Below are 57,671 nucleotides of genomic sequence, written 5' to 3' on the forward strand. Positions count from 1 at the left end.
GGCGTCAGTTCAAGAAGCTGCTCAGCTCGCTGTCGCTGCCGGCTTGCTTCAGCGCTTGCGGCTGCGAGGCTTCGTTCAGCCCGAGACGGTTGTTCAGCTGCGTGTTGATTGTTGTCATTTTGGACGTATAATCCTGGCAGCTTTCGATAATCCGGCGGTTGGACTGCTCGGAGGTATCTAAGGCACTGAGCAGATCGCCGATGGCCTGATTCACTGCCTCCAGCGACATGGAAGGCTTGGACAGCAGCTCTGTCGTCTTCTCAGTCGTGGTGCGCAGCAGACGCGCATTCTCCTTGAACTGGTCCTCAATCGTCTTGTTCGTCGCTTCCACGGCGGAAATGACATTTTCCTGATCGGCCAGGGACATTGCAATCATCGCAGATACGGTGATCAGATTTGACGTCTTGTCAATCGCATTGTTAACCGAATCAATCAGCTTATCATTGTTGTCATTGATGATGTCCGTAGCGGCAATGGCCTGATTATAGAGCAGAATCATCTCGGTCATGGACTGGATCCGCACCATGACCTTGCGCAGACCCCGCTCCAGATAAGCCTTGCGGAATTCATTCTCCGGTTTGGCGATTTCCACCTCGAACAGCTCCTTCAGCTTGTTGCCAAAGGCAATCTTGGTCTGCAGGTTGTAGATTTCGTCCATGGAGGTGCGTTTCAGCTGCCGCATGTTGACAATGCTTTCTTCAAGAGTATCACGTCCGTCCCGCAGGCCGGTCACGATGGCATCGATATTGGTGCGTACGGACTGATATTTGTAGACATAATTCTTGAGCGGACTCTTGCGCAGCATTTTGCCGAAAAAGCTGACATTTTTGCTCTGCTGCAGAGTCTCGCATTCATTGCGCAGCTTCATAATCATATTCGGCACTTCGACGCGTTTGCCGGACATCAGATCATTGACCGGCCGATCCAGCAGTTTCAGGGTTTGTCCCGCTTTTTCCTGCGTCTTCACCCCAAGCTTGCCGATGTCATCCATTAAGGAATCCAGTGCAACGGTATCGGTCTTGGCTACCTTCTCAATTAATTGGGAAGCTTCCGCAACTACCTTCTGCTCATCTTCTTTTTTGAGCTCTATCAACTGCGTGGACATGGGTTTCCCTCCTATAATTCGGAACTGCTGTACCGCTGATGAATCAGCTCCGCCTTGGTCTGAAGTTCCATCAGGTCTTTATGCTCGATCGTAGAGGCGATCTCCGTAATTTTGGAATCGACATCCCGCAGACCGTTCAGCAGCATTCTCCGATTTTTCGTTTTGGCCTCACCGCCCAGCCGCAGGAAAGGATTGATGACCCCGTTCAGGTCCTTCAGCACCAATCTGCGAACCGTGTGGTTGATCTCACCGTTGCCCAGCTCCTGAAGCAGCGGAATGATCCGCAGGAGCCTGGCGATCAGTGCCAATGATTTCTCGACAATTTCATTGTCGAGCGTATCCTTCTGACCCTCCGAAATAATCATATCCTCCAAAATGCTGAGATACTCCACCACCGGAGCGAATTCCGCTCCGATCCTGACCTCAGCCTGTCCTCTGCCGGACAAAGAGGGGTGTCCTCCCGTTTCCGGTCCTGCAGATGTTGCCCGGATCACTTCAGGATTGCCCGCAGCAGAAGCCGGGGCGATCGCTGCCGGCTCCTGCCCGACCGGAAGTACCTCCGCCGGCAGGTTAGTTCGTGAGCGCTTGCCTCCAAACAGCCCGATGGCAGCTCCGGCAACCGGGAACAGCAGAGAGAGCAGCTCTGGCAGGAAAGCGCTCGTCAGCAGAGCCACAACATAGCCGGCTCCTGCGTACAACAATACTTTTGATTTCGAATAAATTGTCCTCACCTCTTGTGAGCGTGTGAAATCACACTCAATTCACGGGATCCGTAATAGCGGATTCATCGTGTATTCTCATGATCATAGGCTGCTCTATATGACTGGCCAATATATCACCGGCGAACTCGGCAGGCTGAACCTCGCCGCCAAGCGCGCTTTTAACCGCCAGATAAGGGAAGTTGATACCAGTCAGACAAGAAACATGCAGCCCGCCGGACATCCGGGGGTTAATCTCCAATAGCTTGGGAACTCCGCCGCCGTATTTCATTTGTACATTGTAATTATAAGGGATCTGATAGGTTTCGGCGACACGCTTCGCAATATTCTCCAGTTCGGGAATATGCTCCATGATCCGCAGCCGCCCGTTGTCCTTACGGCGCGGCACGGCGGCAAGCAGCCTGCCGTTCTCGTCCGCCAGACAGTCGATACTGTACTCATACCCTTCCAGAAGCTCCATAACCATCAGGGTGGGAAACGAATCCACTCCTGAAAGGACGCGGTAAGCCTCATCAAACGAAATATGCTGCGTCACATAACCGAAGAGCTCCTCTATAGGGCTGCGGCTGTTATTAATGATCCGGAAGCCAAGTCCGCCTTCTGTTTCGGTAGGCTTGAAGCAGACCTCATGCCCTTTGGCCACAAGATCCTCGTAAGCCGCCTTGAATTGTTCCGCTGTATCAACGACATGATAATCGGGAATTTCCATTATTCCGCTATCCTTAACTTTGCTATAGAACTTGCCTTTATCCAGAATCATCTCCAGCAGGTCCAAATCGCGGCAGACCAGCACTTTCGTGCCGATGGCATCGAACATTGCAGCATGCAGGGCGATATCCATCATATGCAGACGCGGGATGAAAATATCAATCTCATTGCGGCGGCAGAAATCAACACAGAACTGCACGTATTCGATCCCTTCCAGAGCAGGTTCAGTTCCTGCAACGTCAGCGCCTTGCAGCGACATATGCCGGATATCGGGGTGGGTAGCAAAGATTTGAACAGGAATGCCGTCCTCATTATTCCGTATGAGATTCATATAATGAAAAGCCACGGAGAACCAGCGGTTGAAATAAATATTTACCTTTTTCATTGCGGCCCAACTCCCAATGTCGTTAGATTGTTATAAATCTTCTGAACATACTGCATAATTTCTTCCCCGGCATGGACGCCCGACAGCTCTGTAAAGGGATAGTTCAATTCTACTAGAGTGGCCTGCTGCTCGGCAAATATTTCCCCATGCCTCGGGGCAATGGCATAATCCGCGCTCTCCAGCAGACATTTATCCAGCAGGGAATCCCCCGAAGCAACCATCGGCTCCGAATGAACCGTGCGGCGCACATGAACAATCGCATCGCTTTTGTTCACAGCCTCCGGCACTACATACAGCTTACGGCCCTGCAGGGAAACCTTCCAGCCCAGCCCAAGCAGACGTTCTGCCAGATGGTTAATCTCATCCAAGGGCAGGAGATCGCGGTACACCATAAATGTATAGAACAGCTCATCGCAATAACGTTCGTTGATAATCCATTCCGGACGAACCACTGATCGTACAAGCTTTCCCACTTCTTCGGCGGCAGCTGAATTGCGTTCCACCAGCCTGCCGATCAATGCCCGCCACTGCTGATCTACCACTCCGCGAACCAGAATGTTGCCACCGTTGCTGGTGACGGCATAATCCGGAATAATCGTCTCCTGGAACAGGTTAATCCGCTTATACTCCGCAATAGTCCGCGTAGTCACTGGCATAAAAATGATACTTGCGGTGAGCTCCTTCAAGCGTTGCAGTGCTGCGTGTGAAATATAGGAGACCGTTTTGCCGTCAATAATTTCAGCCGGTACCAGTCCCGGTGAATCCTCCGGAACAAGCAGCGCGCCCAGGGAATAGATCAGGGTACGGTCTAAATCGCTGGCGTAAATCAATCGCTTTCCCCTCCTTTCAGCGGCTGGATAATTCCGCAGCAGGAATAGGTAAGCCCGGGATACACTTCTACCGGAACCCCCCGCTCCTCCGCCAACAGCAGAATGTGGCGCAGATTCGGGTTATCCATAGTATCGACAAGAATTTTCCAGGGTACTCTGCGCAGCAGCACACGCGTCGTCTCTCCCACGCCCGGCTTGACCAGATTGATGTTATCAATGCCGAACGTCTCCTGAATACTCTGGACATCGCGCATTCCCTGCCAGGTAATCTCCGGCGGCGCTTTCAGCATGCCTGCAGCTATTGCCGCAGCATCCGCGGTTACGGAAGCGAAATGGGGTGTAATCGCTTCGATAAACACATTGGAGAGGTCACTGTCCAGCCATTCCCTATAGAACTTCGCACCATGGAACTCCTCCGGGCCGATCAGATCCTCCCGCAGCACTGTACGGCTTATGAGTCCCGACACCGTCGAATTTAAGCAGGCGCTTGGGATCAGATAATCCTCCCTGGTCCCGAAGGTCTGCGAACAGCTTCCCGGATCCGCAAGTACAGCCAGATCGTCATTCAGCGCAATCCCGTATTTCTTATAGAAATCGGCACAGGATTCAATAAGCACCTGGGTGATTGCGCCTTTGCCCGTCCAGCCGTCAATAAACTGCAGATTGGCACCCGCACCATGCTGCTGCAGCATGTAGAGAATTGCGTTCTCATCCATGCCTTTGCCGCGGATAATCGAGATGCTGTAGTGCGGCAGATCCACGCCGTACCGTTCGGCAATATAGCGTTTAATCAGTACGCCAATCGGCGTTCCCGCTCTGGCCAAGGAGACCAGCACCGTATGCTCTGTCCCCCGCCGGGATACAATCAACTCGGAGACAACCGCAACCGCCTGCGCGACCTTTACCGCAGAGTGCCGGAGTGTCTCCTGAAACAATGCAATATACGGCTCCGTCGGCTGGTATTCCACAGGAAGCATCTCCGAATAGCTCACCCCGGACTGGATGGCTTTCTCCCGCTCCGCCGTACCCAGCTCCAGGGAAACATTGCTGAGATCCTTAAGCAGAAATCGAACATCTGATGGAGTATAGCTGCCAAGCGGAACCGGAGGGGCTATTCTTTTGCTCATGATCGTTTCTCCGCTATCCGTTCCCTTCATCAGCGGGCACCTCCACTTCCAGTTCAGGACCCAGTACAATCAGATGCACCTTGTTGCCGGCCAGTCCCTTCAAAATATTCATCATCGGCTCAATCCGTCTATGGGGTACATCCCGCTCCAGCAGCACGAAAATATCACCATATTGGCCGGGGTCCACATTGTAGATATAATTCGTAATCCCCGTGTCTGTGGCCGATGGATAAGCAGCCGCGCTATGCACGCCATAATCCGGCCGGCGATCCGGATGAATCGGGCTGCGGGTGGATGACTGGTAGGCAACCCCTTCCCCCATTCCGGCCGCAATCCGCATAGGCAGATACATAAATTCACCGACACCCATCACCAGGGCAGAGGGACTCTCGCGCAGTTCGCGAAGCTGCGCGGCCACCTGCGCTGCACCCTTGTCGATCCAGACATTATCCTCCGAGCTAAGGCCGAAGCGGCCGCTAAGCTTCAGATACGGCGAAGTGTTGATTTCCCCGCGTGAGTCGGTAGAGCTTACTGCCAGCCGCTCCAATCCGTCCCGGATATACGTAGTCACAACAGGCGCCTCACGGGCGGGCTTCGCCTGTCCTTTACCGGCTTCGGCATCCAGCACAGGCGTCCCCTTCACTTCAATACAACCCTGCAGCAGAGACAACGCCTTAATCTGAATCCCGAGCTCCTGCTCCAGATCACGGTAAGCCTGAATATGCCCTTCACTTCTCCAATCCAGCAGGGAGGCTACTACGTATTCCTTGCGCGGGAACTTGGACTGGATATCCCGAATCGTATTGATCGCCGTATTGCCGGTCGTAATTTCGTCATCTACGAGCACAATCGGCTCTTCTCCAGACAACAGGGCGGCGTCCAGGGCATAACAGAGATGATCAACCGCATGGGAATGCTCTTCTTCAAAGCTGATAATTGACGCCATCTCCGGAATGTCTTCACGGGTGGTATGAATATATGACGCGCCTCCGGCAAAAATGTTGTACATGCTATGACCCAGCGCAGTAGCAGTTTCGGCAAAACCTACAAAAACGACCGGCTGCGGAAGTACCAGCCGGGCGGCCAGCAGCTCATGATAGGCCTCCTCTGCCTGGAGGGGGTGAATGAGGCCGTGAACCGCCGCATCCAGCAGCTTGTCCATCGGCTCGTTGGCGGCAGCCTTAGCCCCGCCGTTCATTTCCCGGTATAAAAGCAGCCCTAGCGCAGCTCCGCTAAGCAGTGGCGTATAGGGCATTACTGGAATATGCTTGCCGAGCACCTTGCTGACAAAGAGAAAGGAACGCTTTTTATTGATCCGTGCAGCCATGGAGAATAAAGCTTCAACCGGCATATCAAAGGGGTTGGATGTTTCGGTTACCGTAACCTGCAGGTTCTGGACGATATTAAACGTGTGTATATTCGTTCTCGGGTAGAAGTAAGGTAAAATGCTGTTGTTCATGTAACACCCCGTATATTTGAGATCGTAGTAAAATACGTCTTGCCCAGTTCAGATGCGGCTTAATTTCATTCATTTTGTTGTAGTATTCGCTCTTGAACACTCCACGGCTGCCATCATTACTCTCTACAATGCTTAGTGCATCCACATATTCCTCATGCATCACTGTATACATGGCCTGCACCGGTCTTAGATGGGAAGGATGAATAATCGTCTTGCCGACAATCCCGTTTTCTTTATCCAAAATCACTTCACGGATCAAGCCGTCCATGGCGCTGGAATTATAATTGCGCTGCATCTCCCGGCCCTGCCTGCCGAAGGCATCCTCAAAGGGAGTCTGACGCAGCTGCGGGCGGAGCCCCTGCTGTCCTTTGCCGGCAAAATACTCCCAGACCGGTCCTGAAATGACATACCCCTCTTCCACCCGGCCGAAGACATTAATAATGTCCGACATACAGTCGCGGATGGGCATCAAATCATAAATGCTGATATCCGGACTGCGGCGCAATCCGAACAGACTGGAGAAATCAGTCGCTCCGATTCGGACATTCAGCACATAATCACGGTAGTCGCCAAGCAAGTTAAGGATGGCCAGCAGGCTGTCCGTCCGGGTCTCCCGGTAAATAATCGGGGCGCTTTCCAGAATCGGCATGCCATACAGCGCAGGGGCAAGATAGCTGCGTGAGCTGTTATAATCGGCAATCGCCTCAAAGTACTCCACACCATTGTCCACTGAGAACTTGGGGAAGACAAAACCAGTGAGCATTGTAATAAACGATCCCAGCCGGAAAATCAGCTTCTGCAGCTGCTCCGGATTGCGGACGCGGATAAATAGCAGGGGAAGACTATTTCCGGGATCAGGCTCATTCTCGGCATAAGCCGACAGAAAAGAAAGATGCCTTACCACTGACTCTTCAGCGTAATCAACCTCTCCATCGCCTATCGCATCCTCCAGATCAATAATGACCGTCACCAGCCCCGCAGCTCTGAGCTTCAGAATATCTTCAGCCACAGTGGACCGGGTAGCCGGCATATAGAGGGCGGCCCCAACAGCGTAAGCCAGCAGTTCCTTGCTTGTAGTATGGTTAAATGAAACAGGCGGAGAGTAGAATAATGACGTTTCTTGCTCTTGCGTCAGGTAATCGAAGTATCTCAAAGGCCTTCCCCCTTATAGTTTTGCAAAGCGGAGCAAAACAAATAGCCTCTCCTTATAGAGAGCTGCAGAACCGGCTATGCCGTCCTCTCGGGGACGGCTTCCGGCTCTCTCAAATACAAGCAAAGGCCATGCTATTCCATATACGATTACCCGGGATAAAAGGGAGTCTCACCTTCCCTGTGATGGTCCTCTTTATCCTATGAAACCTTGGTATTATGCGTTTCTGTTCATTTCTTTCTTTTTCTTTCCGGAACTGTATAGAATGGTTCCCACAAAGACCGCAATCAGAATGGTGAAGAAAATGAAATGCGGCATTTCAAATCCGAACGCTCCAGCAAGCATTTTGCCTGCAATCAGGGCAATCAACAGGAACGCCGTCTGCTCCAGTTCAGGGAACTTGGCAATGAGCTTCAGGAACACCTGTGCCACACCGCGCATCATCAGCACGCCGAGGATACCGCCCAAGAAAAGTACCCAGACTTTGTCGCTCAACCCGAAGGCGGCTACCACACTGTCGATACTGAACGCAATATCCATCAATTCAACCAGCAGTACAGTTTTCCAGAAAGAGGTGCCTTTATGTTCTTTCCCGTCTTCACCTTCGCCGGATTCATTTCGCTTGAATAATCCTTTATAAGCGATATAAAAGAGATATAATGCCCCAAGGACTTTGACGAGCGTAAATTTAATCAGGAATGTCCCTAATCCGATCGCCAGGAATCTAAAGAGGTAAGCTCCCAGAATCCCGTAAAACAATGCCTTCTTCTGCTGTTCTTTCGGCAAATGCTTAACCATTACCGCAAGCACAAGCGCATTATCTGCCGATAGCAGCCCTTCGAGCAAAATCAAGCTCCCGATAATCCCCCAGCTAACCGGGTCAGAGAGCGTTCCTACAATGTCGCTCCAAGAGAAAAAGTGCCCATAATTCTCGCTGATACTTCTAAAAAAATCACTGAACCAATCCATTTTGCTTGCGCCTCCGGAAAAATTAAATTATTTACTGCCCGCTACCCAGCGCAGTCCCCAGCCATAGGCCTGATCCATCTCCTGATGGCCGCTGAAATATTGCACAAGCCGTTCAATGCTGAATGTATCGCCTACGTTCCGGATCAATGCAATAGCGCACATGCCTTTCCGGTTGTTATGCTCGTCCAGATTCACAATAATCTCCGGACCCCCAGCCTGAGTGATGGTGACGACTCCATCAGCTTCAGACCAGTGCGTAACCCCCTTGTAAATAAATGAAAAAATTAAAATTCGTTCTATTTCCGCAAGCTTACTTCCGTTTATACGCAAGTTCTCGCCGGATGTTACGGTGCCTGTCCGGTCATCGCCATCGAGCACCACATAAGGCGGCTGCTGAAGATTGCCGAACGCATTCCCCAGCGCTTGAACGACTCCTTTACGGCCATTCTTCAACTCGTACAGGCAAGCAAGGTCCAAATCCACGCCCCCTTTACGGCTGAACATCCCACCGCCTTGCTTCTGATTCCAATTCAGATTGATGAGCACTTCTCCAAGACCGGCAGCTGATTTCTTCAAATTTATGGAATCGCCCTTTTTCTTCAGCTCAATCTTCTTGAGGTTGAGATTCAGAGGCGGCGCAGAAGCCTCTTCAATCTTCGGTGGTGCAGCCGGCGGGATACTCCGGGATTCATGCAAGGGCTGTGCTGATGGCCGTACCAATTCTGGTGCAGGCCCTTTCTCCGGTTCGCGGAGTTCAGGAACCGGATCATCTTCAACCTCAATTCCATAGTTAGCGCACAAGGCTTTAAGTCCGCCGTTAAATCCAGCCACAATAGCACTAAATTTCCACTCACCGCTATATCTATATAATTCTCCTACTACAACAGCTGTTTCCACAGAGAAATGATTTTCAAGATTACAGCGCAAAATCTCCATACCCGTCGCCCGATCCAGAATCCGGCAATGGGCCTCGCTCATCTGCCCGAACATTTGATTGCGGTTTTCGCCATCGTACAGTGTAATTGCAAATGCAATCCTCATCGTCTGAGCAGGAATGGTATCCAGCTCGATTTCAAAGTGTTTAAGACCGCTTGATTTAGTACCGGCTACATCCTTATATCTGATGTACGCCGTAGATGGATTGTTGTAAAAGATCAGATCTTCATCGCTGCGCACTTTGGCTTGTTCTCCAAGCAAAAATGCAGAGGCATCAATTTCCATAGAGGACGGAGCCTGCCAGCCAATCTCCACGATAATAGAGCGAAGTCCGGGATTTCCCTTGGTCAGGTCTGCCTTCTGGCCTTTAACCACTTCAATATTCATTCTTAAGCCACCTTTGTAAATGGATAAGAGTCAAGTGGAAACGGCTTCGCCGTCCTCAAAAGGACGGTATCCGTTTCAGCGAGAAATAGAAGGATAATTTATAGTGTAAGCATATAAATCCTTATATTTATAAAAAGGGCAGGATCGATGAGATCCCGCCTTTCAAGCCTTTGAAGCTGTTATTGCGCGTCCAGTCCATAGTTTCTGCATAGAGCACTTAGGCCGCCGGCAAATCCGCTTCCAATCGCCTGGAATTTCCAATCGGCACCATGCCGGTAGAATTCACAGAATACAACAGCTGTCTCCGTTGAGAAATCTTCACCCAAATCATATCGCAGCACTTCGCGATCGCTGGAAGCGTCCACGACACGAACAAATGCATTGGACACCTGTCCAAAGTTCTGTGCCCGTGCATCACAATCATAGATCGTTACTGTGATCCCGATACGCTGAATATGTGCAGGAACTTTGCTGAAATCAACAATGATCTGCTCGTCATCCCCGTCGCCTTCTCCTGTACGGTTATCCCCCGTATAGGTTAAGGAGCCTGCGCCGCCGGTCGGATTATTGTAGAATACAAAGTCGTCCGCACCTTTGGCTTTGCCGTCTTCATGCAGCAGGAACGCTGAAGCATCCAGGTCAAAATCCTTGCCGCCACTGTATTTGTTCGTATCCCAGCCGAGTCCCACCACTACCTTCGTCAGACCCGGATTAGTCTTAGTAAGATCGATCCGTTGTCCTTTAGAAAGACTGATCGTCACTGGCATCAACCCTCTTTCGTGAATGGTTTCATCTAAAGTCTAGATGTCTAGGTTGGCTGCAGTAAATTTTATTGCAGTCCGTAATCGCGCGTCAGACCGGCAAGACCGTCTTTGTAGCCTGCGCCGATAGCATTAAATTTCCACTCTGCGCCGTGACGGTACAGTTCACCAACCACCACGCCCGTTTCAACGGAGAAATCTTCACCAAGGTCGAAGCGGATCAGCTCCTCATTGTTCTCCTCGTTGAGGATACGCACATAAGAACGGGATACTTGTCCAAAGTTCTGGCTTCTGGATTCCGCTTCATAAATGGTAATGGTAAAAGCAACCTTCTCAACATCAGCAGGGATGTTCTTCAGATCCACTTCAATCACTTCATCATCGCCATCACCTTCACCGGTACGGTTATCGCCGGCATGAACAACGGAAGCATTCTCATTCTGCTTATTGTTGAAGAAGATGAAGTTGCTTTCTTTCCCAACTTTACCTGCAGCATTTGTCAGAAAGACGGAAACGTCGAGGTCAAAATCCTTGCCGCCATCGTATTTGTTGGTATCCCAACCGAGGCCGACTTTGATTTTGGACAATCCCGGATTGCTTTTAGTCAAATCGATCTTTTGCCCTTTGGATAAATTAATTGCCATAGTTATTAAACCTTCTTTCCGAAATTAGATTTAAATGTATCGTTCAGCCAATTGATTAATATGTGCGGCATGGGCGCCTTCACCGATTGCGGCAAATTTCCATTCTTCGCCGTGCCGGTAAAGCTCTCCACAGATCAGCGCCGTAAAGCCTGTGTAATTGTCGGTCAGATTAAACCGGATCAGCTCGGCATTTCCGGCAGCATTGATAATGCGGATATACGCCGATTTGATCATGCCGAAATCCTGTTTGCGGTTCACGGCATCATAAATGTTAACTACTACAAGTACCTTGTGTACATCGGAAGGGATCGCCTTCAGATTGACATTGATTTGCTCATCGTCCCCGTCACCATCACCGGTCAGGTTATCCCCGGAATGAACAACGGAATTGTTCGGATTCTGCTTGTTGTGAAAGCATACCAAATTCATCTTGCTGGTCAGCTTACCATTCTCGCTCAGCAGCAGCGCCGAAGCGTCGCAGTCCACATTCGCCTGTTTCTTCGCACCGAAGAACCCGCGGGCAGGTTCGGCAGGGTCCCAGCCCAAACCTACAATAACGTTAGCCAGCCCGGCATTTCCTTTAGTTAAATCAATCTTCTGTCCTTTTACCAAATTAATTCCAGCCAACTTTACGTACCTCCGTTTCCGAAAAGAATCACAGCCTGTAAGTCTAGCATTTTGGATGTTATACCACTCATACGGTAAAAAACCCAATCCGTTTCATCCGATTAGTGGATATTTGTTCCTGTTTTAGAGACTGAATTCACTTGGACTTAGTCCCAGTACACTGCAGATATTCCGCACAACCGCTTTCTCATGCTCATCAAAATCACCGTCTGCTGCACCGATAGCCGAACACACACCAACAATTACGCGTCCAACTTCCGGCTTGCTGCTGAATTTAGCAATAGCTTTGAGTGCTTCCTGTTTGCCGATTTCCGGGGAAAACTCAAAATTGCTTACGTAGAAATTGAACTGGGCAATGACATCTCTCATGTCAAACACTTTGAGTTCATTGCTGAGATTCATATACCCCGCCATTTTGTTCTTTTCGGTTTCTTCAATCTTACCATCAGCCGCCGCAACCAGCGCGCAGCCTGCAACTACCGCGTTCATGAAATCTTTATTTTTAAATTTCTTAACTTGTTCGGTTAACCCGCTCTTTGTTGTATTCAACCAATTTTTAAATGTGCTCATCGTATTCTCCTTCTATCATTATAGAGTATGATAAATAAAGATATCCCAGAGCCTCCTCTCCTTCTATTCGACAGATATTCTTAGTATTTGTCGATCCGTAAGTTTACTATTCTAATATAACCGATAGAAAAACAATATTCTAGTTTGCCACAATTTCACAGTACTTTCGACAAAAATTCCTTAGTTCGTTCATGTGAAGGATTGCCAAACAACTGTTCCGGAATACCCTCCTCAACCACCACGCCCTGTTCCATAAACAAGACACGATCGCCTACTTCGCGCGCAAAGCCCATCTCATGCGTGACTACAACCATAGTCATACCCTCGCGGGCCAAACCCTTCATTACCGCCAGCACCTCACCGACCATTTCCGGGTCCAGCGCCGATGTCGGCTCATCGAAGAGCATGATCTTCGGCTCCATCGCCAGCGCCCGGGCAATTGCGACCCGCTGGGCCTGCCCGCCCGACAGGGATGCCGGATACATTTCCGCCTTCTCGCTTAAGCCGACCTTTTGCAGCAGTTCCAGCGCCTTCTGCCGCGCTTTGTCCGCAGGCCATTTACGGACCTGCATCGGGGCCAGCATAATGTTCTCAATGACCTTTTTGTGTGGAAACAGATTAAATTGCTGAAACACCATGCCAACCTCTGTACGGATATCGTTAATTCTTGTACTTTTGGCCATCAAGGAAGTTCCCTCAATGATAACATCGCCCTCTTGCGGCTCCTCCAGCAGATTAAGGCAGCGTAAAAAGGTCGATTTCCCCGAACCCGAAGGCCCGATTACCACCACAACCTCACGGCCGTGGATATCCACGTTAATATCGCTCAGCACCTGATGGGCACCGAATGATTTATGTAAATGTCGTACCGAGATAATAGGCTCCATATAAGGTTACACCTTCCGTTCAATATAGTTGAGCAGCTTGCTGAGTGAATAGGTAAGAATGAAATAGATAAAGGCGGCGGTCAAATAAGGCTCCCATATCCGCAAGTATTGGCCTTTCATCGTATTGCTCCAGTACATAATTTCCGGTGCAGCAACAAGCGCGAGCAAAGAAGAATCTTTGACCAGGACAATAAATTCATTCCCGAACGCCGGAACCATCCGTTTGATCGCCTGCGGCAGAATGATAAAACGCATCGCCTGCCATTTGCTCATTCCAAGCGACAACGCGGCTTCCCGCTGTCCAGGATCGATCGACTGGATACCGGCACGAAAAATCTCGGCGGAATAGGCGGCAGAATTCAGCGAAAGTGCAACAAATGAAGTCATGAGGACGTTGGTACTTCCGTTAAAGAACACGATCACTCCAAAATGAACAATCAGAATTTGCACATACAGCGGTGTGCCACGAAAGAAGTTAATATAGGAATGGAACGGCCAGCGGAAATACCATTTTGGAGCCATTTTGCCGAAGCCTATCCCCAAGCCCAGGATCGAGCCGCAAAGAATCGATACAATAGATACTCCAATTGTGAATAGCGTTCCCTTCAGTAAGACCGGCAAATAATGAACGATGATGTCGAATCTGAAGTCCATAGAATTCTTCCCTTCTCTTCTGCTCTAAATTTCAAAAAAAGAAGCATGCGCAATAGCAATCATTACGCACGCTTTGTCGTCTCCCTGCTTGCTTACTCCGCGCTAAGAAGAGTGGCTGTATCCGGTTCTTCCCCGAACCAGGTTTTGTAGATCTCGGCATACTTCCCGTTCTCTATAACAGCTTTGATTGCCGGATCCAGTTTAGCTTTCCACTCACTGCCCTTAGGATACAGAATGCCGTAATATTCGGAACCAAAGTTCTCCTTATCGAGGATGCCCGTTACTTTCTCTTTCGGATTGTTTTTAATGTATTCATTCACGATGGCGATATCAGCCACCACCGCGTCGGCTCCGCCGCCTTTCAGTTCCATCAGCGCTACCGCGTTGCTTTCAAAACGTTTCAGGTTGGCGTTGTCGACACCCATAATCACGCTCATCAGATCATCGGCCGTTGTAGCCCCTTGTACCGCTACGGTTTTATCTTTCAGGTCCAGCGCATTCTTAATGTCACTGCCCTCTTTAACCATAATCATATTAGTGGATTCAAAGTAGGGGATAGAGTAGTCATAGGTTTCCTTGCGTTCGTCCGTAATGGATACCGAGGATAGACCTGCCTGATATTCCGTGCCCTGTTTCACACTGGAAAGCATTGTGTCCCATCCCGTATTCGTCACCGTATAATCGATACCCGCTTCTTTTATAACCGCCTTGATGAAATCAATGTCAAAGCCCTTAATCGTATCCGTATCCATATACTCCATTGGCGCGTAGCTGGCGTCACTCGCGAATTTGATCGACTCTCCTGCCGCATCTCCGCTTTTGGCGTTATTGTTGGAACCACAACCCACCATAGACAAGACCAAAAATGCCACCAAAGCTGACATAGCCCATTTTTTCCTGATCCCCATTTTCCAATCCCCCACTCATTTTGTAAAATACTTAAGGAGATTTTAACAGATCACAGTGGTGATGACAATTAACTTTTCTCACTTGTGTAATGTTATATAACACTAAATCCGTGGATTGTAACATTTATCGTTAGACACAGTCCTTATATCTCCCATAAACATGTCATAAAAGCAAAAAAAGACACTGCCAAGAGATTTCTCCTGGCAGTGCCTTCTTATTCCATGCTATATACTTCTGTTCGATTATTCCTTAAAAGGTTAAGTCCCCATCATACGAAGATATCATTCTGTATAGCTCCGGACGGCGGTCACGGAAAATGCCCCACTCTATCCGGCCCACTTCCAACGCATCCAGATCGAATTCGCTGACCAGTACCATCTGCTCATCCCGCCCGGCTTCGACGATTTTGTTGCCCTGCGGGCCGGCAATGAACGAGGAGCCGTAGAAATTAATGCTGGAATCCTCGTCAATTTCCTCGCCGATCCGGTTGGAGGCCACGACAGGAATCAGATTCGCCGCTGCATGGCCCAGCATGCAGGTCTGCCAGTGATCTTTGGAATCAATGGATCCGTCCTGCGGTTCCGAACCGATGGCTGTCGGATAGAACAGAATCTCCGCGCCCATTAGACTCATGACTCTGGCGGCTTCCGGGTACCACTGGTCCCAGCAGACGCCGACACCGATCTTGGCATAGCGGGTATTCCATACCTTAAACCCGGTATCCCCCGGATTGAAATAGAATTTCTCTTCATAGCCGGGACCGTCAGGAATATGGCTCTTGCGGTATTTGCCCAGCACCGTGCCATCGGCATCAATTACCGCCAGCGAGTTGTAACGTGCATAGTTCTTTTTCTCGTAGAAACTGATCGGCAGCACGACTTGCAGCTCTTTGGCTACAGCCTTGAAATGATTCACTGCTTTATTCTGCTCAAGCTCAGTGGCGTAGACGTAATAATCAGATTTCTCCTTCTGGCAGAAGTACGGGGTTTCGAACAGCTCCTGCAGCAAAATAATCTGCGCGCCTTGAGCCGCAGCTTCTCTGACCAGACTGTCAGCCTTGCGAATATTCTCATCAATGTCGCCGGAACAACTCATTTGTGTAGCGGCTACTTTTACTTTTCTCATGATTCTGTCCTCCTAGCGAGTAAATTACTTTGTGGCAGGCATCTGCTGGGTCGTGCAGTGCACGTTTCCGCCTTCACCGATGACCGCCATACCGTTCACCGTACGGATTCTACGGTCCGGGAACAAGGCAGCCAGACTCTGCTCAGCCAGTGTATCTGTCTCGGAAGCCGTCCCGCCGAATACCGGCAGTATAATGCCGCCGTTGACGAAATAGAAATTCAAATAGCTAAGCGTCAGGCGGCTGTCCTCATAGTCCACGCGGGGCGGCTGCTGAATCTTGATAATCTCCAGCTTCCGGCCCTTGGCATCCACCGCATTCTCCAGAATACGGAGATTCTCCTGAGTGATGCCGAAGTTCTCATCCTGCGGGTCGTCGCAGACCTGAATGATGACTTTGCCCGGAGCAGCGAAGCAGGCAATATTATCTACATGGCCGTCAGTCTCGTCACCGCTGAGGCCGCGCTTCAGCCAGATGATCGACTCGGTGCCGGTATATTTCCGTACATATTCTTCAATGTCCGCCCGGCCCAGCTCCGGATTGCGGTTCGTGTTCAGCAGACATTCCTCCGTGGTGATCAGTGTGCCTTCACCATCAGTATGGATAGAGCCGCCTTCCATTACCAGCGGTGCGTCAAAACGTTTCATCTTCAGCTGCTCCAGAATTTGCGGAGCCACCTCATCATCCAGATCCCACGGCGAATATTTGCCGCCCCAGGCGTTAAATTTCCAGTTCACACCGGCGAGCACGCCGTCTTCACCTAGAACAAACGTCGGCCCGTTATCACGCAGCCAGGCGTCATTATGCCAGATCGGCAGCAGCCTTACATTCGCCCCGAGGTCTAGTTCCTCTACCATCGCCAGCTCGTCCGGATTGACAACCACGGTAACCGGCTCGAACTCAGCGATGGCACGGATGATTTCGGCATAGCCGTTACAAACGGATTTATGATTGTCCGGAAAAACCATGGACGCCTGAACCGGCCAGGAGATGAAGGTCCGCTCATGCTTGCCCCATTCCGCCGGCATTGTATAGTTCAAATCTTTAGGATACATTTGTTGTTACCTCTGCTGTTTATATTTGAAGCGGGAAGATCCCTGAAAGCTCCTTACCCATCATACAATAAACCGTCATTACGCTCAATGCCGCGCAGAATAAGGTAAAAAGATCTAGAATCATCAAATAATCCCTTACACCTTACAGTTTGAGATGCTTAACGACGTTGCCCGTAAAATCTTTAACCGTGAACTCCCCGTTCTCAAGAATTCCGTAGGAATTCGGGTTATTCTCTTTTGGCAGCGAGATGGAGCCTGGATTCAGCACATAGATGCCTTCTTTTATATCGGCTACCGGCAGATGGGTATGTCCTTGGATAAATACATCCCCTTCAGCAAGTGCAGGCAAATGCTCAATGCTGAAGCCATGCCCGTGAGTGGCATAGATCTTCCGGCCTTCGTGGAGAATCAGTACATAATCCCCCATCATCGGGAACTCCAGCAGCATCTGATCCACCTCGGCATCGCAGTTGCCTCTAACAGCCACCAGAGATTTCCCGTACGTGTTAAGCTTTGTTGCGACTCCCTGGGGATTATAACCGTCCGGCAGCGGATTTCTCGGACCGTGATATAAGAAGTCCCCCAGAATCACTAGCGTATGCGGCTGCTCCTCCTCTACTTTTGCCAATGCCTGCTCCAGCCAAAATAACGATCCATGAATATCGGAAATAAACATCAGCTTCATCGTATAATCTCCCTTTCTGTTCCACCCGTTTAAATAGCTTATCTTTTATCTTAACTTTCCTTGGCCCCGGAACGCAAAGCGGACGCCCCACCGGGACGTCCACATGAAGCACCTATCCAAGATTTACTTAAGGCAAATTGGAGGCTCCCATCAGGAAGCGGTCTACTTCTCGCGCAGCCTGACGGCCTTCATTAATCGCCCAGACTACAAGACTCTGGCCGCGGCGGATGTCTCCTGCGGCAAATACACCCTCGACATTGGTCGCCTGCGCACCGAAATCCGCTTTGGCGTTGGAGCGTTCATCACGTTCTACCCCAAGCTCATTCAGGACCGTTTCTTCCGGACCGGTGAAACCCAGCGCCAGCAGCACCAGCTGCGCCTTAATTACCTCTTCGCTGCCTGGAACTTCTACCGGAACCATCCGGCCTTGCTCATTGCGCGTCCATTCGATGCGCACCGTGTGCAGCTCCTGCACATATCCGCCGTCATCACCGACAAAACGTTTCGTGGAAACGAGGTAACGGCGCGGATCCTCCTTATACAAGGCAGCGGCTTCCTGCTGGCCGTAGTCCACTTTGAGTACCTTTGGCCATTCCGGCCAAGGATTGTTGGATTGGCGGGTCAATGGAGACTGCGGCATAATCTCCAGCTGGATGACACTGCGGCAGCCGTGCCGGATCGAGGTAGCTACACAGTCGGTGCCGGTGTCTCCGCCCCCGATCACAACTACATCCTTGCCGGCCGCAGACAAATATTCACCGTCAGCCAAATCAGAGTCAAGCAGACTCTTCGTATTCAGCGTCAGAAACTCCATCGCCTGATGGATTCCCCGAAGCTCGCGGCCTTCCAGCGGAAGGTCGCGGGCTTGTGTCGAGCCGCCGCAGAGCACTACAGCATCATTATCTTCCTTGAGCTGCGAAGCAGCAATGTCTATGCCGATTTCTGTCCGGGTTACAAAGGTAATGCCTTCCTCCGCCAGCAAATCCACCCGACGCTGCACGGTTTTCTTATCCAGCTTCATGTTCGGAATGCCGTAGGTCAGCAGACCTCCGATCCGGTCAGCCCGTTCATATACGGTTACGCTATGGCCTGCTTTGTTAAGCTGTGCGGCACAGGCAAGGCCGGCCGGTCCGGAGCCAACTACGGCTACTTTTTTGCCCGTACGGGTCAAAGGCGGCTCGGGAACAATCCAGCCCTCGGCGAATCCTCTATCTACAATCGACTTTTCAATGGATTTAATCGTTACGGGATTACCATGAAGGCCCACGGTACAAGCACCTTCACAAGGAGCCGGACACACGCGTCCTGTAAATTCAGGAAAGTTATTGGTCTTGTGCAGCCGTTTCAGCGCAACTTCCCAATTGCCGCGGTAGACCATGTCATTCCATTCCGGAATGAGATTATGCAGCGGACAGCCGGAGGCCATCCCGGACAGCAGCCGTCCTACATGGCAGAACGGTGTTCCGCAATCCATACAGCGCGCTCCCTGCTCCCGCAGCTTCTCCTCTTCCAAGGGCACCGAAAATTCATTCCAGTTCTTAATCCGTTCTAAAGGCTCACACTCCGCAGGAGTCTGCCGCTGATATTCCAAAAATCCGGTTGCTTTACCCATTCCTGTCATCCTCCGAGTCTCTCTAATTGACCGCCGAAAACTTCAGGGGCGGCATGTTGCCCATTCGGCTCCAAAAAGGCAGTTACTCTCTGTCACCGACTGATCATTTGTCACTGTAAAGCAGCAAAGCGAAAAACTGCGAGGAGGCCAAGTTCTCCCTCCTTCACAGGTCCTGCCAGGTACTGTCGTGGATTGAAATGCCTTAATATTATCATTGTTCCACTATACCCTAAATGAGCAATGTCACTTTTTTAGATAAAATTCTGGAGGATGGGCAGAGCTGGCTGAAAGCGTTATTTCACCTTAATCATTTTATACACAGCATTTAATACTTCCAGCAAAATCGCTGTAACCGGGAAGATCACCCAGTTGATGTCCCAGCGCTGAAAAATAAATCCGCTGATCAGAAAACAGCCGGTAGCCAGCGGCCAAGCGATGGATGCGATAGAGCTCTTGAAGCGTTTTTCCTCTTTCTCTTCAGGGACCTCGGTGTACTCCTTCTCCTTGAGCAGAAAGCCAAAGCTTTCCTTGATACTCCCATAGTAGATGAACAGGAAGACAGGCAGCGCAATGAGCGCAAGCAGAATAGTGACCCCGTAGCCGCTGGCATCCTCATTGATTGCAGACCAGGCAAGGACAGGAACCGGAGAGAGTACACACAGGGATACACCCATAGTCAGAGACAGGGTATAGGTAGGGGCAAATGCACGGCTGCGCTGCTCGATCTCGGTCCGCAAAAAATAGGGCAGATTAAAACCCTTTTGCAGATATTTGTATCGCTCCAGCTTTGTGTCGCTGAATATGAACAGTCCAACCGCCAGCGCCACCAGCAGCAGCAGCACGATCACGCCAATAATTCCGGCAGTGTCTTCCGAAATCACCCCACGGAGAAAACCAAATTCCGCGAGGGTAACAAGCAGAATCAGCAGTGCAGGGCCGATGATGCACAGCATTACACCAATCGCCACCATAAAGCCGCTTCTCTTCTTGGCAACCAGATACCCCCATGTATCCTCCGGAGCAAGTACAGGAAGCAGCGTATCCTCTCCCCCCACTGTAATCCCAAGCTCGTCAATCAGCTCATCGATGTTGCCGAACTCGGAGATGACAATGCCGACCGCCTCATTCTCTGATTTGCCTTCTTTCTTCAGTTCGTAATATTTCTCCTCCATACTAGCCAGCAGATCCTGCTTTAGCTTATATGTTTGCTCTGTCCTGGGCAGAGAAGTAAACATGTTGTTCAAATAGCCCATAATGGTATCCATCCTGATCACAGCTCCCTTATGAATTTATTAACGACCTCTTGCGTAACTTTCCATTCCTCGCATTTTTCCAGGTAATAAGCCAGACCTTGCGGAGTTATACGGTAATAGGTGCGTCGTTTCCCAAAGGTCTCATCCATAAAAAAGGAATCGATGTACCCATTTTTCTCAAGCCGGGTGAATGCGGAGTAAAGCGTAGTCTCCTTCATGATGTACTTCTCCTCCGACAGCTTCCGGATGTTCTTGGAAATCTCATAGCCATAGGACTCTCCGTCCAGAAGCATATAGAGGATGAGCGTATCGTTATATCCCCGTATGACATCACTGCTGATCAAAATTCATCCTCCTAACTTATCCCTCATTACTTCATCTGTCGTAGTAATTGCATTGTAGCATAATTACTACGACAGATAAAGTAGTTTTGGAAAAAATGGGCCGTCGGACTCCAGTGTCCTTATTGGGTGGCTGCGATCCGTTTATTACGGTTTGCGGACGCTAACGGCGTTATCTCTCCAGATTGCCACCTGCGTTCTTCGATAACGGGCAGATAACGCCCATGGAGTCCGCCAACCTCACAAAAACACTGATTTGGACAATAGCGCCGCCTCGGTCCGTTTAGTCAAAACCTGCCTTGCTCCACTGGAGACAACTTAAAGATGGGAAGCTTCTAACTGCTTATCTCTTGTTGCTGCTGACGATAGGGATCGACGCAAAAAAAGGATGCCACTCTTAACCGAGTGGCATCCTTTTTATCCAACTATTATATATAGTGCATTTGGGCACTTATTGCCGGACCGCCAATACAACCATTCCAATGCCCTTGGCGGTCAGCTTGCCCCCGGCAAGCTTCGAGACCAGATCCTCGCCGAACAGGGTACTCCACTCGCCAAGCGGTGGCACATCCACTGACACTCCGGCTGTATTTGAATTATAAAGCACGTATAAGTGCAGCGCCGGATCGTCTCCGGCGTGATCCCGGAGTGTATAGGCTATTGCCCCGGCAGGCGCCTTCTCAAACATCAGCTGTGCGCGAATTTCCTCCGCGCTGCGCAGGCGAAATGCCGGATGGGCTTGCCTTAGCGCAATCAACTGCTTCATATAAGCAATATCCTCCACATGCGCCGCTGCGCGTTCCCAGTCCATGCGGTTGATCTCAACGGGAGACTTAAAGCTGTTCTCCACCCCGTCCTTCGTACGCATAAATTCCTGTCCTGCATGAAGAAACGGGATCCCCTGGCTCGTCATTACCATTGCCGAAGCCAGACGATGCATCCCTCTGCGCCGCTCATCGCTTTCCCCTTTGGTGGAGATTACAATTTTATCCCAGAGGGTATGGTTGTCGTGGCATTCAACGAAGTTAACACACTGCTGCGGCTCATCAGCGAACGCCCCCATGGATTGACCGTACACGACGCCTCCGGTGATCCCCGTCTTCACCGCCTGCTCGAGACCATTCTTGCCGCCGATAAATCCAGGCTCTTCATAGCGGAAAATATTCCCCTTTACGGCATCGCGGAACCCGTCATTGAACTGTCCGATGCCCGGAAGCGCATCCGCATTGCTCTGGCTGGCGAGGCGCTCCGCCGGAAGCTCCGTATCCAGGATCCAGCCTTCCCCGATAGTCATCAGTGAAGGATCAATTTCGTCCAGACGGCGGCGGATCTCCTGCATGGTTTCTATATCGAGCAGTCCCATCAAATCAAAGCGGAAACCATCGATATGGTATTCTTGGGCCCAATACAGCACCGACTCCACAATAAACCGGGACATCATGATCCGCTCAGAGGCGACATCATTGCCGCAGCCCGAGCCGTTCGACAGACTGCCGTTCTGCTTATAGCGCAGATAGTAGCCGGGAACAAGCTTGGTGAAATTTACAAGGTAGCCGTCATAAACATGATTGTAGACCACATCCATGATTACGCGCAGTCCGCGGTCATGCAGTGTCTGGATCATTGTCTTTAGCTCGCGGATTCGCAGAGCCGGATCATATGGATCCGTAGCGTAGGAGCCTTCCGGAGCATTGAAATTTTTAGGGTCATAACCCCAGTTGTAATGGGGCTGGTCCAGCTTGGTCTCATCAACACTTTCTGTAGCATAGTCATAAATAGGAAGCAGCTGCACATGGGTCACTCCGAGATCGGATATATGATCCAGTCCGGTAAGAATCCCGCCCGGTCCGCGTGTCCCTTCTTCGGCCAGACCCAGATATTGTCCCTTATGGGCAATGCCGCTAGCCGGATGAACAGACAGATCCCGCAGATGAAGCTCGTAAATCACCGCGTCCACAGGGTCAGCCAGAGGTGGCTTTTCTTCTGTCCAGCGCTGGGGATCCGTCTTGCGCAAATCGAGAATCGCCGCTCGATCTCCATTCACACCGACGGCCCGGGCGTAAGGATCGGCCGCTTCATTCCACTGCTCCCCGATGCGCACACGATAGGTGTAGAACTTGCCCTCCAAGTTCCCGGCCACGCTCAAACGCCATATCCCCCTGACATCACGGATCATCGGCAAGACATCTCCGGCGGCTTCGTGCCATGAGTCATAGAGCACAACCGCTGCTTCCTGCGCGGTAGGTGCCCACAAGCAGAAGGCCGAGGAAGCAGGCTTATACGTTACGCCAAGGTCATCCCCTTCATAACTGAAAAGCTCGTCAAACTCCTGGGCGAACACGGATATTCCTCCGGTAGCCGCCGGATCACCATAATAAATCGGTTCTTTCAATTCCTTTTGTACGGACAAGGCCATCTGTCTCCTTTACCCTTTAATAATTGGAATTATATCCTTATTGCCGATTTTGTGCAAACGTTTGTACTCGACGGTTTCATCAAGCTGCCCTTCCTGCCGCCTGAAGGTTACAGCTGATGCCCTATGGAAGCTTCCTTGATATCCAAAGCCACCATGGTTATAACATCTTTATTGACGTTATAAGGGATAAGGCGTGCTTGGCCGGGAGTGAACCCGCCGTGCTTATGCCGCATCCCGTTGTCATGAACAATAAGTACAGGGCCTCCTCCGCCCTCAGGCTCCTGATAACCGATTCCCAGCACCCAATGGTAATCATAGGTGTATTTTCCCCGCCAGCGAAACGTAAGCCATTTATCGAATTTAAGCGCCACCGGCCGCTCCGCGTCAATCTCTGCTTTGTACCGGTCTATATCATTAAACACACTTACGGAGAAGAGTCCGCGTTCCTTCGCCTCCAGAGGAGCAGAAGACCGGATATAAGCTTTGACGCCTTTGGTAAAGCTGCGCACGCTCATTCCCCAAGGTGTTCCGCCATGATGGCTGTATACGTGATTAATATGCGCCGCTTTGGAAGCAAAATGACTTGCTCCGGGAATAAAAGCCCGGCCCTTCCGCGTGCGCCAATATTCCATCAATGCGGCGATGGTCGCCGGACCGCAGGCCGAGCCGGGCGAAGCAACACCCGGGTCCCACTGCGTATAAGGTTCAGCAAGCAGCTTGTGCTGCCGCGGTGCTCTCCTCATAAGGATATCTTCTCCTGACGCTGCTGCAGTATCCGGTCAATGTCGGAGGTGAGAAACGGCTTGCTGATGAAATCTTCCATACCTACAGCCAGGCATCTATCACGATCCTCCCGTCTGGCGTAAGCGGTCAGAGCCACCATAAAGGGCCGCTTGGCCTGGGGGAGCTGGTCTCTGATTTTGGCTGCTGCGGTAAGCCCGCTCATCTCCGGCATCTGCACATCCATAAATACCAGATCATAGGGCTGCTGCAGAACGGCTTGCAGCGCCTGCTGGCCGTTCTCCACCAGGTCGGCAGTATAGCCGCGTTTCTCCAGCATGATCAATAAAAGCTTTTGATTAACGGGATGATCTTCTGCGACCAGAATCCGCAGCGGACCGTATTTCGGCTCCAACTGAGGAAGACCTCCAGTAAGCAGAAGGCCACTCCCTTCCTCCTCAATCCGGGAATTATCATCGGGCTCGGCATCATCAAGGCTAATCACCGGTACTGATGGAGTCTGCACCTGTACCGGCTCCTCCTCCAAATCACTAGGATCATGATCAATATCCAAGGGCAAAGTAAAGTAGAAGTTTGAGCCTTCGCCTTCCACACTGTCCACTGAAATCGCTCCGCCCATAAGCTCAACCAGCCGCTTGCAGATGGAAAGTCCCAGTCCGGTTCCGCCATACTTGCGGTTAATGGACGGGTGCAGCTGGGAGAACGATTGGAATAGCAGAGACTGTTTCTCCGGCGGAATTCCGATTCCCGTATCCCTAACATTAAACTTCAGAGTCAGCTTATCCTGGTTAGGACAGAATTCCGTCCCCACCTCAATAGAGATATGACCTTCTTCAGTGAATTTCACTGCGTTGCTGACCAGATTCACCAATATCTGGCGCAGCCGGGCCGCATCGCCCATGATTAACTCCGGAACATTGGAGGCAGCTTGGCAGCTCAATTCCAGGTTCTTCTCTTTCGCTTTCGGCGAGAACAGCTCGGTTACGCTTTCCAAGACCCATTCAAGACTTACCGGCTCATGCACGAGGATCATTTTTCCGGCTTCTATTTTGCTAAGATCCAGAATTTCATTGAGGATATACAGCAGAGAAGTACTGCTCTGGCTAATAATCTCCGCATATCCGCGCTGCTCTTCATCCAGCTCGGTTTCTGACAGGAGATCCGTCATCCCCATAATTCCGTTCATCGGCGTCCGCAGCTCATGGCTCATAATCGCCAGAAACTCCGATTTCGCCTGATCCGCTTTCTCTGCCGATTCCTTGGCGCGGATAATCTCCTTCTCATCCGTAATGTCACGGAACACAACAACCGCACCCTTGCGGTCTCCTTTATCAAACAGCGGAGTAACCTGATACTCGGCCAGAAAGCTTGAACCGTCTTTGCGCCACAATACCGCATCTTTGCTCTGATGGGATTCCCCCGCACGGACGGCCTGCATCAGCGGAGAATCCTCCGGCCGGTAATGGAGGCTGTCCAGCGCTGTGTGCTGTATGTGGTCCAGATAAGGATGGCCCATAATTTCACCGTAAGCGAAGCCCAGCATCTGTGCCCCCGCCGGATTGATGAAGGTTACCCTCCCCTCCGTATCAAGACCAAATATGCCTTCGGAGACTGCATTTAAGATCAGTGTGTAATCATTGCCCAGCTTCTCAATCTGCTCGGTATACCGGATACGGTCCGTAATGTCACGGGAAATTCCATATACGCCGACGACCTTGTCCCCGACAATAATCGGAATGTTGGTCGTACTGATTTCTACCAGATGGCCATCTTTATGAATAAGGGTCAGATCATAGCTTTGAGGCATTCCCTGGCAAGCCAGATTAAAATGATACTGCGTATTCGCCCTATCCTTCTCATGCACCAGGGGGCCGAAATAGTTGCCCACCAGCTCCTCCATTGAATATCCGCTCAGCACCTCCAGATTGGAGTTGCAGGTTAAGTAATCCCCCTGCAGATTCATGGAGTATACAGCTGACGGATTATACTCAAACAGCGACTTATAGCGCTGTTCGTTCTCTTGAAGCTTGGACTCAAATTGCTTGCGCTCCGTTATGTCACGGCCAACGGCAATAATCTCCACAATCCCGCCCTGCTCATCTAAAATATACTTGCTGTTCGTCTCAAACCAGACATAGCCGCCGTCCTTGCGCCGGTAACGGTAGGCCGCCGCCGGGATGAAGCGGGTCTGCTCACTTTGTGCCATCATTTCTTTCATTACTATCAAATCATCGGGATGCAGGTAATCAAAAGCACTGGTACCGACCATCTCCTCCGGTTCATAGCCGAGCAGAGAGCGGCTGGCCGGAGAGCAGTATAAGAATATGCTGTCTTCTATCGCGAGGCGCGAGATCAGATCCAGTGAATTTTCCGACATTAGCCGGTAATTTCGCTCATTTTCTCTAAGCTTCTGCTCCATCTGCTGGCGTTCAGTGATATCCTGCATCATTCCGATAAGCTGAACAGGCTGGCCGGCCGGTCCCAGTACCGTATCCCACTGAATATGTACCGCAAGCAGAGTTCCATCCGCAAGGACCAGCCGGTAGGTACTCTCACCGGACTTCCCGTTTTCCAGCGTCTCCCGCACCCTTGTAAACATGTCGTTGATGTCATCCGGATGAACCAGCTCCAGGAATGTCTTGTAATCGACCTCGGCTGCTCCAATACCAAGCTTCAGCATACGCTGCAGTTCTTCTGAGAGGGACAGCTTGCCTTTCGTCAAATCCCATACCCAGGAACCGATTTTGGCGACTCTTTGCGCCGTGGCCAAAGCCTCCTCATTATGTTTGCGGCCCGTCACGTTGCGGCCAATACCCATGATTCGGATGATTTCATTGTTTTTCCCCCGGATCACATGAAAAGAGCTTTCGAACCACAAATAATGCCCATCTTTATGGCGTAAACGGCGGACATAGATGTCATTCTTCAGAAGACCGTCAGACTTGTCCATGCCCTCGATATCATCAGGATGATAAAATTCCAGCCGGTTTTTGCCGATCATTTCCTCAGGGGTAAATCCGATTAACGAAAGAGATGAGGGAGAGATGAAGCTTAATGTGCCGTCGGGTAATGTGAACGAAATCATGCTCTGATCGTCTTTTAGAAATAAATCGTACAAATCACGGCTGTCTACTGTCAGTTGATCCGCGATTTTCCGGTCGGTAATATCCTGCGCGTATACAATAATATATGATGAGCCTTGTCCTGCATCAGCCCGCACGAATGTAAGGGAAAGCCATACAGAATGTCCTTCACCATTAAGAAACCTCTGTTCACTCTTTAAGGTATCACCGGGGGTGTATGAAAGCCCCTCCAATACACTCATTAGTGTGAGCCCTTCCCGATCTTCCTGTTCTGGCTGTGACGCACTCTTGCTTCTCAATAAAGCTCCAGCTAGAAATTCCGGTTCACTGCAGCCGAGGATATTGCAAAAAGCGGAATTAACCTTTATCCATTTGTCCTTTTCTGAGGCCAGGACGGCCATTCCTACCGGAGACATCATGAAGGCTTGATCCAAAATATCGCTATTATATGCCAATTCCATCAAACAAGGCCCCCTTTGTCACGAGCCGGCTCGTTGCAGCTCTCTGTTGTCTTATTACCCAGTATACGTTAAGAAAAGTCCGGAATAAACGCGCAGCCTGGTTTCCATCAAAAAAAAGTTTAAATTACAAATATTGACGGAGTTTTGTCCTTCCCTTATAGTTTAGATAATATTTCATTCGTGACCTATTACGACGGAAGCACCCGTAATAAAGGCTTAATAGCCTTTACTGCGGGTGCTTTTTTGTTGTTGCGGAATAAGGGATGAGATTAAGGAGGAAAAAGATGAACAAGCTTAAGAAGATTCCCCTGTTAATGCTGGCATTTCTGCTTGCAGTATTATCTTCAGCAGGCGCGGTAAACGCATCCGGAACAGCGCTGACCCCTTCGATTCAAGCCTCGTTTGAACTGACTGCCGCCACTGCCGACGATACGACAAGGACAAGACTTAAAGGGTATTACAGTGATTTATCCGTCCTGATCACCCAGTTTGACAGCCGCGAAGCACAAATCCGCAGGCTGCATGACAGCAATACGCAAGTGCTGATCATTGTCCGAAACCAAATCAAGGAAATAGATCAGTCCACCGTGGCTCGGCTGTCCACGGCCGTAAGCAGCACCAAAGAACGTTACCAGCCTCTCTTTGATCAATACAGCGCGCTCAACCGCCGGATTAACCTACTCAGAGGGTTGAAGGACAAAGTCTTGAAGGATGTGCTCCGCACACAGGCTGATGCTATGAAAATTCTCGTTCAATTCGCCCGTGAGGATATCCGCAATAAAGAAACCCTGCTGAAAGCGGCCAAAGAAACCCGCACCAAAAAGATGGCCGCCGCACGTAAAACCTTGGCGGGGATCGAAAGCCCGCAGGCCTCGATCAAGTCCCAGAAAAGCGTGGCAGCCTCCTTGAACAAACGGATATCGGCAGATTTCAGCGACTTCAAATCAGCTATCCGCAAGCAGAATCAGGCTTTGACTGCTCAATCCCTGTCATCCCTTGTCTCAGGCTACCGGCAAATGGCAGCCAACAAGCTGAAGATCATTGAGCTTGAGCAAAAAATTGCCGGTGTGATTGCCGACACGGCCAAGCAAGTCACAGCATGATTCCTGAAGGAAAGTGTCTTCCGACTCCTGGTCCGCATATGGTAGGTAGAGACAATATCCATCAGCGGGCCTTGAGGAGGCTTATATTATGCATATCTGTATTATTGCACCGGAGCAGTTCCCGGTACCGGGTAACGGTTCAGTGGAGATCTGCATCTGGGCAATTGCCAGAAGGCTGGCCCGGCGGCATATGGTAACGGTACTAAGCCGCAAGTCACCGGGACTGCCCGACTCCGCAGAGCTTGAACAGGTCCGGATTATCCGTCTGGCTTCAGGCAGTCCTACCCGTTATCTTACCTCGGTACTCAAATATCTTGAGAAGACGTCCTTCGATGTGATTCAGATCGACAACCGGCCGCTGCTCATGGCCGCCGTGAAACAACAGCATCCCCTGACTCCGGTGCTGCTGTATCTGCACTCTCTGACGTTCGTGCCGGCAGAACGCCGAATTGCCCGCAGCCTGGCCAAGGCTGACGGCATAGCTGCTAACAGCCGCTCCTTGCAGCTAAGAATTTCCCGGCGTTTTCCCGGTCTGGAAAAGAAACTCAGTGTTATTCCACTGGGAGCGGACCTGTCACGGTTCATACCGGCCGAAGAACCGGAACGGCAGCGCCTCCGGCGATTATACAGGCTCCCGCAAGTGTTCACGGTGCTGTTCGTCGGGCGGGTGATCCCCCGTAAGGGAGTACCCGTACTGCTTCAGGCTATGTACATTCTCAATAAACGCCTGCCCTCCCATCTGATCATAGCCGGCCGGGGCAAACCTCCATATATCCAGCGGCTCAAAACCCTTGCGCGGAGACTGGGTGTATCCGTAACTTTCGTTGGAAACATCGCCCATGAAGATATTCACAGCCTGTATCAGATGGCCGATTGCTTCGTCTGCCCTTCCCAAGGGCATGAATCCTTTGGACTGGTCAATGTGGAGGCCATGGCCTCCGGGCTTCCGGTTATTGCTTCGAATAACGGCGGCATCCGTGAGATCATTACGTCAGGCCACAACGGCTACCTGGTGGACCGTTACCGTCAGGCCGCCCCCTTTGCCAGACGTTTGCTGATGATCGGACGCAATCCGGCCAAGGCGGCAAAGATCGGGATGCAAGGGCGGAGTGATGCCCTGCGGGCTTTTGAGTGGAGGCATACCACAGCACAATTGGAGGAGCTGTACCGCTCGCTTTTGCCGCAATAGCAGAGGAGTCTGCCCCAGGGGCGCTCCACTGCTATGCGACAATGTGTAACAAGAAATTAGTGATCTTATTCGCAGGATATGACCTGCAGTAAATATTATACTCAGATTGTAAGCGTTGCCATTAACGAAATGTATTGCTTATACCGCTATCATGAAATTGGCAACCCCCTACAACACACACTATTGGCTGTAGAAAGGGTGCATCGTTATGTTAATGATCAAAGCTATAATTAGACCCGAGAAAGCGGATGAGGTCATGGCTGAATTAATGCTTGCCGGCTTCCCCTCCATCAGCAAGATGGATTTGCTCGGCCGCGGGAAACAAAAGGGAATTCAGGTTGGAACCAACTATTACAATCAAATTTCCAAGAAGCTGCTGATGATTGTCATCCAGGATGATGAGAAGGACGATGTAATCAGCATTATTATGAGAACGGCAAGAACCGGTGAGCACGGCTCCTTCGGTGACGGTAAAATCTTTGTGCTTCCCGTACTGGAAACCTTCACCATCAGCAACGGTAAAAACCAACTGTAACCTTTGTCCCTTTGATCAATAGGTCAATAGAAAAGAGGCAGCAAAACATCCCCCGGTTCTCGCTGTTCCGGTTCAAGGGTACGCTTTGCTGCCTCTTGATGTTGTAGTCTTCTGACTTTAGATCATCTGGATGACTGTAAGCACAAGTCCCACGACAAAGCCGCATACCGCGCCGTTGACACGAATCCACTGCAGATCCTTGCCCACCTTGTCCTCCAGCATGTTCACCAGGCTGGCATCATCCATTTGATCAAGGTTCTCCTTGACCAATACGCCAAGCCGGTAATGGTTAGCTTCCACGAAAGCGATTAATGAAGCGCGAATCCGCTCCTCCCAGCTCTCCGTCCACTCTTTTTCCGTACTGATGCGCCGGGCCAACAAGGCATACAGCGCAAACAGCTTGCGTCCTCCGCAGCTGCGGTCCTCTTCCAGCATGGCAACCGCCTTGCCGCGCAGAGCTTCCAATTGCTTATGCAGAAACGCTGAAGCCGCTTCGCCTTGCAGCTCCTCCAGTGCCCATTCCTTCAGTGAAAGGATCCGCGCTTCGTCGTTCACAAGCTGAAACAGGGCGACGCGGATTTCCTGGATGATCTGCTCACGGTAAGGATTATCCGCTTCACGGAAATCCCGGATACCGGATTGCAGCATGCCCTGGAGCATTTCTCCCAGCATATCTGCATCCACAAATCCGACAAATGCCTGAAAGGCCATGCCTTTCAGCCCCCCCAGCTTCACCTCCGCCAGTTTCTCACTGGCGATCTTGCCCAGCATCGCCCGCGTCTCAGGGCGGCTGCTCCAGCCGGAGATGCCTTCAAGCGCATAATCGAGCGCGGCAATATCCTTGCCGTCGTTCATTAGTTTGGTGACGATGCTGTCGGCGGCGGTACCAAGCTCCGCTTCACGGATGTAATCTGCAACCGCCGTCTGAAGATAAGGAACCGCCTTATCTACCGGAAGCCGCTGAACAAAGGTGCTGAGCTGCTCCAGCATGTCGGCTCTTGCTTTTTTCCTTGCTACAAACTTCGTCAGCAGTCCGCTGCCGAGCGACACAAAGCGGATCTTGCGCAGCTTGTTCTCGATGCTCTCTTTGTTCAGCAGCTCATTCTCCATAGCGGAGATAAGAGACTGGATGATCTTATCCCGGTTCTTCAGCAGAAGCGAGGTATGCGGAATCGGCAAACCCAGCGGATGGCGGAACAGTGCGGTAACCGCAAACCAGTCGGCAATCCCCCCTACCAGCCCGGCTTCGAAGCCGCCTCTCAGCAGAACAACAGCCAGATTATCCGGCAAAAACAGTGTAAGCAGAAACCCGCAGGCCATGACAGCCAGCGATATCGTAGCTAAATTTCTGGATTTCATCTTTATCCCCCTTACCTAAAGCGTCGGACAGCTGTTTCCCTGGACAGGGAAATACCGCCAATCACATTGTGACCCTATGAGCTGACGATTACGGCGGCCGTTCACTTGTTAGTCTGCCTTTCATTGTACCACGAGTAAACTCCTTTCTGAAAATGCAGTACACTGCACAATTTTCTACGGTTAGTTTCTTTTCATGAAAATGGGTTTTCTATTTTCAGAACATTAATGATAAGATACTAGGAACGATCTCATTTCCCTTGAAGGGGACAACCTGCGGTAGAGGAAGGAATGCAAACGATATGCTGATAGCACTCGATATGGATGGAACACTGCTTAACGAAGAAGGAATCATTAGCCCGGAGAACCGGGAAGCGATAGTACACGCCCAAAACCAGGGACATATTGTAATCATCGCCACAGGACGCTCTTACATGGATGCCGAGCGGCAGCTGCGGCTGGCCGAGCTGGAATGTCCGGTAGTCAGTCTGAATGGAGCCGTAGTGACGCTGGCCGACGGGACGCTTGTGGCAAGCAAGCCGCTGAACAAAGAGAATATTATTCCCGCGCTGCGCTGGATGAACGAAATCCCTGAATTGTATTATGAGGTGTACACAGAGGATAACGTGTATGTAGAGCTCGATAAACGGGTGCATCTGGAGAAAATATCGGAGCTTAAAGATGACGAAGTGCCGGAAGAACTCCGCTGGCTGCTTAAGGCCATGATCGACCAGCAGTTTCAGCAGGCTGCCGTGACCTATGTGGAGGACATGGAGGAGATCTGGGGCAAAGAGGACAAAGTCATCTACAAGACGCTGGCGTTCTCGCTGAACCTTGAGCTTCTGAAAGAAGCCTCTACACGTTTCGCCGCCATTCCCGGACTCATTATCACCGCTTCTCATCCCAACAATATTGAGATTAACCATCAGGACGCTAATAAAGGGGCCGGTGTAAGCCTGCTGGCTGAGCATTTCGGCATGGCTCTGGAGCAGGTAGCTGTAATGGGCGACAGTTACAACGATCTGCCGATGTTTGAGGTGGCCGGCTACCGGATCGCCATGGAGAATGCTGCTTCAATCCTTAAAGAAACAGCCGATTTCATCACGCTCAGCAATGCAGAACATGGTGTGGCAGCGGGAATCCGCCATCTTTTGGACAAGGCGTAGGGGGAATCTAAATGAACATGTATCCAGGCATTGCCCTGCTGTATGACAATCGGCTGCTGCGCACGGAGCTGGAATGCGAACAGTTTGAGCAGGCCCTGGAAGGCCTGGCTGGGGATACGGAGGACGCTGTGATTCAGCAGATCTTCAAGGTGTTCGATGATGATACCGAACAGGAGGAGATTATGTTCGGTCTTGTTCATTTTCTGGAGAGCTACCAAATGGAGATGTACCTGACCCAGCTGCTGGAATCGCTGCCGGAGCTGCTGGAGACAGGCCGTAATTGGGCGATTATTCTGATCCAGAGAATACTGGGCGATGATATCTACCGCAAGGAATTTGCCGACATCGCCGCCGGCATGCCCCTGCGGATCAAGAGATGCCTGGCGTTCCTGCTGGAAGAAATCAAGGAAGACAATCCGCGGCTGTTCGAGCGCAGAGCCAATTATATTCTATATAGATTGAACTTGGAAAATTAAAAAGGGGTGAAGTGACGGAGGGGAAGTTTGGAACTGGAGGAGCGACAGCGTCCGCCTTTGTCTGTGGATTTCAACCGCGAAGAGCGGAATAAAATCAAGAAATCTGCAGACAACAGCGGCCGGAAGTCCAAACATTCACCGCAGTTACGATAATAACCCAAAATAGAAAGATCTTAAGTTCAAACTATATAGGGAAATTATAATAAGCGCAGCAAAACTCCTTTCCCAGGATACTTCACTTTGCATGGGCAGGGGCTGCAGAAGCCTATTATTGTTCAAAATCGAGATTGACCGGCGCAAGCGGCAGGGTATCTTCCCCGCCTTCATCTGTCGTGGGCGTCTTGGCATCTACGACTTCGAAGCGGAACTGATCGACCCAGGCCTTGCCGGAGCCGTTCAGCAGGACCCCGAAAGCTATCGCATGGCTGTCCTGCGGAATATCCAGAATGACGTTGTATTGATTCCATTCTTTGGAACCTTTAATTGGCCTATGCGCCATATTATCAAATTTCAGCATTTCCCCGTTCGCGGCATCGACTCTCATCCATAAGCCGGCCCATCCGAAGATATCCCCTGCTTTGACAAAAGCAGACAGCTTCAACCTCTGCCCGCGGTAGGCTTCCGAGCTGAAAATTTGCATGAGTGTAACAAATCCGTTTTCGCTTGCATTACCGGATTGCAGCAACGCCGATGCCTTGCCCATATGCACTTCTGACTTGTCCACCTTAACATCATAGCCTCCGCCGTTCATGCCGGTTATGGTCCAGCCCTGCAATGCCTTTTCTGTACTCATCCTGATCTCTCCTTTATTAAGTTCTCTCGAATAGGTCCGGTATTGCCCGGGGGTGAGTCTGTATGCTTTTTTGAAAGCGCGGGAGAAGGCCTCTTGAGATTGAAAATGGTACTCCAAGGCGATATCGAGAATACGCTTATTGCTGTAGATCAGTTCCCCTGCCGCTTTCGCAAGTCTTCTCCGCCTTACGTAATCAGCCAAGGTTTGCCCTACTACCGCATAGAAAATCCGGTAGAAATGGTGGGAAGAAAATTTACTGTGCACCGATACTTCCCTTAGGGTAATCCGCTCTGTGAGGTTCCTCTCAATATAATCCAGTGAGCTTCTCACCGTTTTGAAGTGCATTTTATCGCTCATTGGCGTTCCCTCCTCTGTTCCAAAAATAACATAGCAGCCAAACGGATATTTGATCTTTTATCTCATAAATCGGCTGTTCTATACAGAAAGGGAAATACAGTGGTATAGTGTAAACTGGCTAAAAATTAAACCAAACCCGTATTGTAAACAAACGAAGGTGAATCTAATGAACAAGCTCTTATTTCATAATATACCGCTGGGCGCTACCGGCGAACGGATTCCCCAGGCGGCAATCGCCTCAGCCCGGACCAGCCGCGAGATGGTGAAGCCGGAGGACGGCGATGCGGCTTATTTCCGTTTGCTGGAGGAAGGCGGAATTCTGCTGAATCAGCCGCAGATCGCCGCAGTGCGGCATTACCAGGGTCCGCTGCTGACGCTGGCCGGGGCAGGCTCCGGCAAAACCTCGGTTCTGATCTGCAGAACCGGTTATTTGCTGTCGGTGCGCGGCATATCCCCCAGCCGCCTACTGCTGTTGACCTTCTCCAGCAAGGCGGCAGCGGAAATGCGCGAACGCATTGCAGTGCTGCCGGGCGTGAGCGAAAGCGACGCAGCGCGCCTGCAGGCCCGCACGTTCCACTCCTTTTTCCTCTATTTCTTGAGGCGTCAGGGTCTGCGGCAGGACATCTTCCATGAGACACGCCGCCAGCACATTTTGCTGAAGCAGATCATGCGCGAGCTGGGGCTGCCAAAGGATGCTTATCCGCCGGAAACCCTGCTTGCCCTGCTCTCTTCCTGCAAGATGAATATGGGTGAGCCGGAGAACCTGCCGGAAACTACAACCGCCGAGCAGGAAATGAAGGCCGTCCTGGCCCTGTATGAACAGTGGAAACGGGATAATCACAAAATTGATTTCGACGATGTGCTGCTGATTGCCTACAGGATGCTGCGGGAGCAGCCGGCGCTACTGCAGGAATTGCAGAATAAATTTCAATATGTAATGGTTGATGAGTTTCAGGATACGAATGCGCTGCAATATGAACTCGTCAAAATGATCGCCCATCCGCAGCATAATCTGATGGTCGTCGGGGATGATGACCAGACGATATACTCCTTTAACGGAGCGCGCAGCGAGTTCATTCTTGAATTCGAGAAGCTTTATCCGGGCGCAAAGGTTATTACGCTGGATATCAATTACCGTTCCGGTCCGGCGATTGTCGGGCTGGGTAACGGAATCATCCGGCATAATACGCGGCGGCGCTCCAAAACGCTGCAAGCGGCCAAAAATGGCGGCAGCCCGCCACGGTACCTGCGCCCGCAGACGGCGGACGAGGAAGCCGAGCAAATTGTGGAGCATATTGTAAGCCAGGTTGACGGTCATTCCCGGGAATACCGCGATTTTGCACTGCTGTACCGGGCATCGAGCAGCAACCGGGCGATTCTGGAGCTGCTGCTGCTGCGTGATATTCCCTACATCGATTACGGCGAAGGCCAGCTGCTCTACGAGCATTGGCTGATTTCCCCCGTGCTGGACCACCTGCGGCTGTCCGTGAACCGCCGGAACTTTGCTGCGATGGAGAATATTCTGCCGACCCTCTACATGAACCGCGAAAAGGGCATGGACCATATCCGCCGGATGGAGGCCATCCAGCCGAAGCAGGGGCCGCTGATCCATCTGCTATCAATGCCCGGCATGGAGGATTTCAAAGGGACCAAGCTGCGGGAACGGCTGGAGCTGATCCGGGGGCTGGGCAGCGTAACTCCAGTACAGGCTATCCGCCAGATCCGCATTAACTTCTACGATTACTTCATTGAAGCCAACGAGCGTCATCAGGCTACACTGCACCGGGAAACGCTAAAGGAAATGCTGGACGAGCTGGAAATCTCGGCGGAACGGTTCGATAACATCACCGTCTTCCTTGATTTTATCGATAACATTACCGAGCGAAATGAGCTAAGCCGCCAGACCGGTCTGAAAGAGCAAGGCAACCGAATTGCACTCATGACCATCCACAAATCCAAAGGGCTGGAATTCCCGGTAGTCTTCCTGATCGGAGCCTCTGAGGGGATTCTTCCCCACAGTTCCGCGCTGGAGGGTGACCGGCTGAAGGACCGGAAGACAGCAAAATCGACAGTAGGCAGTCCCCTGAAGGCTGGGCCGGAGTCCGGCATTGCGGCGCTGGAAGAAGAACGCAGACTGGCCTATGTTGCTGTCACGAGAGCCCGGGAAGAGTTGTTCATCAGCTCGCCGGCAAGGCATCGGGGCAAAAAAGCCGAGGTCTCCCGCTTCATGCTGTCCGCCTTCCGCTCTGCCGTAGCTTCTTCTGCGCCTGCTGTATCGGGACTAAGAAGCGGGTATACCAGAACAGAGCACAACTCCACCAGAACGTCAGCGGCAAGAACCCATACCGTTGCCGTCTGGAAATGCACCGGTGCAAATTGCCCGGGCTGGACCCGGATGAAAGCCGGCGGAGCCGAGGATCACTTATCCTCCAAGCCCTGCCCGCTCTGCAGCTCCCCTATGGAACAAAGCACACGGGTAGTTCCCGTATAACAGATATTTCGCAAAAAAAAGCCCCTTCAGGCAGCTTTGGCTGGAATCATGAAACCATGAGTTCCCTGCACTGCTGCCGGAGGGGCTATTAATGTCTTCTTATACTTGAGCCGGAGTCTCCGCCGGTTCTTCAACTTCTTCATGTACTGTTTTGATCTGAATCATTACTGTGCTCGGATCCGTCAGCACCTCAATGCCCTTCTGGAAGATCAGATCGGAGACAGCCAACTGGTCGCCAATTTCCAGACCGCTGATATCTACTTCCATGGTAGAAGGCAGATCGCCCGGCATGCAGCGAACTTCTACTTCATAGATTTCTACCTGAAGTACACCGCCAGCTTTGACACCAGCAGCTTCACCTGCAAAATGGATCGTTACCTTGCTGTCCATGCTGATCGACATATTCACATGCTGAAAATCGATGTGCTGCACTTTTCCTGAAATGGAATCCTTCTGGATATGTTGAACAACTACCGGAACCACCGTATCGTCGGACAATTTCCCTTGCAGGATTGCCCGCGGGTTGGTTCTAATCACGTTCAACAGCTCTTTCTCTCCCACTTCAAGGCTTAGAGTATCTTTACCAATACCATACAGCACAGCCGGGATCCGTCCTTGCTTTCTTGCGACGTTCAAGTTGGACTGTGTTTCTTCCGTACGATTGTTCAATAGAATAAATTTACTCATTTTTGTTTTCCCGCTCTCTTCGACCATAAATTCTTGTCATTAAAAGCATAACACGACCATAGAATCTAGTCAATTTTCACCCATTTATTGCTCATACTCCAAAAAGGGGTCGGGAAGTTCAATTCTGTATGCTTCGGCATCGCTGACGCCCACTGACAATACCGCCCGGCCCTGCTCACCCCGTACCAGTCCGCCGCTAAAGATCACGTCCTGAAGATCCGGGCGTTTGCCGGGACCGATCGGAAAATCACTCCTGGCGGCAATAATTTTAATCGGTGTAGTTTCAAACGTACCGGGATTAAGCGAGAAGACCATGGAGTAGTAATGCTTTTTTCCTAAGCGGTCAAAACAGGCGATATGTCCCAGAACGCCTACATGACCGTTCTTCAATAAATGCGCTTCATTCGCCCCGCCCCACTCCTCGGGAACAAACTGATCTTGAAATATTTCTGCTTCCAGAAAGGTCTGCTCATTCAATTCCTCCAGCGAATCGATAATCGTGAAGCCGATCATCCCTCTTCCGCCCTTCTCTCCTTGCGGCCGAGTGAATACACCGATCCGGCCATCCTGAAGCTCTATCAGCCGGATATCCTTCATCATTGCCGGCCCGGACGAGAAGTGGCGCATGGAATCAATGCGGTACCCTCGGTAGAACTGCGTAACCCACGAGACGATTTTCTGCGGGTCATCCCCTGCGGTAATCACTTCAACCCCGCCCACAATCAGTTCTCCCTTGATGTGGGTTACACAGGGGTCCTGCAGATTATAGGTATGTGTATGCGCACGGGGTATCCAGACGCCATCGCGGAGTGTAAAAAAGAAGACTTGAGAGAACTCACTGTCCCGTTCCTCAACTCTTCCCAGAATCACTTCCTCCCCGTCATGTACAAACGGGGCTGTTATATTGTATACATCTCGTTTCCCAACACCGGAAAAAACCAGTTTCTCCACGCTCACATGACGGAGCCTAGCATAAAAGGTGTCCAGCAGTTCGTTACAGGTTGCCGTCTTGAACGGTCTCCTTGTCATTGCCTTCCTCCTCATATTCATTTGCTTTATCTATCGCCCAATCGTTCTCATCCGCTTCCATCCGGATCAATTCACCGGGCTGGATATTGAAATAGGTACAGAGCTTCAGCAGCAAATCCCGGGGATACTGCACCATCTCGTCTTTGTACATCCGCCGGACGGAATCGAAATGGTAGTTAATCTCTTTAGCAAGCTTGCGGATGGATAATTTGGGGTCATGTTTCTCCATAACCTCACTTAATTTACTGCGTATAACCGGCATTCCTTCACCTCCTACATCACTATATCTGGAGAACAGAGGAGAGTCAATAAATTGACAAGAAAAAATGGTCATGTTATAGTGGGAGCAGGAAATAAATTGAAGAAGACAAATTTTATACCAATTCCCATTCCAGAAAATAAAGAACTCTTTATTTTCTTTTTTTTATTCATAAAATTTTAGGAGGCTCTTTATGTTGAATCATGACAGCAACAACCGAAACATTGTTTTTCTATCTACAAGCCTGCCTAGAGAATGCGGAATTGCTACGTTTACCCAGGATTTATTAGATCAATTTACCGGGCTTCAGGGTTTCAATGCGCCTCGGGTCATTGCCATGAACAACAATGAAACTTACCAGTACAGCGACCAAGTCATGAGGGAAATTAACCAAGATAAGTTGTCTGACTATATAGAGGCCGCCGATGAGCTTAACAAATCAGACGCCCATTTGCTCGTTATCCAGCATGAATTCGGCATCTACGGCGGAGAAAGCGGAGAATATCTGCTGTCATTGATCGAAAGGCTCGAATTGCCGTATGTAGCTATTTTTCATACCGTATTAAGAGAACCTACAGCCAAGCAGCACCTTATTATCAGCCGGATTGCAAAGGGAAGTGTCAAGGTAGTAACGATGGCCCAATCCACCCTACACGATCTGACCTCCATCTATAATATCGAGGATTCGAAGATCGCCTGTATCCATCACGGTGTACCTTATGTAAAAACAGCCCCTAGAGCGGAGCTTAAAGTGCAGTATGGTTTCGGAGAACGCAAAATCCTCTCTACCTTCGGCTTTTTAAGTCCCGGCAAGGGGATTGAATATGCCATTCAGGCCATGCGCGGAGTGGTGAAGCAGCATCCGGATGCGCTATATATTATCTGGGGCAAAACCCATCCGGTGGTCAAGCTGGAAACGGGTGAAGTGTACCGGCAAAAACTGACGGACCTCGTCAGCGAATTCGGTCTGTCCGATAATGTGCTCTTTGTCGATAAGCTGTTGACCCAGGAAGAAGTTATTGAGTCGCTGGTGATGTCCGATATCTACTTGACCCCCTATCTCGGCAAGGATCAAGCCGTAAGCGGCACGCTTGCCTATGGCGTTGGTTATGGAAGAGTAATTGTCTCCACCCCTTACCGCTATGCCGAAGAAATGCTTGCCGAAGGCAGAGGCCTGCTGGCAAAATTCCGTGATTCAGCTTCGCTGGAAGACTGCATCCTGGAACTGCTGGATGATCCGGCCAAAGTGGAGGCCATGGAGAAACAGACCCAGGAGCTGGGCCAAACGATGATGTGGAATGAAGTCGCTAAATCCTACGCTGCGATTTTTCAGGAAAAAATTTCGCAAGCGAGCCTGGCAGACCGGAGTGTGATTTGATGCAAACCTCCGTTGCTGTAACGTTCAAGGCGGATTACATGCGCAGAATAACCGATGATACGGGGATTTTCCAGCATACCAAGTTTGGCGTCCCCGACCGTTCGAAGGGCTATACGACCGATGACAACGCCCGGGCTTTAATTGCAGCCGTTCTGTTGTATAACAAGGATCAGGATTCCGGCTCGCTCGACCTGATCCACACGTATCTCTCCTTCATTCATCACGCACAAAATGAGCAGGGCAACTTCCGGAACTTCATGGATTATAGCCGTTCATTTCTCGAGGACAGCGGCTCCGAGGATTGCCAGGGGCGTACACTTTGGGCGCTAGGCTTCGCACTCTCCTATTCGTCAATTCTGCCCGACAACCTGCTGAATACCTGCCGTTATCTGATCAATCAGGCGCTGCCGCATATAGAAAAGCTTGGTTCGCCCCGTGCCGTAGCTTATGCCGTCGTAGGCCTCAGTTATCTGATCAAAACGCCCGGCGCGTTAACCTACTCCTTTCCCTATCCCCATACGCCAAGCACGGCAGAGGAAAAGGCATTTCTGTCCAAAGACTTCATCACCGGCCTGATTGAGCGCATCGCTGTCCGGCTGCATAATCAGTATAACCGCACCAAGGGAGACGGCTGGAACTGGTACGAAGACAGCCTTACGTACGGAAATTCCATGCTTCCCTGGGCGCTGCTGAGGGCTTTCAAGCTGTCCGGAAATGCTGCGCTTAAACATACAGCCAAAGAAAGCCTTGATTTCCTTGCTTCACGGACTTTTGCCCGGGAGGGCTATTACAAGCCCATCGGCAGCCACGGCTGGCTGCTGCGCGGCGGAGAGCCGGCTCTCTACGACGAGCAGCCAATTGAAGCCTGCGAAATGCTGCTGACCTGCCGGGAAGCTGCCTCCGTGCTTCAGGACCCGTCTTATCTGCAGCAGGCTGACTTATGCTATGCATGGTACACAGGGCATAATTCCTTAAATCTGCCGCTGATTGATCCTCAATCCGGGGCTTGCTATGACGGCATCCACAGCAGCGGGCTGAATCTGAATCAAGGCTCGGAAAGCATCATTTCCTTCTCGATCGCCCATCTGGTGACCCATCATGGATAAATACGCGACCATCCTTGCCGGCGGAGGGGGCACCCGGTTCTGGCCGCTGTCCAGACAGGAAATTCCCAAGCAGCTGCTCAATATCAGCGGCAATGACATTATGCTCAACGATACGATTGAACGCTTCAAGGGCATTATTCCCCAGGAGAACACCGTCATCGTGACAAACCGCACCCAGGCCGTGCTGCTGGAGAGCATTATGCACAGTAGCGTGCAGAAGAGCAATATTCTGATTGAACCCGTGGCCCGCAATACCTCCGCCAGTATCCTGTTCGCTGCGTTCTCTATACAGCATATGGCCCAAGAGGATTCCTTGATGGTCGTCCTGCCCTCCGATCACTATATCACTGATGAACCGCAGTTCCGGCTTACGCTGGATGAAGCCTGTACGGTAGCCATGGAAAGTGACCGGATTGTCACGATCGGCATCAAGCCCACCTTTCCTTCTACAGGCTATGGTTACATCGCCTATGACAAAGAACCCATTTCAGCAAGTCCGGTAGCGGTCTATGATGTGGCTGAATTTGTGGAGAAGCCGAATTTCCAGAAAGCCCAGGGTTATCTCGCGTCAGGCAATTATTTATGGAACAGCGGGATTTTCATCTGGAAGACATCCGTAATCCTTGATAATTTCAAACGTTACCTGCCCCGGCTGTACAACACTATGCTGCCGATCAGCGAGGCGCTTGGCACAGATCAGGAAGCGGAGACGATTAACCGCATTTATCCCCTGCTTCAAAATATTTCGATTGATTACGGAATCCTGGAGCGTTCTGACGAGGTCGTTGTCCTGTCCGGCCAATTCGGATGGAATGATATCGGCAGTTGGGATGCGCTCGGCGCCATCTTCCCTCCGGATGAGTCCGGCAACATTATTAAAGCCAATCATATAGGCATTGATACCCGCAATTCGATCATTTACGGAAACGGGCGGCTGATTACCACGATAGGTGTAGAGGGATTTATCATTGCCGATACCGGGGATGCGGTCCTCATCTGCCCCAAGGACAAAGCACAATCCGTCAAGGACATCGTCGATCTGCTCAAGGAAAAGGGCATGACTGCATATATCTAAATTCCGCAAAAATGTAAGATTGGCTGTGGCTTCCGGCTTATTTATTTCAAAAAAAAGTGACTGTTGCTATTAGAGCAACGGTCACTTTTTCACGAATTCATTTATATATGTTCGGGATTCCCGCAATTAGGTCCACGCCCACAGGAAGCCGTCACGGTCCCAGGCAATCCTTCCGGCATGCAGCTTGCGGAAAGCCTTCTTCACATCCTTGGACAGCGAAGCATTTCCGTTCTCGTTCACAAATACAAATTGCTCGCCAAAATTCGCCTTCACATATTCAATCGCAGCGGTCTGGTACAAAGTTCCGGTAAATTGGATCTCCTTGACCATCCACTCCGCAACCTCTTGCGCAGTAACTCCCATCAGGTGTTGCCCCTTTCGATCATCCTCAATTTCAATGTTCCCCCATTATAGCATAAATAGCGCCGAATCCTGGAAACGTCCGCATCAGGTGTAAGTGCCCAGATGAAACTTAAATTACTTCACTGCGTCAGTATTTATAGAAAACAAGATTCCAAATCCTCTGGAGGAACAAAGATGAACAGAGCATACAAAGAGCTATTTCTGAACACGGTATATTTTTCACTTGGGATTAGTGCTGTCTTTGCATTCATAACAGCCTCTGTAATCGGCCATTCTCCGCTGGGGTTCTCCTGGGGGTTTAATTTCCTCGGTATTTTTCTGTTTATATATTTTTATAATCTGATCATGAGTGTATTAAACTTCGCACTGTCCCTTTTCTGCAAATCCTTAGTCATGCGGCTTGTTCTGTTTAATATTGTGGGGCTGCTGTTGACTGCATTGCCTGCCTATCATTTTCATGAGTGGTTCCTGCTCAGCCTGTATGCTTCATTTATTGTCCTGTCGGCCCATTCCATATGGAGCCAAAGAACGGCTGACCGCCCGTAACCCCGCCTATTCGTCATTACTATAGAAGATCAAACAACCGCCCGGAGAACCGGGCGGTTGTTTGACGATTCAATATGAAGGAAATAGCTACCGCTTCCGCACTGCCACGCTAACCACACCGTAGCGATACAGCATCTTACGCCCGAACCAGTTGAACAACCGGTCGGTGAAAAACCCCATAAACCCAAGGCAGAACAGCCCAACAAAAATCCAGTCCGTGCGGAAAAACAGCCGCGAATTCCAGATCAGATAGCCTACGCCTTCGTTCGAAGCGATCATTTCAGCACCGATAATCGCCATATAGGAGGTTCCCATCGCCAGACGCACGCCGGTAAAAATATACGGAGTCGTAGCCGGAACGATAACATGCAGCAGAATTTGCCATTCACTTGCGCCCATGCTGCGTGCCGAACGGATTTTATCCTCTTCCACAGACACCACCCCGGTCAGCGTATTCAACACCACAATAAAAAATGTCGCGTACATGATCAGCGCGATCTTCGATTGCTCTCCGATGCCGAACCAGACCAGAAACAGCGTAATGAAGGCGATCGGCGGAATAAAACGGATAAAATTCAGAAACGGCTCCGCAAAAATACGGATCACATGAACTTTGCCGATTACAAGTCCTACAGGGATGGCAATCAGACTGCCCAGCACCCAGCCGACCAGCACCCGGTAGAAGCTGATGCCGATATATTTCATCAAGGTACCGTCACTAATCAGCTCCCGGCCGCCTTTAAGTGTAGCCCACGGTCCGGGGATCACATCAGGTCCATAGAGCACTGCACCCAATTGCCAGATCGCCAGTGCGGCCAACCACAGCAAAGTGACGGAGACCCATTTTTTCTCTATCCATTTCATCATGCTTCACACCCTATCCTATTCTTCGAAATGGCCTTGAATTTGGTTGTACAGCGAGTAGAACTCCGGTGATGCCACATCTCGCGGATAGGAGAGCGTGTTGTCGTAAATATCCGTAATATTGGAGGATGGACCTACGGACATAATGCCGATCCGTTCACCGAGCAGCAGCGCCTCCTGAATATCATGGGTGACGAAAATAATGGTCTTGTGCGTTTCACGCCAAATATTGACCAGTTCCTTCTGCATCGTCCGCCGGGTCATCGCATCCAGCGCACCGAACGGCTCATCCATCAGCAGGATGGCAGGATCGTTCGCAAGCACACGTGCCAGCTGCACCCGCTGCTTCATGCCGCCCGAGAGCTCTTTGGGATACTTCTCCTCATGACCCTTCAATCCGACAAGCCCGATATAGCGGTCCGAAATTGTGCGCCGCTCCGGCTTCGGTGTCTTTTTCATCCGCAGCCCAAATTCCACATTCTCACGCACCGTCAGCCACGGGAACAAGGAGGAGTCTGCCTGCTGGAATACAACTGCGCGGTCCCGGCCGGGTCTATCCACTTCAACATTATCCACTCTGAGGTTTCCTCCGGATTTGGAGACAAACCCGGCAATCATATTCAGCAGCGTCGATTTCCCGCAGCCGCTCGGTCCGAGCAGAACAAAAAACTCCCCGCCTTTAATGACCAGATTCACATCTTTGATAATGTAATGGACGTCTCCGGCTGCAGGCTCGCTGTAGCTTTTGCGAAGCTGCTCGATATGAATGGCATTCTGCTTGGCAGTTAAGGCCATATGGACACCTCCTAAAAGTTTTGTATAGCATAGGGCTCCTCGGTCAGCCTTGGTCAGAACTGGCTTCGGAACCCGCTTCATAAGAGCATGTTATTTGCCGTAGGTTACTGCATCCGGCAAAGCCTTCTTCAGCGGCTCCAGATTCAGCTTGCTGTCCAGGTCAAAGTCCTGTGCGATGATACCCGTCTCGACCATGTATTTCTTCTGGCCTGCCAAGCTGTCATAGGCAGCCTGTGTAAAGCCAACCTCCCATGGGTTAACAGGCAGATCCTTCAGCGTATTTTCTCTCGGCTGCTTCACTTCCTCGTACATGAGATCCGCCACTTCATCTGGATGCTCCTGGGCATAGGCTGACGCTTCAGCAACAGCCGCCAGGAATCCTCCGATCACATCCGGCTTTGCCTCCAGAAGCTCATTGCCGGCCACAATTCCTGTACCCAGCCGCACTGGAGTTTTGGACATGTCAGTTAACTGATGCACACCTTCTAAGGCATTCAGCTTATCTTCCAATGCTGAACCGATGACCCAGGTGGCATCAATATCTCCTTGCTTCAGGGCAATAAAGGCTTCGTCAAAAGCCCCCTGCCCGGTAAGCTTCACATCACTTAACGCGATGCCCTGCTCCTTCAGGTATTCATCCCACAGATACGGTAGGAAGGTTCCGCGCAGGAAGCTAAGATTCTTGCCTTTCAGATCGGCGGCACTCTGGATCTCATCCCTCACGTACAGCTTCCACGCCGCCGCAGCCTGATCGGTAGCCAGACCGGCAGAAGCAATGATCGAATATCCGCCTTTGGAAACAGCGTTCAGCAGCGGGAAGTCAGCACCGTAGGATACATCCACCTGCTTGATGAAAAGAGCATTCACACCCTCTGCGGGGGTGCCAAAGTTGACAATTTCCGCGTCGATTCCATGATTTTTGAAGAAACCTATATTTAGAGCTACACGGAAGGTCGGATTGGAATTCGTGTCGGCAATCTTGATTTTCACGGTCTTCTCCTTGCTGCCGGATGATCCCTCAGACGCGGCGGCATCCCCCTTGGAACTGCAGCCTGACATAAGAATTACGAAAGATAAGGATAAGAGCAGAAAAACAGAACCATACCAGGATTTTTTCAAGGAAACACACCTCTTCATTTTGGAATTAATCTATCTCGCTCTCAGAACAGCGCTCTCATCAGCGGTAGCCACACAAGCAGCTCCTTCTACAAACGGCAGGGTTGTCGCTACACTTACTACAGAATCCGAGCCCTTCGGCGCTGCACCAGGCACTCTGAAGGTGGTCACATCTATTGGTTCAATCGCAATTTCCTTCGGCTTCTCCAATTGCGGCACCCATGCATACGGCACCCGGTAGGAACGGTAGACCATATTCGTGTTTCGGCGGTCGGTAAATGGCGAGACATACTCCCAGACCAGCTCATACTCCGGAGTAACCTCAAACAATCTGCCGTTCGATCCTTCAGTAATCAACGTGTTCCCATTGGCTAGCCGCTGGGCCGAGCTGATATAAGGACTGTAAAATTTATAGGAATCCGTCGGAACTGAGAATCCGGCCTCTGCCGAGGTGTATTGCCATACGACCTCTAACGTTACGGGATCAATCTCCAGGATACGGGAGTGGTCGCGCACCGCATTCTTCTGCCCGAAAGGTGATGCCGGATTCGGCAGACCGTAACCGCCCCAGCCGCCGTTGTCGAATACGAGAAGATTGCCTTCACCCGGCAGCCCTTTTGGAATAATGTGAGCGTGATGCTGGCCGATAATCCATCCGATATGCTTCACTTCAGGGAGAGAATAGTCCGGTCCGAGCCGCCAGACAATAGCACCTGTTTTCCTGTCCGTAATTGCGATGATGTTCGCTTCCCGGGCATCCCAGATGACGTTATCGGGGTGAAACCGTTCGTCTCCATTATCATAGAACTTGTTCAGCCCCACGTACGATGCAGAGTTGATATGCAGCCAGTCGCCTACGCCGCCGCCGAGATTACCGAAGGAACGCGTGTTAGGGTCGCGGAACAGGACATTACGGGCCGCTTCGTCAAAGCCCAGTTCAGCAAAGTGATCGCTGGCCTTCCACTCCCAGATGATTTTGCCTTCCCAGTCCACTTCAAGAATGGTGTCATCCAGCAGCTCTTTGTTGGAGATGATTTCGTTGTGCAGGTTCTTATGGGCGAGAATTAATGTCTTGCCGCTGCTTACCTTAGGCTCAAGCCCCGGAGCGTAATACCCGACCGGATTACCTTCCCGCTGGTAATCGTGGTGCTGGCGGGCATACCACAGCGGCTCATAGCCGGGATCTTCAATATGCTCATAGCTGTTGTACTTCCAGACGATATTGCCATCCCAATCGACCTGCACCAGATCCACATTATCCTGAATGCCAAACTTCGGATCTCTCCGGCCCGTGCTGCCTAGTACATAACCGCCGGGGAGGATTTTGGCCGGAAAGCCGAGCAGCCCCTGCCACAGATGAACCTCTTTGCCGTTCATGTCGATCAGCACTACACCTTCTTCACCCGCCTGAAATACCGTATAGCCGCTCCACGCCTTGGCCGGATTGTACACTGTTGCTCCTGTTGGATAAACTGTTGAATGTCCCATAATCATCTCTCCTTAAAGTTTTGTGTGTATTGGCTTCCTGAATCGGCTTCGAACAAAACTCGCTTCGGAAGCATTTGCTTAAGTTTTGTGTGTATACACTTCCTGAGTCACTTCGAACAAAACTCGCTTCGGAAGCATAGACATTATTTTCTCAGTAACTAAGATATTTGCTCTCTGTCACGGTTCTCCGCGGCTTCTGTTCAGGGCTGGCAGGAACGGGGGGCTCGGCATTCTGCTGCGCCAGCGCCAGCAGCGTATCCGAGAATCCCTCCAGATTGCTGATGATCCGTTCATAAAAGCGGCTCTGCAGCTCAAGCTCCTCCTCCGTGAAGCCCTCGAACAGAAGCGTGATACATCGGGCCCCGATGTTGCTGTTGCGCTCGGCCATTTCCCTGCCCTTGGCTGTAATATCGAGTAATACGGTTCTGCGGTCATCTTCCTTGCGCCTGCGCACTGTATACCCGCCGGCCTCCAGCTTATCGCTTAGTGCAGTAATCGCACCGGAGGTGAAATCGAGCTGCCCGGCCAGATCGCCAAGCCGCTGCTCACCCTCGCGGATGATTTTGTGCAGAATCAGCATACCCGGCAAGGTAATCCCCGCAACACTTACACGGTCACGCTCCTTCACAAACCTGCGTACCATTTTGCGGAACAGATAATCCGCCTCTTCCAGCTGCTCCCATTGTTCTTCCGTCATGCTCTCCCTACTTCCCTTCCATCAGCCAACAAAAAAAGACTCCCGGCACATCCTCCCATAGGGGAATCATGCGGGAGCCTTTGGCGGTCCAATCGGCTCAGGTAATTATTTCACTGTTCATTTAATGACTGGTGAATTATTGCAGTAATCATAAACCCCTTTAAACCAACCTGTCAAGTGTGGATTTAGAGAAAATAAAAAGCATCCCGCAGGATGCCCCGTATCTTCATCTTAAGTTAACCGGATCACATAAGTTATGAACTGGTAAGCATTATCCTTCAAAATGCCGGAAGAAGCGAGCAACTTCTTGCCGGAAGGGCTCCAGCGCAGCTGGTCGGCCACTTCAATGTCAGCCAGAACCGGTGTTTGTTCGCCCGTTTCCACTTCGGTAATAAATAAACCGTCCTGACCCGAAGCAGCGTTTCCGGCAGTCAGTGCATAAGCCAGCTTGCTGCCGTCCGGGGACCAGCTGGTTCCGAATATTTGCTGCGCCGAAGCTAGTGTTGACTGCTCATTGCCCTCCGTATCGCAGAGAACCAGGATCATTTCTCCCGGCTTGGTCCGTTTTACAATAGCCAGCCTGCTCCCGTCCGGTGAAGGAATAACCCACATGACACTTTTCTTCAGCAGTTTGGATTGCTTCGTTTCGGTATTGTAAGCGTTCAACTCCGCCTCTTCACCTGTGACGTAATAGATCAGGCTTCCCGACTGCACCACCTCATGAACATACGCCGCACCGGGTTTAACCACAATTTCTTGATCACCTTTCAGATCGGCTTTAAAAATATTGCCTTCCATATCGGGAAAAAGAATCTGCCCGTTATCAATCCATTTCCCCTCTTCGCTCCTGAACTGCGTATCGTCCACCTGTACGGATACTCCGGTCTCCAGATTCATAATGTAGCCAAAGCCGGTGAAATCCTCCAACTCTTTGTAGAGAAGATGCTTCTTGTCGGGAGACAGCAGGGCCGAGCCGTAATTCTTCTCCCCTCCCAGGAGCGGAGTATCTTCACCCGTGGAAAGGTTATGCAGATAGAGATTATGCGGATAACGTTTCTGGCCCTCAACCGTCTGCGCAGGAAGCTGGCGATTCTCCTTATCCACAACGAGGCTGTCTTCACTGACAAAATCCATTCCACGGACATTCTCCACCTTGTCAATGCCCTCCAGCTCCAGCTTCGTGTAGACCGATTCGCTGGTATTGTCCAGAACGGTGATCTTCTGGCCGGATTTCTCTATGACCTGCCGGGACTCCGTTGCTCCCGTATTGCAAGCCGCTGTGGACAACAGTACTGCCGTGCACACCAGAAGCAGCGCCGACTTACCTACCCTGCTCGGCTTGCCGCCTATCTTTGCAGCCATGATCGTTCCTCCTACAAGCTTAAGTTGCTCCAAGCATACCGGAAGAATATTTCCAAAACGCCTCCGGATGTTTCCAAATTGTAAATTAAGTGACCCTCGGAAAAGACAACTCAAATGCCGCCCCTTCCCCTTCTGTCTCCAGCAGGGCAATGGTTCCGTTCTGCTTCTCCACCAGATTGCGCACCAAGGATAGGCCCAGTCCAGTCCCGCCTGAGGCTCTGGAACGGTCACGGTTGACCGTGAAGAAGGGTTCAAAAATCTTGTCGCGGGCCTCGGGAGGAATCCCAATGCCGGAATCCTTGATGGTGATCCATACCCGCTGGTCCCGGACCTCGCTATGAAGATGAACGCTCCCTTGCGGAACATTATATTTGATCGCATTGTCGAGCAGATTGATAAAGATATGCATAAAGCTCTCCTTATCAATCCAGATATGGGCGGGCTCGGCATCCAGCGTAATCGTAATCCCGTAGCGCTCCGCCTTGCCGTTCATGCGTCCGCAAATATCCTCCAGGCCTTCAGCCACCTCCAGCAGTTCAGCCTGTGACTCAAAATCGTATTTCTCCAGCGCCGTCAGCTGCAGCACCTTCTCAACCATCTCATACAGCCGCTCAGTCTCTTTGGCAATATTGAGCTTGGCATCAAACAACAGCTTGGGATCATCGTCATACATATTCAGCAGGTCTACATAAGCTTTTATAGAGGTCAGCGGCGTCTTGAATTCATGACTGATATTGCCGATATACTGCTTCTGCTGCTGCTCCAGCGCCTGCAGCTTGGTGACGGCCAGCTGCAGCTTGCGTTGCTCCTCATCCTTTGCGGCAATGCTGCTCTCAATCTCGCGGCTCATGAAGTAAATGCCTTCAGCCAGCTCGCCCAGCTCATCCTTCCGCTTTACCGGTGGAGCAGAGATATATTCGGCGCGACGGATCGACTCTGCCGCCTTCTTAAGCCGCCCGATCGCCGCAGCGGCACGGTTGAAATACAGATAGCCGACGATGAAGCTGAGCACCAGCACGGCCGCACCGGTCGTCAGGAACAGGTTCTGTAAGGTTTGCTGGAAGCTTTGGGCGCTCTTCAGCGAATACTGCAGCTGCACAACACCCATCTGCTTCTCCGGTCCTTGCACAGGAGCCAGATAAAGCAGCTTGTCATCCGCTGCGTTCTGGTAGGCGATTTTATTCTGCAACGCATAGGCCAGCGCACCGGAGACATCCTGCCCTGCCGGGGCAGTCTCTCCTTGGACCGAGCTGCCAACGATCTGCCCCGCCGCATCGTAAAGTGTGACTTCCAGGCCGGTGAACCCGGCCAGCTCCACAGCCAGCGATCTGCCCCGCTGCTGCATGAATGCCTGCGGTTCGAGACGGGCACCCGTATAATACGTCTGCTTCACCCGCAAATTCACTGTTTTGACATGCTGGTCCAGGTAGTCTTCAGCCTGCAGCTGCTGGTTCCTGGCTACACCTTGCAGCACAAAATAGCTCAGCACACTTACAGCCAGAATGAGCAGTACGGCCAGGAACAGGCTGAATTTCAGCTTGATGCTGATCCTCATGGGTAACTCCCGGCAGGAATGGCTTTATATCCGACCCCATAGACGGTTTGCAGCACATTCTGGTACGGATCGCCCAGCTTTTTGCGCAGCCGCTGGATGTGGATGTCCACCGTACGTGTACCTCCGGCATAATCCATTTCCCATACCTGTTCCAGCAGCTCTTCGCGCATATAGACACGCTGCGGGTGGGACAGCAGGAGAAGCAGCAGATCAAATTCCTTTGGCGTCAGCTCAAGCTGCTGCCCGTCAAGCTCCGCGCTTCGCCGTCCGGGATACACGCGCAGCGCCCCATATTCGATAATCTCGCCTGGAGTCTCTCCGCCTTGTTTGTCCAGCCTGCGCAAGAGCGCCTTGACACGGGCCAGCAGCTCACGGATTTCGAACGGCTTGGTCATATAATCATCCGCGCCCAGCTCCAGGCCGACGATTTTATCAACGATATCATTTTTGACGGTCAACAGAATAATCCCGATGTCCTTCCGGTTCTCCAGCCTGCGGCATACATCGTATCCGCTCAGCTTCGGCATCATCACATCCAGCACCATGGCATTCGGCCGGAAGGTCAACACCTTGCCAAGCGCCTCTTCGCCGTCAGCGGCGGTGTCCACCTCGTAACCTTCACGGCGGAGCGCATAGGCAATCGCACTTACAATGCCCGGCTCGTCATCGACAACAAGCACTTTTTTAGCCATCTTCGGTTCACCTTCCCGCTTCCGGTTTAATTATTTCTTGGCCAATTGTTCTATTTGTAGTATACCTTTGTTCGCCTGTTTGACCAAAATCCTTGCCTGCTTCCAAAAAAACGAACCCGCTTGCCAATTTAAACGTAGTATTCGTCAGGAGCCTAATTTTTAGGTTATCTTAAACCAGACTTAAGCTTAGCCTCAGCTTCACCGTTTACAATAAGCTTAAGCTAAAGTTCTAATTGCCGTAACCTACGCCCCTTGATTGATATAACATTACACTTAAAGTGAGGATGACACTGATGAATATAAAACATATGAACATGAACATTAAACGCATGAACATTAAACGGGTGATGATTGTCGGAACAATGATTGTGGCCATGTCCTTCGGAGGAACCACTTGGGGCAAGCCTGCAGCAGCTGCAGCCGCCGCTCCGGTCGCCAAATGGTCCACTTCTACCAATGTGGATGACAAAGATGAATTACTGGAGGCACTGAATCAATCCTCCGACGAGAAGTTGTACGAGGCACTCTATGACGGGAAGTCCTTACATGATATCGCTGTAGAGAACGGCGGGAATATTGACAGCGTTATTCACCTGCAGGTAGCCCAGTTAACACAGCAGCTTGATGCCAGACTGGCAAGCGGAAGCATTACTTCGGAGCAATATACCGCTCAGAAATCCGAACTCAGCGAGCTTGTGGCTCAAAGCGTTCTTACCTCATTCGATTAACGGAACTACATAACAATCGCAAGTGGAAACGGCTTCGCCGTCCTCAAAAGGGCGGTATCCGTTTCAGCGAGAAATAGAAGGATAATTTATAGCGTGCAGCATATAAATTCTTATATTTGAACAAAGAAAAAGTGGCATTCCAACTTCGTTAAGTAGGAATGCCACTTTTTCTTATGCCGCTAAGGAAACTGACGGGTTATTGAGTCTTTTTCGATTCAATATCCAGAGGCACCTGCTTCTCCCGGGTAATATCCAGAATATCCAAGAAGAAGACGAAGATCGGAATGCCGAGAATAAGTCCCCATACGCCGATATAATGCTCGGAGAACAGCAGCACGATAAAGGTGTAGAACATCGGCAGGTTCATTTTGGAAGACATCAGCTTCGGATTGAGGAAATAGCCTTCGACAAAATGCAGTACTGCAATCATCGCCAGCACATAGATCGTCATTTCCAGCCCACCGATGCTATAGCCGATAATGCAGAGCGGAATCAGGGAGATGACAAAGCCGACAACCGGGATCAGGCTGAGCATGAAGATCATGATCGACAGCGCGAAGAGGTACGGGAAACCAAGAATCCACAGCCCGATGACCGTGAAGAAAGTATTGAACAATGCTATCAGAATTTGGGCTTCAATGACTTTGCCGAAGGAGGAGATGAATTTTTTGCCGAAATACTCCAGCTCCACATAGAACCAGGAAATCTTGCTCTCTCTCAGGCGGGAGGTAAAACTGACAATCCGGTTCTTCTCCAGGATGAAAACAAAGCTCAGAATGGTTGACAATACGAAGGTTGTGCCCCAATTGCTGATCTTGAGCACATAATCAATGCCGCTCTTCATATAGGACTCATAGTTCAAATCCTTCAGCATGTTGAATAAATACTGCATAATCTCATTCTGCGGAATATCTTCAGAGGTTAAGGTGCTGAGAAAATTGGTTAATTGCTTAATTTGCTCAAAAACCTTGGGCAGATATTTGACGAGGGCCATCACGATCATGCTGATTAAAGCGAGATATAAGATGATAATAATAACCTTACTGTTCACCTTAACAAATCTACTGGTCCGCTTGGTCAGCAATACCTGAAAGCTGTTCATTACATAAGCAATCAAAAACGTCAGCAGCACCAAATTCAGCATGTCTCGAATACTGTACAGCAACAGTGCGATCAGCGCCAGAATCAAAAACCGCCGGGCTGTTAAATTCGCGTAGTAACGCTTGAACACTTCCATTGTTCCTCTCCATTCGCTTGCAATTAGGACTTTTATTTATAGTCTACAGTAATGAAATCACTTATAGCAACTTGGAGGGCCCCTAAATTACGCGGAAATACAAACTTTATGTCAACTTATCAGAGCCGAGCCTGTATTATGCTATAATGTGGAAAATAATCGCTAAATATGCAGAATTATTTCTGCCACTGGAGGTCTTTATCTTATGGGAAAAATCATTTGCATTACCGGAGCCTCATCCGGAATTGGCCTGGCCTCGGCTTTGAAGTTCGCGCGTGAAGGCTGGATCGTCTACGCTGGTACACGAAACCCCGCACGCGATCAGGAACAGTACCGTGGAGAGAGCAATCTTCATTTTGTAGAGCTGGAGGTTACGAAGCCGGAATCGGTTCAGGCTGTGATCGAGCGGATTGATCAGGAGCAGGGCCAACTTGATGTGTTGTTTGCTAATGCGGGCTTTGGCTATCTCCGGGCGCTTGGACAAGCACCGCTGGAGGACATTCAAAAGGTATTTGACACTAACGTATATGGCGTCATGCATACGATTCGGGCCGCACTGCCGCTGTTGCGCCGCACCGGATATGGACATATTGTAGCCACTTCAAGCGTCGGCGGACTGGTTGGCCAGCCGATGAACGAGATCTACTGCGCCAGCAAGTTCGCAGTGGAAGGCTTGCTGGAAAGTCTGGCTACCTACTACAAGCCGCAGTTCAATATTGATGTCACGCTGCTTGAGCCGGGAGCCATCGCTACTGAATTCAACAAGACCGTGCTCGGTCATGTAGCCGACACCGGAGGAATTCTGGAGGACGAATATAAGCCGGTTCTTGATGCCTATACCGCGACATTCCTGCAGCGGAACGTGGTGCCGCAGACCGCTGTTTCTGTAGCGGACGTCATGTGGGACCTGGTGCATATGGAAACCAAGCCGCTGCGGATCCGCACCTCGGAACAGGCGGAAGCCTTCGTCTCCCGCAAGATAAGCACAGACCCTACCGGACTCGAAGGTATGCTCAACACCCGCAAGATCCAGCTCAATCTATAAACGGCTTGAAAGAGGAGCTGGCTCTAAACTGCGTTTCCGGTCTTCAAGTCTCACCGGCAGTTTCAGCCAGCTCCTTCTCTATCAGCTCCCCGTTGCTCCGGTGGAATTTGGCCATATTACGCGGGAACGCGCAGCCTTCGATCAGGCGTTCCATATCTTCCTGCTTGCCTTCGGCTACAGCTGTCCGCAGATTATGAATATAAGCGAGACCTGCGGTTTGGCGCCGCGAGATTTCGGGCAGACTGTCGGCCGCTTCCCCATGTCCGGGAACCAGCAGCGTGATGGCATGATTGGCAAGGATCAGCTCCAGTTTGCCCAGCGTCTGCTCGTAGGAACGGCTGTTGTCATAAATATAGGGGAACTCCACGTCCGACAAATAGTCTCCGGCAATGAACAGTCCGAGCGGTTCAACCAAGGTAAACAGTCCATCATCCGTATGCCCCGGCGCAACATAGCAAGTCAGCACCATATCTCCGAATACTAGCGTTTGCCCATCCTGTTCTATGATATGATCCACCGCCGGATAATTTGTCTCGTAAGGCCTTCTCAGATAGTAATTGTCATCAAAGGTCCGGAGATCCTCGATAATCGCCTTCCGCTCTTCTTCGCTTTTGCCTGCAAATGCTCTGCTGGCGATAACTTCGGCCTCCTTGAAAGCCCCATACCCGATAATATGATCATAATCAGAGTGCGTGAATAACAGCAGCAGCCGTCTGCCGGAAAGGGTATTCTCTACATACTGCCGGATTTCCTCCACTTCACGCGGCAGCCAGCATGGATCCACCACCAGCACACAGTCTGCAGTCTCCACTACAAGCGAATTGGTCTCATAGAGATCACTCTGAAATAGTGTAACGCCTGCGCTTTTCGATTTTAACACTGATTCCCCTCCTAGCCCGGATCAACGTTTCTATTTCACACCAGCAAAATTCTTATGTCTACCTTATAAGTTCACATATAAATTCTAATATTTCAATAAAAAAAGATTGCCCCGGCAGAGCGCCAGGCACAATCTTCTCTGATGTCGATAGAACTTTATAAATGCCTTGTACCCCGTTTACCGCTGGATCGGCTCGATCCGGTATACTCCGGCCTCAGCCTGTCCTGAAATAATATGCCATCCGAAGGAGAGCACCGCTTCCAGACGGCTTTTCTCAGCGTCCGTCAGAGCCACCTCCACCGCTTCCTTGCCTTCCTCCAGCTCCAGCTGCCCCTCTTTGCCGAGGGCTACAGCAATCCAGCTGCGGATCCCGCGAATGGTATTGTACTTGATCTGGTAGCCATCCGTTACCGCGCGGCGGTACTCCTCCGGCTGCTCCGCAGCGAATGCTGCCAATTGCTGATAGTCAAAATGGAATTCACTCTCGTCCACCGGCAGCTCTCCCCCGGAGGTTATTCCGAGCAGTTGCCCGCTCTCCCACCCCAAGGACCGCAGCGATTCCAGCAGCAGCGCATCCCATTGCGATAATTTAACTTTGCCCGATGTTTCTGTCATTGTATGACCTCCCTCCAGTAATAACACCATTAACTCAGCCTATCCTTATTTCAAATCATAGCACAGCTGTCCTTTATTCCGCGAAGTCGTAGGCCACAAAGTGGCCTGGGCTCACTTCCTGCAGCTTGACGGCTTCGCCCTCGCCGCGCGAGACAGAGAAGCCGTCGAGATGAATTCTCTGATTCACCTTCATTGGGTCTGTCTCCAGAATGGAAGACAGCAACGCTTTCGTATACGGATGAATTGGGTTGTCGTACAGCTCATCGCTCTCCGCAACCTCTACAAGGCGTCCGCCGTACATGACGCCGATCCGGTCGGAAATATGCCGGACCATTGACAGATCATGGGCGATGAAGAGATACGTCAGTCCGAATTCGGACTGCAAATCCTCCAGCATATTGACGACTTGAGCTTGGACGGAGACGTCGAGCGCCGAAATCGGCTCGTCACAGACGACAAATTCAGGGCGCACGGAAAGCGCTCTGGCGATGGAAATCCGCTGGCGCTGGCCGCCGCTGAACTCATGAGGGAAGCGGTACAGATGCTCTCTCTTGAGTCCTACCTTCTCCAGCAGGGAAGCCACCGCTTCTTTGCGCTCTTCCCCCTGGTGCACGCCATGGATTTTCATCGGCTCACTGATTAACTCCAGCACATTCAGACTGGGATTCAACGAGGAATACGGATCCTGAAAAATCGACTGAATCCGTCTGCGGAAAGGCTTCAGCTGCTTCTCGCTAAGAGAGCCGAGCGACTGGCCGTCAAATGACACCTCACCGCCTGTATAATCGTATAGCCGGAGCAGGCAGCGTCCTACCGTCGACTTTCCGCTGCCCGATTCTCCGACCAGTCCGAAGGTTTCGCCCCGGCGGATTTGGAAGCTGACGCCGTCGACTGCTTTCAGCACGGCGGTGTCCCGTCCGCGCATATCTTTGCCTTTGGAGAAATGCTTCTTGAGATTGTTCACATCCACCAGCACATCGCTTTTACTCACAGGGCTTCCCCTCCTTCCGCACGAACTGCAGCAGCTTCTGGCGCGCCTTCGGCCAGCCAGCACATTGAGCGGTGGCCCGGAGACAGCTCGGTTACCGGAG

57 protein-coding genes (1 of these 57 cut by a window edge) are annotated in these 57,671 nt (G+C 50.9%); 13 read left to right on the top strand and 44 right to left on the bottom strand.

The features are described 5' to 3' along the window. Positions 1-4 precede the first annotated feature (4 nt). The 25 genes from ACQ76X_RS09960 to ACQ76X_RS10080 form a co-directional block, all read right to left on the bottom strand. Entirely contained in the window at positions 5-1,105 is a 1,101-nt protein-coding gene (locus tag ACQ76X_RS09960) for a toxic anion resistance protein (RefSeq protein WP_438493402.1), read from the bottom strand. A gap of 11 nt (positions 1,106-1,116) precedes the next feature. Then, positions 1,117-1,827: a hypothetical protein gene (locus ACQ76X_RS09965; protein ID WP_438493534.1), complete on the bottom strand. Its 711-nt coding sequence runs from the start codon at positions 1,825-1,827 to the stop codon at positions 1,117-1,119. A 34-nt stretch (positions 1,828-1,861) separates the two neighbouring features. Continuing rightward, the gene (locus tag ACQ76X_RS09970) at positions 1,862-2,917 is read right to left on the bottom strand and encodes an ATP-grasp domain-containing protein (RefSeq protein WP_438493404.1); all 1,056 of its coding nucleotides are present in this window, start codon (positions 2,915-2,917) and stop codon (positions 1,862-1,864) included. Beyond that, positions 2,914-3,747, bottom strand: a complete 834-nt coding sequence (locus ACQ76X_RS09975; RefSeq protein WP_038585059.1) for an HAD family hydrolase — start codon at positions 3,745-3,747, stop codon at positions 2,914-2,916. Before ACQ76X_RS09975 ends, ACQ76X_RS09970 begins: the two co-directional genes overlap by 4 nt. Then, positions 3,744-4,904 carry a cysteine protease StiP family protein gene (locus ACQ76X_RS09980; protein WP_438493406.1) on the bottom strand — a complete coding sequence of 387 codons (1,161 nt, stop codon included), beginning with the start codon at positions 4,902-4,904 and terminating at the stop codon, positions 3,744-3,746. The genes ACQ76X_RS09975 and ACQ76X_RS09980 overlap by 4 nt, the downstream gene beginning before the upstream one ends. Next, positions 4,888-6,201, bottom strand: a complete 1,314-nt coding sequence (locus ACQ76X_RS09985; protein WP_438493536.1) for a phosphoribosyltransferase family protein — start codon at positions 6,199-6,201, stop codon at positions 4,888-4,890. The genes ACQ76X_RS09980 and ACQ76X_RS09985 overlap by 17 nt, the downstream gene beginning before the upstream one ends. 76 nt (positions 6,202-6,277) lie before the next feature. Beyond that, positions 6,278-7,486, bottom strand: coding sequence for an HpcH/HpaI aldolase/citrate lyase family protein (locus ACQ76X_RS09990; protein WP_438493408.1), 1,209 nt, complete (start codon positions 7,484-7,486; stop codon positions 6,278-6,280). A gap of 213 nt (positions 7,487-7,699) precedes the next feature. Continuing rightward, on the bottom strand, positions 7,700-8,452 hold the full coding sequence (locus ACQ76X_RS09995) for a TerC family protein (protein WP_438493410.1): 753 nt from the start codon (positions 8,450-8,452) through the stop codon (positions 7,700-7,702). Between the two features lie 27 nt (positions 8,453-8,479). After that, a complete protein-coding gene (locus ACQ76X_RS10000) occupies positions 8,480-9,775 on the bottom strand; it encodes a TerD family protein (RefSeq protein ID WP_438493412.1) in 1,296 nt (431 codons plus the stop codon). 179 nt (positions 9,776-9,954) lie between these two features. Then, the gene (locus ACQ76X_RS10005) at positions 9,955-10,536 is read right to left on the bottom strand and encodes a TerD family protein (protein WP_038585047.1); all 582 of its coding nucleotides are present in this window, start codon (positions 10,534-10,536) and stop codon (positions 9,955-9,957) included. A 68-nt stretch (positions 10,537-10,604) separates the two neighbouring features. After that, a complete protein-coding gene (locus tag ACQ76X_RS10010; RefSeq protein ID WP_438493414.1) occupies positions 10,605-11,180 on the bottom strand; it encodes a TerD family protein in 576 nt (191 codons plus the stop codon). A 30-nt stretch (positions 11,181-11,210) separates the two neighbouring features. Beyond that, entirely contained in the window at positions 11,211-11,807 is a 597-nt protein-coding gene (locus tag ACQ76X_RS10015) for a TerD family protein (protein ID WP_038585041.1), read from the bottom strand. 123 nt (positions 11,808-11,930) lie between these two features. Next, a complete protein-coding gene (locus ACQ76X_RS10020) occupies positions 11,931-12,377 on the bottom strand; it encodes a tellurite resistance TerB family protein (protein WP_038585038.1) in 447 nt (148 codons plus the stop codon). A 155-nt stretch (positions 12,378-12,532) separates the two neighbouring features. Continuing rightward, positions 12,533-13,255 (bottom strand): amino acid ABC transporter ATP-binding protein, encoded by a 723-nt coding sequence (locus ACQ76X_RS10025; RefSeq protein WP_438493538.1) that lies wholly within the window; start codon positions 13,253-13,255, stop codon positions 12,533-12,535. A gap of 15 nt (positions 13,256-13,270) precedes the next feature. Then, entirely contained in the window at positions 13,271-13,918 is a 648-nt protein-coding gene (locus tag ACQ76X_RS10030) for an amino acid ABC transporter permease (RefSeq protein ID WP_438493416.1), read from the bottom strand. 92 nt (positions 13,919-14,010) lie between these two features. Then, positions 14,011-14,826, bottom strand: coding sequence for a transporter substrate-binding domain-containing protein (locus ACQ76X_RS10035; RefSeq protein ID WP_438493418.1), 816 nt, complete (start codon positions 14,824-14,826; stop codon positions 14,011-14,013). 250 nt (positions 14,827-15,076) lie between these two features. Next, the gene (gene aguB, locus ACQ76X_RS10040; RefSeq protein WP_438493420.1) at positions 15,077-15,952 is read right to left on the bottom strand and encodes an N-carbamoylputrescine amidase; all 876 of its coding nucleotides are present in this window, start codon (positions 15,950-15,952) and stop codon (positions 15,077-15,079) included. Between the two features lie 24 nt (positions 15,953-15,976). Next, positions 15,977-17,005 (bottom strand): agmatine deiminase family protein, encoded by a 1,029-nt coding sequence (locus ACQ76X_RS10045; protein WP_438493421.1) that lies wholly within the window; start codon positions 17,003-17,005, stop codon positions 15,977-15,979. Positions 17,006-17,147: 142 nt separating this feature from the next. Next, complete coding sequence (yfcE, locus tag ACQ76X_RS10050) at positions 17,148-17,690, bottom strand: phosphodiesterase (protein WP_438493423.1); 543 nt, start codon at positions 17,688-17,690, stop codon at positions 17,148-17,150. A 127-nt stretch (positions 17,691-17,817) separates the two neighbouring features. After that, on the bottom strand, positions 17,818-19,302 hold the full coding sequence (locus ACQ76X_RS10055) for a glutamate synthase subunit beta (protein ID WP_438493425.1): 1,485 nt from the start codon (positions 19,300-19,302) through the stop codon (positions 17,818-17,820). A 293-nt stretch (positions 19,303-19,595) separates the two neighbouring features. Continuing rightward, complete coding sequence (locus ACQ76X_RS10060) at positions 19,596-20,567, bottom strand: permease prefix domain 1-containing protein (protein ID WP_438493427.1); 972 nt, start codon at positions 20,565-20,567, stop codon at positions 19,596-19,598. A 5-nt stretch (positions 20,568-20,572) separates the two neighbouring features. Then, positions 20,573-20,899: a PadR family transcriptional regulator gene (locus ACQ76X_RS10065; RefSeq protein WP_438493429.1), complete on the bottom strand. Its 327-nt coding sequence runs from the start codon at positions 20,897-20,899 to the stop codon at positions 20,573-20,575. Positions 20,900-21,347: 448 nt separating this feature from the next. Then, positions 21,348-23,306, bottom strand: coding sequence for a type I pullulanase (pulA, locus tag ACQ76X_RS10070; protein WP_438493431.1), 1,959 nt, complete (start codon positions 23,304-23,306; stop codon positions 21,348-21,350). 113 nt (positions 23,307-23,419) lie between these two features. Beyond that, complete coding sequence (locus tag ACQ76X_RS10075; protein ID WP_438493433.1) at positions 23,420-24,055, bottom strand: C39 family peptidase; 636 nt, start codon at positions 24,053-24,055, stop codon at positions 23,420-23,422. After that, entirely contained in the window at positions 24,052-27,597 is a 3,546-nt protein-coding gene (locus tag ACQ76X_RS10080) for a PAS domain S-box protein (RefSeq protein WP_438493435.1), read from the bottom strand. Before ACQ76X_RS10080 ends, ACQ76X_RS10075 begins: the two co-directional genes overlap by 4 nt. A gap of 284 nt (positions 27,598-27,881) precedes the next feature. Here ACQ76X_RS10080 and ACQ76X_RS10085 point away from each other — a divergent pair, with 284 nt between their 5' ends. The 3 genes from ACQ76X_RS10085 to ACQ76X_RS10095 all read left to right on the top strand — a co-directional run bounded on the left by ACQ76X_RS10085 (position 27,882) and on the right by ACQ76X_RS10095 (position 30,424). Continuing rightward, positions 27,882-28,700, top strand: a complete 819-nt coding sequence (locus ACQ76X_RS10085) for a hypothetical protein (protein WP_438493437.1) — start codon at positions 27,882-27,884, stop codon at positions 28,698-28,700. Positions 28,701-28,788: 88 nt separating this feature from the next. Further along, a complete protein-coding gene (locus ACQ76X_RS10090; protein WP_438493438.1) occupies positions 28,789-29,889 on the top strand; it encodes a glycosyltransferase family 4 protein in 1,101 nt (366 codons plus the stop codon). Between the two features lie 208 nt (positions 29,890-30,097). Continuing rightward, on the top strand, positions 30,098-30,424 hold the full coding sequence (locus tag ACQ76X_RS10095) for a P-II family nitrogen regulator (protein WP_438493440.1): 327 nt from the start codon (positions 30,098-30,100) through the stop codon (positions 30,422-30,424). A 117-nt stretch (positions 30,425-30,541) separates the two neighbouring features. On the opposite strand, the gene ACQ76X_RS10100 is transcribed toward ACQ76X_RS10095, so the two are convergent. After that, positions 30,542-31,783, bottom strand: a complete 1,242-nt coding sequence (locus ACQ76X_RS10100; protein ID WP_038585005.1) for a DUF445 domain-containing protein — start codon at positions 31,781-31,783, stop codon at positions 30,542-30,544. Positions 31,784-32,082: 299 nt separating this feature from the next. Here ACQ76X_RS10100 and ACQ76X_RS10105 point away from each other — a divergent pair, with 299 nt between their 5' ends. From ACQ76X_RS10105 to ACQ76X_RS10115, 3 genes are read left to right on the top strand one after another with little or no spacing between them, the layout of a single operon-like run. Next, on the top strand, positions 32,083-32,946 hold the full coding sequence (locus ACQ76X_RS10105; protein WP_438493441.1) for a Cof-type HAD-IIB family hydrolase: 864 nt from the start codon (positions 32,083-32,085) through the stop codon (positions 32,944-32,946). Positions 32,947-32,957: 11 nt separating this feature from the next. Continuing rightward, positions 32,958-33,422 (top strand): Imm30 family immunity protein, encoded by a 465-nt coding sequence (locus ACQ76X_RS10110; protein ID WP_438493443.1) that lies wholly within the window; start codon positions 32,958-32,960, stop codon positions 33,420-33,422. Positions 33,423-33,449: 27 nt separating this feature from the next. After that, entirely contained in the window at positions 33,450-33,575 is a 126-nt protein-coding gene (locus ACQ76X_RS10115) for a hypothetical protein (protein ID WP_438493445.1), read from the top strand. Positions 33,576-33,690: 115 nt separating this feature from the next. Here ACQ76X_RS10115 and ACQ76X_RS10120 read toward each other — a convergent pair whose 3' ends face one another. Next, a complete protein-coding gene (locus ACQ76X_RS10120; RefSeq protein WP_438493446.1) occupies positions 33,691-34,572 on the bottom strand; it encodes a helix-turn-helix transcriptional regulator in 882 nt (293 codons plus the stop codon). A 166-nt stretch (positions 34,573-34,738) separates the two neighbouring features. Between ACQ76X_RS10120 and ACQ76X_RS10125 the strand changes: the two genes are divergently transcribed. Next, positions 34,739-37,063, top strand: coding sequence for a UvrD-helicase domain-containing protein (locus tag ACQ76X_RS10125; protein WP_438493448.1), 2,325 nt, complete (start codon positions 34,739-34,741; stop codon positions 37,061-37,063). Positions 37,064-37,162: 99 nt separating this feature from the next. Here ACQ76X_RS10125 and ACQ76X_RS10130 read toward each other — a convergent pair whose 3' ends face one another. The 3 genes from ACQ76X_RS10130 to ACQ76X_RS10140 all read right to left on the bottom strand — a co-directional run bounded on the left by ACQ76X_RS10130 (position 37,163) and on the right by ACQ76X_RS10140 (position 39,041). Further along, on the bottom strand, positions 37,163-37,750 hold the full coding sequence (locus ACQ76X_RS10130) for a 50S ribosomal protein L25 (protein WP_340895329.1): 588 nt from the start codon (positions 37,748-37,750) through the stop codon (positions 37,163-37,165). Positions 37,751-37,834: 84 nt separating this feature from the next. Then, the gene (locus tag ACQ76X_RS10135) at positions 37,835-38,779 is read right to left on the bottom strand and encodes a DUF1861 family protein (protein WP_438493450.1); all 945 of its coding nucleotides are present in this window, start codon (positions 38,777-38,779) and stop codon (positions 37,835-37,837) included. Then, positions 38,745-39,041 carry a helix-turn-helix domain-containing protein gene (locus ACQ76X_RS10140; protein ID WP_052091753.1) on the bottom strand — a complete coding sequence of 99 codons (297 nt, stop codon included), beginning with the start codon at positions 39,039-39,041 and terminating at the stop codon, positions 38,745-38,747. Before ACQ76X_RS10140 ends, ACQ76X_RS10135 begins: the two co-directional genes overlap by 35 nt. 190 nt (positions 39,042-39,231) lie before the next feature. On the opposite strand from ACQ76X_RS10140, the gene ACQ76X_RS10145 reads away from it, so the two are divergent. The 3 genes from ACQ76X_RS10145 to ACQ76X_RS10155 are packed head-to-tail and all read left to right on the top strand — an operon-like array spanning position 39,232 to position 42,597. Next, positions 39,232-40,416 (top strand): glycosyltransferase family 4 protein, encoded by a 1,185-nt coding sequence (locus ACQ76X_RS10145; RefSeq protein ID WP_438493452.1) that lies wholly within the window; start codon positions 39,232-39,234, stop codon positions 40,414-40,416. After that, positions 40,416-41,522 carry a glycosyltransferase gene (locus ACQ76X_RS10150; protein WP_438493454.1) on the top strand — a complete coding sequence of 369 codons (1,107 nt, stop codon included), beginning with the start codon at positions 40,416-40,418 and terminating at the stop codon, positions 41,520-41,522. The genes ACQ76X_RS10145 and ACQ76X_RS10150 overlap by 1 nt, the downstream gene beginning before the upstream one ends. After that, positions 41,515-42,597: a mannose-1-phosphate guanylyltransferase gene (locus tag ACQ76X_RS10155; protein WP_438493455.1), complete on the top strand. Its 1,083-nt coding sequence runs from the start codon at positions 41,515-41,517 to the stop codon at positions 42,595-42,597. The genes ACQ76X_RS10150 and ACQ76X_RS10155 overlap by 8 nt, the downstream gene beginning before the upstream one ends. A 126-nt stretch (positions 42,598-42,723) precedes the next feature. Here ACQ76X_RS10155 and ACQ76X_RS10160 read toward each other — a convergent pair whose 3' ends face one another. Then, positions 42,724-42,960, bottom strand: a complete 237-nt coding sequence (locus tag ACQ76X_RS10160) for a DUF6953 family protein (RefSeq protein WP_438493457.1) — start codon at positions 42,958-42,960, stop codon at positions 42,724-42,726. A 174-nt stretch (positions 42,961-43,134) separates the two neighbouring features. On the opposite strand from ACQ76X_RS10160, the gene ACQ76X_RS10165 reads away from it, so the two are divergent. Further along, positions 43,135-43,506 carry a hypothetical protein gene (locus ACQ76X_RS10165; RefSeq protein ID WP_438493459.1) on the top strand — a complete coding sequence of 124 codons (372 nt, stop codon included), beginning with the start codon at positions 43,135-43,137 and terminating at the stop codon, positions 43,504-43,506. 87 nt (positions 43,507-43,593) lie between these two features. Here the strand turns inward: ACQ76X_RS10165 and ACQ76X_RS10170 are convergent, their stop codons facing one another. From ACQ76X_RS10170 to ACQ76X_RS10205, 8 genes are all read right to left on the bottom strand, one after another. Beyond that, positions 43,594-44,370: an ABC transporter permease gene (locus tag ACQ76X_RS10170; protein WP_438493540.1), complete on the bottom strand. Its 777-nt coding sequence runs from the start codon at positions 44,368-44,370 to the stop codon at positions 43,594-43,596. Between the two features lie 18 nt (positions 44,371-44,388). After that, entirely contained in the window at positions 44,389-45,165 is a 777-nt protein-coding gene (locus tag ACQ76X_RS10175) for an ABC transporter ATP-binding protein (protein WP_438493461.1), read from the bottom strand. A gap of 90 nt (positions 45,166-45,255) precedes the next feature. Beyond that, positions 45,256-46,284, bottom strand: a complete 1,029-nt coding sequence (locus tag ACQ76X_RS10180; protein ID WP_438493462.1) for an ABC transporter substrate-binding protein — start codon at positions 46,282-46,284, stop codon at positions 45,256-45,258. A 30-nt stretch (positions 46,285-46,314) separates the two neighbouring features. Then, positions 46,315-47,769 (bottom strand): aryl-sulfate sulfotransferase, encoded by a 1,455-nt coding sequence (locus ACQ76X_RS10185; RefSeq protein WP_438493464.1) that lies wholly within the window; start codon positions 47,767-47,769, stop codon positions 46,315-46,317. Between the two features lie 151 nt (positions 47,770-47,920). After that, on the bottom strand, positions 47,921-48,466 hold the full coding sequence (locus tag ACQ76X_RS10190) for a MarR family winged helix-turn-helix transcriptional regulator (RefSeq protein ID WP_438493466.1): 546 nt from the start codon (positions 48,464-48,466) through the stop codon (positions 47,921-47,923). A gap of 231 nt (positions 48,467-48,697) precedes the next feature. Beyond that, complete coding sequence (locus ACQ76X_RS10195) at positions 48,698-49,828, bottom strand: hypothetical protein (RefSeq protein WP_438493468.1); 1,131 nt, start codon at positions 49,826-49,828, stop codon at positions 48,698-48,700. Positions 49,829-49,913: 85 nt separating this feature from the next. Continuing rightward, positions 49,914-51,383 carry a sensor histidine kinase gene (locus tag ACQ76X_RS10200; RefSeq protein ID WP_438493470.1) on the bottom strand — a complete coding sequence of 490 codons (1,470 nt, stop codon included), beginning with the start codon at positions 51,381-51,383 and terminating at the stop codon, positions 49,914-49,916. After that, on the bottom strand, positions 51,380-52,075 hold the full coding sequence (locus ACQ76X_RS10205; RefSeq protein ID WP_438493471.1) for a response regulator transcription factor: 696 nt from the start codon (positions 52,073-52,075) through the stop codon (positions 51,380-51,382). Before ACQ76X_RS10205 ends, ACQ76X_RS10200 begins: the two co-directional genes overlap by 4 nt. A gap of 293 nt (positions 52,076-52,368) precedes the next feature. Between ACQ76X_RS10205 and ACQ76X_RS10210 the strand changes: the two genes are divergently transcribed. Then, positions 52,369-52,803 (top strand): hypothetical protein, encoded by a 435-nt coding sequence (locus ACQ76X_RS10210; protein ID WP_438493473.1) that lies wholly within the window; start codon positions 52,369-52,371, stop codon positions 52,801-52,803. A 196-nt stretch (positions 52,804-52,999) separates the two neighbouring features. On the opposite strand, the gene ACQ76X_RS10215 is transcribed toward ACQ76X_RS10210, so the two are convergent. Further along, on the bottom strand, positions 53,000-54,040 hold the full coding sequence (locus tag ACQ76X_RS10215; protein ID WP_438493475.1) for an AI-2E family transporter: 1,041 nt from the start codon (positions 54,038-54,040) through the stop codon (positions 53,000-53,002). A gap of 205 nt (positions 54,041-54,245) precedes the next feature. Between ACQ76X_RS10215 and ACQ76X_RS10220 the strand changes: the two genes are divergently transcribed. Then, entirely contained in the window at positions 54,246-55,085 is an 840-nt protein-coding gene (locus ACQ76X_RS10220; protein ID WP_438493477.1) for an SDR family oxidoreductase, read from the top strand. A 43-nt stretch (positions 55,086-55,128) separates the two neighbouring features. Here the strand turns inward: ACQ76X_RS10220 and ACQ76X_RS10225 are convergent, their stop codons facing one another. The 4 genes from ACQ76X_RS10225 to ACQ76X_RS10240 all read right to left on the bottom strand — a co-directional run. Then, positions 55,129-55,965, bottom strand: a complete 837-nt coding sequence (locus ACQ76X_RS10225; protein ID WP_438493478.1) for an MBL fold metallo-hydrolase — start codon at positions 55,963-55,965, stop codon at positions 55,129-55,131. Between the two features lie 177 nt (positions 55,966-56,142). Further along, positions 56,143-56,580 carry a hypothetical protein gene (locus tag ACQ76X_RS10230; RefSeq protein ID WP_438493480.1) on the bottom strand — a complete coding sequence of 146 codons (438 nt, stop codon included), beginning with the start codon at positions 56,578-56,580 and terminating at the stop codon, positions 56,143-56,145. 73 nt (positions 56,581-56,653) lie between these two features. Beyond that, complete coding sequence (locus ACQ76X_RS10235; RefSeq protein ID WP_438493482.1) at positions 56,654-57,571, bottom strand: ABC transporter ATP-binding protein; 918 nt, start codon at positions 57,569-57,571, stop codon at positions 56,654-56,656. Next, a protein-coding gene (locus ACQ76X_RS10240; protein ID WP_438493484.1) for an ABC transporter ATP-binding protein crosses the window boundary here: on the bottom strand, positions 57,568-57,671 show its 3' portion. 910 nt of this gene lie beyond the right edge of the window; the window shows 104 of its 1,014 coding nt (coding positions 911-1,014); its start codon lies beyond the right edge, outside the window; it ends in the stop codon at positions 57,568-57,570. Before ACQ76X_RS10240 ends, ACQ76X_RS10235 begins: the two co-directional genes overlap by 4 nt.

Source organism: Paenibacillus sp. IHBB 3054, assembly GCF_051594305.1.
Taxonomy (GTDB): Bacteria; Bacillota; Bacilli; order Paenibacillales; family Paenibacillaceae; genus Paenibacillus_AQ.

What these genes read in the sequence shown, in the direction of transcription:
- ACQ76X_RS10110 (WP_438493443.1), top strand. Translation starts at nt 32,958, where the DNA reads ATGAACATGTATCCAGGCATTGCCCTGCTGTATGACAATCGGCTGCTG.
- ACQ76X_RS10150 (WP_438493454.1), top strand. Translation starts at nt 40,416, where the DNA reads ATGCAAACCTCCGTTGCTGTAACGTTCAAGGCGGATTACATGCGCAGA.
- ACQ76X_RS10135 (WP_438493450.1), bottom strand. Translation starts at nt 38,779, where the DNA reads ATGACAAGGAGACCGTTCAAGACGGCAACCTGTAACGAACTGCTGGAC.
- ACQ76X_RS10000 (WP_438493412.1), bottom strand. Translation starts at nt 9,775, where the DNA reads ATGAATATTGAAGTGGTTAAAGGCCAGAAGGCAGACCTGACCAAGGGA.
- ACQ76X_RS09985 (WP_438493536.1), bottom strand. Translation starts at nt 6,201, where the DNA reads ATGGCTGCACGGATCAATAAAAAGCGTTCCTTTCTCTTTGTCAGCAAG.
- ACQ76X_RS10175 (WP_438493461.1), bottom strand. Translation starts at nt 45,165, where the DNA reads ATGGCCTTAACTGCCAAGCAGAATGCCATTCATATCGAGCAGCTTCGC.
- ACQ76X_RS10160 (WP_438493457.1), bottom strand. Translation starts at nt 42,960, where the DNA reads ATGGGAGTTACTGCGCAAGAGGTTGCGGAGTGGATGGTCAAGGAGATC.
- ACQ76X_RS10190 (WP_438493466.1), bottom strand. Translation starts at nt 48,466, where the DNA reads ATGACGGAAGAACAATGGGAGCAGCTGGAAGAGGCGGATTATCTGTTC.
- ACQ76X_RS10155 (WP_438493455.1), top strand. Translation starts at nt 41,515, where the DNA reads ATGGATAAATACGCGACCATCCTTGCCGGCGGAGGGGGCACCCGGTTC.
- ACQ76X_RS10020 (WP_038585038.1), bottom strand. Translation starts at nt 12,377, where the DNA reads ATGAGCACATTTAAAAATTGGTTGAATACAACAAAGAGCGGGTTAACC.
- ACQ76X_RS10045 (WP_438493421.1), bottom strand. Translation starts at nt 17,005, where the DNA reads ATGTATCCTAAAGATTTGAACTATACAATGCCGGCGGAATGGGGCAAG.
- ACQ76X_RS10215 (WP_438493475.1), bottom strand. Translation starts at nt 54,040, where the DNA reads ATGGAAGTGTTCAAGCGTTACTACGCGAATTTAACAGCCCGGCGGTTT.
- ACQ76X_RS10130 (WP_340895329.1), bottom strand. Translation starts at nt 37,750, where the DNA reads ATGAGTAAATTTATTCTATTGAACAATCGTACGGAAGAAACACAGTCC.
- ACQ76X_RS10090 (WP_438493438.1), top strand. Translation starts at nt 28,789, where the DNA reads ATGCATATCTGTATTATTGCACCGGAGCAGTTCCCGGTACCGGGTAAC.
- ACQ76X_RS09970 (WP_438493404.1), bottom strand. Translation starts at nt 2,917, where the DNA reads ATGAAAAAGGTAAATATTTATTTCAACCGCTGGTTCTCCGTGGCTTTT.
- ACQ76X_RS10075 (WP_438493433.1), bottom strand. Translation starts at nt 24,055, where the DNA reads ATGAGGAGAGCACCGCGGCAGCACAAGCTGCTTGCTGAACCTTATACG.
- ACQ76X_RS10085 (WP_438493437.1), top strand. Translation starts at nt 27,882, where the DNA reads ATGAACAAGCTTAAGAAGATTCCCCTGTTAATGCTGGCATTTCTGCTT.
- ACQ76X_RS10145 (WP_438493452.1), top strand. Translation starts at nt 39,232, where the DNA reads ATGTTGAATCATGACAGCAACAACCGAAACATTGTTTTTCTATCTACA.
- ACQ76X_RS10200 (WP_438493470.1), bottom strand. Translation starts at nt 51,383, where the DNA reads ATGAGGATCAGCATCAAGCTGAAATTCAGCCTGTTCCTGGCCGTACTG.
- ACQ76X_RS10120 (WP_438493446.1), bottom strand. Translation starts at nt 34,572, where the DNA reads ATGAGCGATAAAATGCACTTCAAAACGGTGAGAAGCTCACTGGATTAT.
- ACQ76X_RS10210 (WP_438493473.1), top strand. Translation starts at nt 52,369, where the DNA reads ATGAATATAAAACATATGAACATGAACATTAAACGCATGAACATTAAA.
- ACQ76X_RS10010 (WP_438493414.1), bottom strand. Translation starts at nt 11,180, where the DNA reads ATGGCAATTAATTTATCCAAAGGGCAAAAGATCGATTTGACTAAAAGC.
- ACQ76X_RS09995 (WP_438493410.1), bottom strand. Translation starts at nt 8,452, where the DNA reads ATGGATTGGTTCAGTGATTTTTTTAGAAGTATCAGCGAGAATTATGGG.
- ACQ76X_RS10165 (WP_438493459.1), top strand. Translation starts at nt 43,135, where the DNA reads ATGAACAGAGCATACAAAGAGCTATTTCTGAACACGGTATATTTTTCA.
- ACQ76X_RS10105 (WP_438493441.1), top strand. Translation starts at nt 32,083, where the DNA reads ATGCTGATAGCACTCGATATGGATGGAACACTGCTTAACGAAGAAGGA.
- ACQ76X_RS10205 (WP_438493471.1), bottom strand. Translation starts at nt 52,075, where the DNA reads ATGGCTAAAAAAGTGCTTGTTGTCGATGACGAGCCGGGCATTGTAAGT.
- ACQ76X_RS10220 (WP_438493477.1), top strand. Translation starts at nt 54,246, where the DNA reads ATGGGAAAAATCATTTGCATTACCGGAGCCTCATCCGGAATTGGCCTG.
- ACQ76X_RS10140 (WP_052091753.1), bottom strand. Translation starts at nt 39,041, where the DNA reads ATGCCGGTTATACGCAGTAAATTAAGTGAGGTTATGGAGAAACATGAC.
- ACQ76X_RS10060 (WP_438493427.1), bottom strand. Translation starts at nt 20,567, where the DNA reads ATGGATACCATTATGGGCTATTTGAACAACATGTTTACTTCTCTGCCC.
- ACQ76X_RS10080 (WP_438493435.1), bottom strand. Translation starts at nt 27,597, where the DNA reads ATGGAATTGGCATATAATAGCGATATTTTGGATCAAGCCTTCATGATG.
- ACQ76X_RS10030 (WP_438493416.1), bottom strand. Translation starts at nt 13,918, where the DNA reads ATGGACTTCAGATTCGACATCATCGTTCATTATTTGCCGGTCTTACTG.
- ACQ76X_RS10035 (WP_438493418.1), bottom strand. Translation starts at nt 14,826, where the DNA reads ATGGGGATCAGGAAAAAATGGGCTATGTCAGCTTTGGTGGCATTTTTG.
- ACQ76X_RS10055 (WP_438493425.1), bottom strand. Translation starts at nt 19,302, where the DNA reads ATGGGTAAAGCAACCGGATTTTTGGAATATCAGCGGCAGACTCCTGCG.
- aguB (WP_438493420.1), bottom strand. Translation starts at nt 15,952, where the DNA reads ATGAGAAAAGTAAAAGTAGCCGCTACACAAATGAGTTGTTCCGGCGAC.
- ACQ76X_RS10170 (WP_438493540.1), bottom strand. Translation starts at nt 44,370, where the DNA reads ATGAAATGGATAGAGAAAAAATGGGTCTCCGTCACTTTGCTGTGGTTG.
- ACQ76X_RS10195 (WP_438493468.1), bottom strand. Translation starts at nt 49,828, where the DNA reads ATGGCTGCAAAGATAGGCGGCAAGCCGAGCAGGGTAGGTAAGTCGGCG.
- ACQ76X_RS10230 (WP_438493480.1), bottom strand. Translation starts at nt 56,580, where the DNA reads ATGACAGAAACATCGGGCAAAGTTAAATTATCGCAATGGGATGCGCTG.
- ACQ76X_RS10125 (WP_438493448.1), top strand. Translation starts at nt 34,739, where the DNA reads ATGAACAAGCTCTTATTTCATAATATACCGCTGGGCGCTACCGGCGAA.
- ACQ76X_RS10185 (WP_438493464.1), bottom strand. Translation starts at nt 47,769, where the DNA reads ATGGGACATTCAACAGTTTATCCAACAGGAGCAACAGTGTACAATCCG.
- ACQ76X_RS09960 (WP_438493402.1), bottom strand. Translation starts at nt 1,105, where the DNA reads ATGTCCACGCAGTTGATAGAGCTCAAAAAAGAAGATGAGCAGAAGGTA.
- ACQ76X_RS10100 (WP_038585005.1), bottom strand. Translation starts at nt 31,783, where the DNA reads ATGAAATCCAGAAATTTAGCTACGATATCGCTGGCTGTCATGGCCTGC.
- ACQ76X_RS09980 (WP_438493406.1), bottom strand. Translation starts at nt 4,904, where the DNA reads ATGAAGGGAACGGATAGCGGAGAAACGATCATGAGCAAAAGAATAGCC.
- ACQ76X_RS10095 (WP_438493440.1), top strand. Translation starts at nt 30,098, where the DNA reads ATGTTAATGATCAAAGCTATAATTAGACCCGAGAAAGCGGATGAGGTC.
- yfcE (WP_438493423.1), bottom strand. Translation starts at nt 17,690, where the DNA reads ATGAAGCTGATGTTTATTTCCGATATTCATGGATCGTTATTTTGGCTG.